General features: G+C 61.0%; 49 protein-coding genes and 2 pseudogenes (1 of these 51 running past the window's edge). 22 read left to right on the top strand and 29 right to left on the bottom strand.

Annotated features, from left to right (window positions below; genetic code table 11):
- The 7 genes from hslV to ACQKP4_RS06385 form a co-directional block, all read left to right on the top strand.
- Positions 1-301, top strand: the 3' portion of a protein-coding gene (gene hslV / locus ACQKP4_RS06415; protein ID WP_007899242.1) for an ATP-dependent protease subunit HslV. The gene continues 230 nt to the left of window position 1, outside the view; the window shows 301 of its 531 coding nt (coding positions 231-531); its start codon lies beyond the left edge, outside the window; it ends in the stop codon at positions 299-301.
- 49 nt (positions 302-350) lie between these two features.
- Positions 351-1691: an ATP-dependent protease ATPase subunit HslU gene (gene hslU, locus ACQKP4_RS06410; protein WP_427631450.1), complete on the top strand. Its 1341-nt coding sequence runs from the start codon at positions 351-353 to the stop codon at positions 1689-1691.
- A gap of 120 nt (positions 1692-1811) precedes the next feature.
- Positions 1812-2189 carry a gamma-butyrobetaine hydroxylase-like domain-containing protein gene (locus ACQKP4_RS06405; RefSeq protein ID WP_427631448.1) on the top strand — a complete coding sequence of 126 codons (378 nt, stop codon included), beginning with the start codon at positions 1812-1814 and terminating at the stop codon, positions 2187-2189.
- A 256-nt stretch (positions 2190-2445) separates the two neighbouring features.
- Positions 2446-4125: a class II poly(R)-hydroxyalkanoic acid synthase gene (gene phaC / locus ACQKP4_RS06400; RefSeq protein WP_427631446.1), complete on the top strand. Its 1680-nt coding sequence runs from the start codon at positions 2446-2448 to the stop codon at positions 4123-4125.
- Between the two features lie 232 nt (positions 4126-4357).
- Positions 4358-5212, top strand: coding sequence for a poly(3-hydroxyalkanoate) depolymerase (gene phaZ, locus ACQKP4_RS06395; protein ID WP_427631444.1), 855 nt, complete (start codon positions 4358-4360; stop codon positions 5210-5212).
- Between the two features lie 126 nt (positions 5213-5338).
- Positions 5339-7021: a class II poly(R)-hydroxyalkanoic acid synthase gene (gene phaC / locus ACQKP4_RS06390; RefSeq protein WP_427631442.1), complete on the top strand. Its 1683-nt coding sequence runs from the start codon at positions 5339-5341 to the stop codon at positions 7019-7021.
- A 27-nt stretch (positions 7022-7048) separates the two neighbouring features.
- On the top strand, positions 7049-7669 hold the full coding sequence (locus tag ACQKP4_RS06385) for a TetR/AcrR family transcriptional regulator (protein ID WP_427631440.1): 621 nt from the start codon (positions 7049-7051) through the stop codon (positions 7667-7669).
- 175 nt (positions 7670-7844) lie between these two features.
- Here ACQKP4_RS06385 and ACQKP4_RS06380 read toward each other — a convergent pair whose 3' ends face one another.
- From ACQKP4_RS06380 to ACQKP4_RS06370, 3 genes are all read right to left on the bottom strand, one after another.
- Positions 7845-8762 carry a phasin family protein gene (locus ACQKP4_RS06380; RefSeq protein WP_427631438.1) on the bottom strand — a complete coding sequence of 306 codons (918 nt, stop codon included), beginning with the start codon at positions 8760-8762 and terminating at the stop codon, positions 7845-7847.
- A gap of 10 nt (positions 8763-8772) precedes the next feature.
- Positions 8773-9195 carry a phasin family protein gene (locus tag ACQKP4_RS06375; protein ID WP_427631437.1) on the bottom strand — a complete coding sequence of 141 codons (423 nt, stop codon included), beginning with the start codon at positions 9193-9195 and terminating at the stop codon, positions 8773-8775.
- Between the two features lie 244 nt (positions 9196-9439).
- On the bottom strand, positions 9440-9715 hold the full coding sequence (locus ACQKP4_RS06370; protein WP_427631435.1) for a polyhydroxyalkanoic acid system family protein: 276 nt from the start codon (positions 9713-9715) through the stop codon (positions 9440-9442).
- 155 nt (positions 9716-9870) lie between these two features.
- Here ACQKP4_RS06370 and ubiE point away from each other — a divergent pair, with 155 nt between their 5' ends.
- The 11 genes and pseudogenes from ubiE to ACQKP4_RS06315 all read left to right on the top strand — a co-directional run bounded on the left by ubiE (position 9871) and on the right by ACQKP4_RS06315 (position 17943).
- A complete protein-coding gene (ubiE, locus tag ACQKP4_RS06365; RefSeq protein WP_007989286.1) occupies positions 9871-10641 on the top strand; it encodes a bifunctional demethylmenaquinone methyltransferase/2-methoxy-6-polyprenyl-1,4-benzoquinol methylase UbiE in 771 nt (256 codons plus the stop codon).
- Positions 10641-11264 carry a ubiquinone biosynthesis accessory factor UbiJ gene (locus ACQKP4_RS06360; protein ID WP_427631433.1) on the top strand — a complete coding sequence of 208 codons (624 nt, stop codon included), beginning with the start codon at positions 10641-10643 and terminating at the stop codon, positions 11262-11264. The genes ubiE and ACQKP4_RS06360 overlap by 1 nt, the downstream gene beginning before the upstream one ends.
- The gene (gene ubiB / locus ACQKP4_RS06355; RefSeq protein ID WP_427631431.1) at positions 11261-12865 is read left to right on the top strand and encodes a ubiquinone biosynthesis regulatory protein kinase UbiB; all 1605 of its coding nucleotides are present in this window, start codon (positions 11261-11263) and stop codon (positions 12863-12865) included. The genes ACQKP4_RS06360 and ubiB overlap by 4 nt, the downstream gene beginning before the upstream one ends.
- A gap of 90 nt (positions 12866-12955) precedes the next feature.
- Positions 12956-13357 carry a phosphoribosyl-AMP cyclohydrolase gene (gene hisI, locus ACQKP4_RS06350; protein WP_427631429.1) on the top strand — a complete coding sequence of 134 codons (402 nt, stop codon included), beginning with the start codon at positions 12956-12958 and terminating at the stop codon, positions 13355-13357.
- On the top strand, positions 13350-13682 hold the full coding sequence (locus ACQKP4_RS06345; RefSeq protein WP_085725457.1) for a phosphoribosyl-ATP diphosphatase: 333 nt from the start codon (positions 13350-13352) through the stop codon (positions 13680-13682). The genes hisI and ACQKP4_RS06345 overlap by 8 nt, the downstream gene beginning before the upstream one ends.
- Before the next feature lie 25 nt (positions 13683-13707).
- The gene (locus tag ACQKP4_RS06340) at positions 13708-13983 is read left to right on the top strand and encodes a twin-arginine translocase TatA/TatE family subunit (protein WP_427631427.1); all 276 of its coding nucleotides are present in this window, start codon (positions 13708-13710) and stop codon (positions 13981-13983) included.
- Positions 13984-13993: 10 nt separating this feature from the next.
- Complete coding sequence (tatB, locus tag ACQKP4_RS06335; RefSeq protein WP_427631425.1) at positions 13994-14440, top strand: Sec-independent protein translocase protein TatB; 447 nt, start codon at positions 13994-13996, stop codon at positions 14438-14440.
- On the top strand, positions 14437-15231 hold the full coding sequence (gene tatC, locus ACQKP4_RS06330) for a twin-arginine translocase subunit TatC (RefSeq protein ID WP_427631423.1): 795 nt from the start codon (positions 14437-14439) through the stop codon (positions 15229-15231). The genes tatB and tatC overlap by 4 nt, the downstream gene beginning before the upstream one ends.
- Positions 15228-15935 (top strand): 16S rRNA (uracil(1498)-N(3))-methyltransferase, encoded by a 708-nt coding sequence (locus ACQKP4_RS06325; RefSeq protein ID WP_427631421.1) that lies wholly within the window; start codon positions 15228-15230, stop codon positions 15933-15935. Before tatC ends, ACQKP4_RS06325 begins: the two co-directional genes overlap by 4 nt.
- Before the next feature lie 91 nt (positions 15936-16026).
- Positions 16027-17085, top strand: a pseudogene (locus ACQKP4_RS06320) (methyl-accepting chemotaxis protein); the annotation flags it as partial.
- Positions 17071-17943, top strand: coding sequence for a methyl-accepting chemotaxis protein (locus ACQKP4_RS06315; RefSeq protein WP_427631488.1), 873 nt, complete (start codon positions 17071-17073; stop codon positions 17941-17943). The pseudogene ACQKP4_RS06320 and the gene ACQKP4_RS06315, both read left to right, overlap by 15 nt.
- Before the next feature lie 139 nt (positions 17944-18082).
- Here the strand turns inward: ACQKP4_RS06315 and ACQKP4_RS06310 are convergent, their stop codons facing one another.
- From ACQKP4_RS06310 to hutC, 18 genes are all read right to left on the bottom strand, one after another.
- A complete protein-coding gene (locus ACQKP4_RS06310; protein ID WP_201199898.1) occupies positions 18083-18817 on the bottom strand; it encodes an amino acid ABC transporter ATP-binding protein in 735 nt (244 codons plus the stop codon).
- The gene (locus tag ACQKP4_RS06305) at positions 18810-19769 is read right to left on the bottom strand and encodes an amino acid ABC transporter permease (protein WP_427631418.1); all 960 of its coding nucleotides are present in this window, start codon (positions 19767-19769) and stop codon (positions 18810-18812) included. Before ACQKP4_RS06305 ends, ACQKP4_RS06310 begins: the two co-directional genes overlap by 8 nt.
- Before the next feature lie 141 nt (positions 19770-19910).
- Positions 19911-20708, bottom strand: coding sequence for a transporter substrate-binding domain-containing protein (locus tag ACQKP4_RS06300; RefSeq protein ID WP_427631417.1), 798 nt, complete (start codon positions 20706-20708; stop codon positions 19911-19913).
- A gap of 189 nt (positions 20709-20897) precedes the next feature.
- Positions 20898-23468, bottom strand: a complete 2571-nt coding sequence (gene mdoH / locus ACQKP4_RS06295; RefSeq protein WP_427631415.1) for a glucans biosynthesis glucosyltransferase MdoH — start codon at positions 23466-23468, stop codon at positions 20898-20900.
- A complete protein-coding gene (locus tag ACQKP4_RS06290; protein ID WP_427631413.1) occupies positions 23461-25284 on the bottom strand; it encodes a glucan biosynthesis protein in 1824 nt (607 codons plus the stop codon). Before ACQKP4_RS06290 ends, mdoH begins: the two co-directional genes overlap by 8 nt.
- Before the next feature lie 276 nt (positions 25285-25560).
- Entirely contained in the window at positions 25561-25998 is a 438-nt protein-coding gene (gene dtd / locus ACQKP4_RS06285) for a D-aminoacyl-tRNA deacylase (RefSeq protein WP_427631411.1), read from the bottom strand.
- On the bottom strand, positions 25995-26966 hold the full coding sequence (pip, locus tag ACQKP4_RS06280) for a prolyl aminopeptidase (RefSeq protein WP_427631409.1): 972 nt from the start codon (positions 26964-26966) through the stop codon (positions 25995-25997). Before pip ends, dtd begins: the two co-directional genes overlap by 4 nt.
- A gap of 191 nt (positions 26967-27157) precedes the next feature.
- Positions 27158-27961, bottom strand: a complete 804-nt coding sequence (gene hutG / locus ACQKP4_RS06275) for an N-formylglutamate deformylase (RefSeq protein ID WP_427631407.1) — start codon at positions 27959-27961, stop codon at positions 27158-27160.
- On the bottom strand, positions 27954-29177 hold the full coding sequence (gene hutI, locus ACQKP4_RS06270; RefSeq protein ID WP_427631405.1) for an imidazolonepropionase: 1224 nt from the start codon (positions 29175-29177) through the stop codon (positions 27954-27956). The genes hutG and hutI overlap by 8 nt, the downstream gene beginning before the upstream one ends.
- Before the next feature lie 100 nt (positions 29178-29277).
- Complete coding sequence (hutH, locus tag ACQKP4_RS06265; RefSeq protein WP_427631403.1) at positions 29278-30816, bottom strand: histidine ammonia-lyase; 1539 nt, start codon at positions 30814-30816, stop codon at positions 29278-29280.
- Positions 30817-30927: 111 nt separating this feature from the next.
- Positions 30928-32451 carry a histidine ammonia-lyase gene (gene hutH, locus ACQKP4_RS06260; protein WP_427631401.1) on the bottom strand — a complete coding sequence of 508 codons (1524 nt, stop codon included), beginning with the start codon at positions 32449-32451 and terminating at the stop codon, positions 30928-30930.
- Between the two features lie 166 nt (positions 32452-32617).
- Positions 32618-33448, bottom strand: coding sequence for a quaternary amine ABC transporter ATP-binding protein (locus ACQKP4_RS06255; protein ID WP_427631399.1), 831 nt, complete (start codon positions 33446-33448; stop codon positions 32618-32620).
- Positions 33445-34296 (bottom strand): ABC transporter permease, encoded by an 852-nt coding sequence (locus tag ACQKP4_RS06250; RefSeq protein WP_427631397.1) that lies wholly within the window; start codon positions 34294-34296, stop codon positions 33445-33447. The genes ACQKP4_RS06255 and ACQKP4_RS06250 overlap by 4 nt, the downstream gene beginning before the upstream one ends.
- Positions 34297-34366: 70 nt before the next feature.
- Positions 34367-35335 carry an ABC transporter substrate-binding protein gene (locus tag ACQKP4_RS06245; RefSeq protein ID WP_427631395.1) on the bottom strand — a complete coding sequence of 323 codons (969 nt, stop codon included), beginning with the start codon at positions 35333-35335 and terminating at the stop codon, positions 34367-34369.
- Positions 35336-35404: 69 nt separating this feature from the next.
- Positions 35405-36877, bottom strand: coding sequence for a purine-cytosine permease family protein (locus ACQKP4_RS06240; protein ID WP_427631393.1), 1473 nt, complete (start codon positions 36875-36877; stop codon positions 35405-35407).
- Between the two features lie 166 nt (positions 36878-37043).
- Positions 37044-38732 carry a urocanate hydratase gene (hutU, locus tag ACQKP4_RS06235; protein ID WP_427631391.1) on the bottom strand — a complete coding sequence of 563 codons (1689 nt, stop codon included), beginning with the start codon at positions 38730-38732 and terminating at the stop codon, positions 37044-37046.
- A 488-nt stretch (positions 38733-39220) separates the two neighbouring features.
- On the bottom strand, positions 39221-39790 hold the full coding sequence (locus ACQKP4_RS06230; protein ID WP_427631389.1) for a HutD/Ves family protein: 570 nt from the start codon (positions 39788-39790) through the stop codon (positions 39221-39223).
- Between the two features lie 10 nt (positions 39791-39800).
- The gene (gene hutC, locus ACQKP4_RS06225) at positions 39801-40511 is read right to left on the bottom strand and encodes a histidine utilization repressor (RefSeq protein WP_427631486.1); all 711 of its coding nucleotides are present in this window, start codon (positions 40509-40511) and stop codon (positions 39801-39803) included.
- A gap of 146 nt (positions 40512-40657) precedes the next feature.
- Between hutC and ACQKP4_RS06220 the strand changes: the two genes are divergently transcribed.
- Complete coding sequence (locus tag ACQKP4_RS06220) at positions 40658-42022, top strand: formimidoylglutamate deiminase (protein WP_427631387.1); 1365 nt, start codon at positions 40658-40660, stop codon at positions 42020-42022.
- A gap of 121 nt (positions 42023-42143) precedes the next feature.
- Here ACQKP4_RS06220 and ACQKP4_RS06215 read toward each other — a convergent pair whose 3' ends face one another.
- Complete coding sequence (locus ACQKP4_RS06215; RefSeq protein WP_427631386.1) at positions 42144-42713, bottom strand: lipocalin family protein; 570 nt, start codon at positions 42711-42713, stop codon at positions 42144-42146.
- A 31-nt stretch (positions 42714-42744) separates the two neighbouring features.
- Positions 42745-42999, bottom strand: coding sequence for a hypothetical protein (locus ACQKP4_RS06210; protein WP_427631384.1), 255 nt, complete (start codon positions 42997-42999; stop codon positions 42745-42747).
- A gap of 251 nt (positions 43000-43250) precedes the next feature.
- Between ACQKP4_RS06210 and ACQKP4_RS06205 the strand changes: the two are divergent.
- Positions 43251-44318 (top strand): annotated as a pseudogene (locus tag ACQKP4_RS06205) (HAMP domain-containing protein); the annotation flags it as partial.
- A 93-nt stretch (positions 44319-44411) separates the two neighbouring features.
- Positions 44412-45176 (top strand): methyl-accepting chemotaxis protein, encoded by a 765-nt coding sequence (locus ACQKP4_RS06200; RefSeq protein WP_371927683.1) that lies wholly within the window; start codon positions 44412-44414, stop codon positions 45174-45176.
- Positions 45177-45291: 115 nt separating this feature from the next.
- On the opposite strand, the gene ACQKP4_RS06195 is transcribed toward ACQKP4_RS06200, so the two are convergent.
- The 5 genes from ACQKP4_RS06195 to ACQKP4_RS06175 all read right to left on the bottom strand — a co-directional run bounded on the left by ACQKP4_RS06195 (position 45292) and on the right by ACQKP4_RS06175 (position 54825).
- Complete coding sequence (locus ACQKP4_RS06195) at positions 45292-45894, bottom strand: DUF924 family protein (protein WP_427631382.1); 603 nt, start codon at positions 45892-45894, stop codon at positions 45292-45294.
- A gap of 2 nt (positions 45895-45896) precedes the next feature.
- The gene (locus ACQKP4_RS06190) at positions 45897-46907 is read right to left on the bottom strand and encodes a class 1 fructose-bisphosphatase (RefSeq protein WP_427631380.1); all 1011 of its coding nucleotides are present in this window, start codon (positions 46905-46907) and stop codon (positions 45897-45899) included.
- Between the two features lie 274 nt (positions 46908-47181).
- On the bottom strand, positions 47182-48555 hold the full coding sequence (locus ACQKP4_RS06185) for a DUF3999 domain-containing protein (RefSeq protein ID WP_427631379.1): 1374 nt from the start codon (positions 48553-48555) through the stop codon (positions 47182-47184).
- Positions 48552-52154 (bottom strand): DUF2339 domain-containing protein, encoded by a 3603-nt coding sequence (locus ACQKP4_RS06180; protein WP_427631377.1) that lies wholly within the window; start codon positions 52152-52154, stop codon positions 48552-48554. The genes ACQKP4_RS06185 and ACQKP4_RS06180 overlap by 4 nt, the downstream gene beginning before the upstream one ends.
- A 220-nt stretch (positions 52155-52374) precedes the next feature.
- Positions 52375-54825: a glycogen/starch/alpha-glucan phosphorylase gene (locus ACQKP4_RS06175; RefSeq protein ID WP_427631375.1), complete on the bottom strand. Its 2451-nt coding sequence runs from the start codon at positions 54823-54825 to the stop codon at positions 52375-52377.
- Between the two features lie 259 nt (positions 54826-55084).
- On the opposite strand from ACQKP4_RS06175, the gene ACQKP4_RS06170 reads away from it, so the two are divergent.
- A complete protein-coding gene (locus ACQKP4_RS06170) occupies positions 55085-55525 on the top strand; it encodes a YkgJ family cysteine cluster protein (protein WP_427631484.1) in 441 nt (146 codons plus the stop codon).
- 223 nt (positions 55526-55748) lie between these two features.
- Here the strand turns inward: ACQKP4_RS06170 and typA are convergent, their stop codons facing one another.
- Positions 55749-57569, bottom strand: coding sequence for a translational GTPase TypA (gene typA, locus ACQKP4_RS06165; protein ID WP_427631373.1), 1821 nt, complete (start codon positions 57567-57569; stop codon positions 55749-55751).
- Positions 57570-57671: the final 102 nt, after the last annotated feature.

The raw sequence follows: 57671 nt of genomic DNA, 5'->3' as shown, positions 1-57671 counted from the left end.
CGAGCTCGCCAAGGAATGGCGCACCGACCGTTCCCTCAGCCGCCTCGAAGCCATGCTCGCGGTCGCCAACAAAGACGCGTCCCTGATCATCACCGGCAACGGCGACGTGGTGGAACCCGAAGAAGGCCTGATCGCCATGGGTTCCGGCGGCGGTTACGCCCAGGCCGCTGCCAGCGCACTGCTGAAGAAAACCGATCTGTCGGCCCGCGAAATCGTCGAAACCGCACTCGGCATCGCCGGCGACATCTGCGTATTCACCAACCATACCTTCACCATTGAGGAGCAGGACCTCGCTGAGTAAGCCGGCCTTTGTGCCACGGCTCATTCTTGCTTGAGGACCGCCAATTACTATGTCCATGACTCCCCGTGAAATCGTCCACGAACTCAATCGCCATATCATCGGCCAGGACGATGCCAAGCGCGCCGTCGCCATCGCGCTGCGTAACCGCTGGCGCCGGATGCAGCTGCCGGAAGAGCTGCGCGTCGAGGTCACGCCAAAGAACATCCTGATGATCGGCCCGACCGGTGTCGGCAAAACCGAGATCGCCCGTCGCCTGGCCAAACTGGCCAATGCGCCATTCATCAAAGTCGAAGCGACCAAGTTCACCGAAGTCGGCTACGTCGGCCGCGACGTCGAATCGATCATCCGTGACCTGGCTGACGCCGCGATCAAATTGCTGCGCGAACAGGAAATGACCAAGGTCCGCCATCGCGCCGAAGATGCCGCCGAAGAGCGCATCCTCGACGCCCTGCTGCCACCGGCACGCATGGGTTTCAGCAACGACGACTCGGCACCGGCCGGCGATTCCAACACCCGCCAACTGTTCCGCAAGCGCCTGCGCGAAGGTCAGCTGGATGACAAGGAAATCGAAATCGAAGTCGCCGAAGTGGCGGGCGTCGATATTTCCGCGCCGCCGGGCATGGAAGAGATGACCAACCAGTTGCAAAGCCTGTTCGCCAACATGGGCAAGGGCAAGAAGAAGAGCCGCAAGCTCAAGGTCAAAGAAGCATTGAAACTGGTGCGCGACGAAGAAGCCGGTCGCCTGGTCAACGAAGAAGAGTTGAAGGCCAAGGCACTGGAAGCGGTCGAGCAGCACGGCATCGTCTTCATCGACGAAATCGACAAAGTCGCCAAGCGCGGCAACTCCGGTGGCGTCGACGTGTCCCGTGAAGGCGTGCAGCGCGACTTGCTGCCGCTGATCGAAGGCTGCACCGTCAACACCAAACTGGGCATGGTCAAGACTGACCACATCCTGTTCATCGCCTCCGGTGCATTCCACCTCAGCAAGCCGAGCGATCTGGTGCCCGAGCTGCAAGGTCGCCTGCCGATTCGTGTCGAGCTCAAGGCGCTGACGCCGGAAGACTTCGAACGCATTCTCAGCGAGCCGCATGCCTCGCTCACCGAGCAATATTGCGCCCTGCTGAAAACCGAAGGCCTGGCCATCGAGTTCCAGCCGGACGGCATCAAGCGTATCGCCGAGATCGCGTGGCAGGTCAACGAGAAAACCGAGAACATCGGTGCCCGCCGCTTGCATACGCTGCTGGAGCGCCTGCTGGAAGAGGTGTCGTTCAGTGCCGGCGACCTGGCCAGCGCCCACGATGGCAAGGTGATCATGATCGACGCCGACTACGTCAACAGCCACCTCGGCGAATTGGCGCAGAACGAAGACCTGTCCCGCTACATTCTGTAAGCCATACTTTCAGGCGAACGCCCCCTGAGGGAGCGGGGCTTGTTGTGGTGAGAGGGCTTGCCACAACAAGCCCGCTCCCACATTTGCACCGAGCTCGCCCACACCAATGGATTGCCGGTCATGACCCAACTCCCCACCGATATCAAACTGCACAAAGCCTCGAAAACCCTGTCGCTGAAATACGCGTCGGGCGAGGAGCATCACCTGCCCGCCGAGTTCTTGCGCGTGCACTCGCCGTCCGCCGAGGTCCAGGGCCACGGCAAACCTGTCCTCCAGTTTGGCAAGATCGGCGTCGGCCTGAGCAAGGTAGAACCGGCCGGTCAGTACGCACTGAAATTGACCTTCGACGACGGCCACGACAGCGGCCTGTTCACTTGGGAATACCTGTACCAGTTGGGCGTGCGCCAGGAGGATCTCTGGAACGATTATCTTGCCGAGCTCAAAGCCGCCGGAAAAACCCGTGACCCGAACCAGTCCATCGTCAAGCTGATGCTCTAGTTCGGGCCTCTCGTTCTTTAGAGCGCAGTTTCTAATTCCATCTGTTTGAATGCTCCGCTCCAGGGTCAATGATTGGCCCGCTTGCGAAAAAAATTAAACTCGGGTAACCAATGGAGCTGGCAAGTTCCCTGCAGTGCTCTCTGCCATAAAGCAGCGATGCAGAATTAACGGTCACCCGAGCAGCAGTACCTGGCAATGGCTGTGGGACTACCCAGCAGGAACCGGGTACTCGTCTCAGGACAATGGAGCGTCGTAGATGAGTAACAAAAATAACGATGACTTGAAGTCTCAAGCCTCGGAAAACACCTTGGGGCTGAATCCTGTCGTTGGGCTGCGTGGAAAGGATCTACTGGCTTCTGCTCGGATGGTGCTCAGGCAAGCCATCAAACAACCGATTCACAGTGCAAAGCATGTCGCCCATTTCGGCCTTGAACTGAAGAACGTGTTGTTCGGCAAATCCGAGCTTCAACCGACCCCCGAAGACCGTCGCTTCGCTGATCCGGCCTGGAGTCAGAACCCGCTCTATAAACGTTATTTGCAGACTTACCTGGCGTGGCGCAAGGAACTCCACACCTGGATCGATGACAGCAACCTGCCGCCCAAGGATGTCGCTCGCGGGCACTTTGTAATCAACCTCATGACCGAAGCCATGGCGCCGACCAACAGTGCGGCCAACCCGGCAGCGGTCAAACGCTTCTTCGAAACCGGCGGCAAGAGTCTGCTCGACGGCCTCTCGCACCTGGCCAAAGACATGGTCCACAACGGCGGCATGCCGAGCCAGGTCAACATGGGCGCGTTCGAAGTCGGCAAGAGCCTGGGCGTGACCGAAGGCGCGGTGGTATTTCGCAACGACGTGCTGGAGCTAATCCAGTACCGGCCGATCACCGAGCAAGTCCACGAGCGCCCGCTGCTGGTGGTGCCGCCGCAGATCAACAAGTTCTACGTATTCGACTTGAGCCCGGACAAGAGCCTGGCGCGTTTCTGCCTGCGCAACAATGTGCAGACGTTCATCGTCAGCTGGCGCAACCCGACCAAGGAGCAGCGCGAGTGGGGCCTGTCGACCTATATCGAGGCGCTCAAGGAAGCGGTCGACGTGGTCACCGCAATCACCGGCAGCAAAGACATCAACATGCTCGGCGCGTGCTCCGGCGGCATCACCTGCACCGCGCTGCTGGGCCATTACGCGGCAATCGGCGAGAAGAAGGTCAACGCCCTGACGCTGCTGGTCAGCGTGCTGGATACCACGCTGGACAGCGACGTCGCGCTGTTTGTGGACGAACAGACCCTGGAAGCGGCCAAGCGCCATTCGTATCAGGCCGGGGTGCTGGAAGGTCGCGACATGGCCAAGGTCTTCGCCTGGATGCGCCCCAACGACCTGATCTGGAACTACTGGGTCAACAACTACTTGTTGGGCAACGAGCCGCCGGTGTTCGACATCCTGTTCTGGAACAACGACACCACCCGGTTGCCCGCCGCGTTCCACGGCGACCTGATCGAGATGTTCAAAAGTAATCCACTGATTCGCCCGAATGCACTGGAAGTGTGCGGCACGGCGATCGACCTGAAGCAGGTCACGGCCGACATCTTTTCCCTGGCCGGCACCAACGACCACATCACGCCGTGGAAGTCCTGCTACAAGTCGGCGCAATTGTTTGGCGGCAAGGTCGAGTTCGTCTTGTCCAGCAGCGGCCATATCCAGAGCATTCTGAACCCGCCGGGCAACCCGAAATCGCGCTACATGACCAGCACCGAAATGCAGGCCAAGGCTGAGGACTGGCAGGAAAACTCCACCAAACACACTGACTCCTGGTGGCTGCACTGGCAGGCCTGGCAAGCAGAACGCTCGGGCAAGCTGAAGAAGTCGCCGACCAGCCTGGGCAACAAAACCTATACCGCCGGTGAAGCAGCGCCGGGCACCTACGTACACGAGCGGTAACTGACACACCCCACGCTCTTGCAGGAGCGGGCTTGTGTGGCGAGGGGGATGGTCGGAATGCCGCATCGCCCGTTCGACTGCGAAGCAGTCGTCAATCAGTCAGCACTTTCTGACTATAAGACCGTGTTGACTGGTTTCAGGTGCGCTTCGCACCCCCACGGGGGCAAGCCCCCTCGCCACAGGCCCGCTCCCACAAGGGATTGGGGATGAATTCACCCACAGGGCTTGAAGCATGCCGCAACCGTTCATATTCCGTACCGTCGACCTGGATGGCCAGACCCTCCGCACAGCGGTACGCCCCGGCAAGCCTCACTTGACGCCCTTGCTGATTTTCAACGGCATCGGCGCCAACCTGGAGCTGGTATTTCCGTTTGTCGCGGCGCTGGACCCGGACCTGGAAGTCATCGCTTTCGACGTACCCGGTGTCGGCGGTTCGTCGACGCCGAACCGGCCGTACCGCTTTCCGGGGCTGGCCAAGCTCACGGCGCGGATGCTCGACTATCTCGATTACGGACAGGTCAATGTGATCGGCGTGTCGTGGGGGGGTGCGCTTGCCCAGCAGTTCGCCTACGACTACCCCGAACGCTGCAAGAAACTGGTGCTGGCGGCCACGGCGGCCGGCGCGGTCATGGTCCCGGGCAAGCCGAAAGTGCTGTGGATGATGGCCAGTCCACGGCGCTACATCCAGCCGTCGCACGTGATCCGGATTGCACCGATGATCTACGGCGGCTCGTTCCGGCGCGACCCGACGCTGGCCGCCAGCCATGCCGCGAAAGTGCGCTCGGCCGGCAAACTCGGTTACTACTGGCAGCTGTTCGCAGGCTTCGGCTGGACCAGCATCCACTGGCTGCACAAGATTCACCAGCCAACGCTGGTACTGGCCGGCGATGACGACCCGCTGATCCCGCTGATCAACATGCGCATGCTGGCGTGGCGAATTCCCAACGCCCAGTTGCACATCATCGATGACGGGCACTTGTTCCTGATCACCCGCGCCGAAGCCGTGGCGCCGATCATCATGAAATTCCTGGAAGAAGAACGGCAGCGCGCCGTGATGCATCCGCATCCGACGCCATTGGGCGGTTAGCCACCCCTGCTCTTGCAGATGGACAGGGTCGGCAGGACGCCGGCCGGGCAACAAGCCACAACAGCGTCTATGGTGTTCTGGTTCGGTGTGTTTGTATTTGGCCTGAAGACGAAGGAGTGTTGAGTCATGCGCGAAAAACCAACAAGGGACTTTTTGCCCACTCCCGCCGCGTTCATCAACGCACAAAGTGCGATCACCGGGCTGCGCGGCCGGGACTTGCTGTCGACCTTGCGCAGCGTCGCCGCCCACGGTTTGCGCAACCCGGTGCACAGTGCCAGGCACGTATTGAAATTCGGCGGTCAACTGGGCCGCGTCCTGCTCGGTGAAACCCTGTACCCGACCAACCCGCAGGACAGTCGTTTTCACGACCCCGCGTGGGCGCTCAATCCGTTTTATCGGCGCAGCCTGCAGGCCTACCTGAGCTGGCAGAAACAGGTCAAAAGCTGGATCGACGAAAGCGACATGAGCCCGGACGATCGCGCCCGCGCCCACTTTGCCTTCGCCCTGCTCAACGACGCCGTGGCACCGTCCAACACTTTGCTCAATCCGCTGGCGATCAAGGAGATTTTCAACTCCGGCGGCAATAGCCTGGTGCGCGGCATCAGTCACCTGGTCGACGATCTCCTGCACAACGACGGCTTGCCCCGGCAAGTCAGCAAGCAAGCGTTCGAAGTCGGCAAGACCGTCGCCACCACTACCGGCGCCGTGGTGTTTCGCAATGAATTGCTGGAGCTGATCCAGTACAAGCCGATGAGCGAAAAACAGTATTCCAGGCCGCTGCTGGTGGTGCCGCCGCAGATCAACAAGTACTACATTTTCGACCTCAGCCCCGGCAACAGCTTTGTCCAGTACGCCCTGAAAAACAGCTTGCAGACCTTCATGATCAGCTGGCGCAACCCGGATGTGCGCCACCGCGAATGGGGCCTGTCGACCTACGTCGAAGCCGTGGAAGAAGCGATGAATGTGTGCCGGGCGATCACGGGGGCGCGGGAAGTGAACCTGATGGGTGCTTGCGCCGGCGGGTTGACCATTGCGGCGCTGCAAGGTCACTTGCAGGCCAAGCGACAGCTGCGCCGAGTATCGAGCGCGACCTATCTGGTCAGTTTGCTCGACAGCCAGATGGACAGCCCGGCCACGCTCTTCGCCGATGAGCAAACCCTGGAAGCCGCGAAACGCCGGTCTTACCAGAAAGGCGTGCTGGACGGGCGCGACATGGCCAAGATCTTCGCCTGGATGCGCCCCAACGACTTGATCTGGAACTACTTCGTCAACAACTACCTGCTGGGCAAAGAGCCGCCGGCGTTCGACATTCTCTACTGGAACAACGACAACACGCGCCTGCCGGCAGCGTTTCATGGCGACCTGCTGGACTTCTTCAAGCACAACCCGCTGACCCATCCGGGCGGCCTCGAAGTGTGCGGCACGCCGATTGATTTGCAGAAGGTCACCGTCGACAGCTTCAGCGTGGCCGGCATCAACGACCACATCACGCCGTGGGACGCGGTGTACCGTTCAACCCTGTTGCTGGGGGGTGAGCGGCGCTTCGTGCTGTCCAATAGCGGTCATGTGCAGAGCATTCTCAACCCGCCGGGCAACCCGAAAGCCAACTACGTCGAGAGCGCGAAACTCAGTAGCGACCCTCGGGCCTGGTATTACGACGCCAAGCAAACGGACGGCAGCTGGTGGACGCAGTGGCTGGGCTGGATACACGAACGCTCCGGCGCACTCAAGGAAACCCACATGCCCCTAGGCAACCAGAACTATCCACCGATGGAGGCAGCACCCGGCACTTATGTGCGAGTGCGCTGACGCTCAACGAACCCTTAAGAAGACTGGATGAAAACCCGCGACCGGATTCTCGAATGTGCTTTGCAGTTGTTCAATCAGAAGGGCGAGCCGAACGTCTCGACCATGGAAGTTGCCAACGAAATGGGGATCAGCCCGGGCAATCTCTACTACCACTTTCACGGCAAGGAGCCGCTGATTCTCGGGTTGTTCGAACGCTTCCAGGCGGAGTTGGCGCCGCTGCTCGACCCGCCATCGGACGTGGAGTTGGCGCCAGAAGATTACTGGTTGTTCCTGCACTTGATCGTCGAGCGCCTGGCGCACTATCGGTTTCTGTTCCAGGACTTGTCGAATCTCGCCGGACGCTTGCCCAAACTGGCCAAAGGCATCCGCAACCTGCTCAATGCCCTGAAGCGCACGCTGGCTTCGTTACTGGCGCGGTTGAAGGCTCAGGGGCAGTTGGTCAGCGATACGCAGGCGTTGGGGCAGTTGGTGGAGCAGATCACCATGACGCTGCTGTTCTCGCTGGACTATCAGCGGATTCTGGATCGCGAGGGTGAAGTGCGGCTGGTGGTTTATCAGATCATGATGCTGGTGGCGCCGCATTTGTTGCCGCCGATCAAGGCAGCGACCGAGCAACTGGCGCTGCAATACCTCGAAGAACACGAGTAATCCCCTGTGGGAGCGGGCTTGCTCGCGAAGGCGTCGTGTCAGCCAACATCTTGGTTAACTGACAGAGCGCTTTCGCGAGCAAGCCCGCTCCCACAGTGGATCTTCGGTGCTCATTAATCCGCGCATAAAAAAACGCCCGACCTTTACAGGCCGGGCGTTTTTTTGAGTCCTGAAATCAGGACTGACTGGTTGGCGTCGATGAAGCTGGCGCGGCAGTCGGGGTGGCAGCAGATGTCGGCGCGCTGGCGGAGTTCGCGGTGCTGGCCGGGGCTGCTGCCGGTTTGGCGGCGGCCACTGCTGGTTTTGGTGCAGCCGCTTTAGGCGCTACCGGTTTTTTAACTGCGGGCTTTTTCGCTGCGGCAGGTTTCGCCGCTGGCTTGGCCGCCGGTTTGGCCGCTGCGGTTTTAGCAGCAGGTTTGGCAGCCGGTTTAGCGGCTGACTTGGCGGCAGGTTTTGCCGCTGCTTTGGCGGCGGCAACCGGTTTGGCCGCGGCCTTGACGGCTGCCTTGGCTGCCGGTTTAGCGGCGGCGGTTTTCGCAGCGACTTTTGCCGCGGGCTTGGCAACTGCTTTGGCAGCGGCTTTCACCAATGGCTTGGCAGCGGATTTGGCTGCTGGTTTGGCAGCCGCCGTTTTAGCGGCCGGTTTGGCTGCTGCGGTTTTCGTCGCAACAGGCGCAACCTTGGCACCGGTGAGTTTCTCGATTTGCCGGGTCAGGGTATCGACCTTGCTGTGCAGCGCCTTGACTTCGTTGCGGCTCGGAACACCGAGGCGCGAAATGGCGCTGTTCAGGCGCTTGTCGAAAGCCCCTTCCAGCTCATCCCACTTGCCCAGCGCACGATCTTTAACGCCAGTGATGCGTGACTTGGCCGAGGACGCGGAGTCCTTGGCGGCATCAACTTTCTTGCCGACGGCGCTCTTGGTGAGCTTCTCGGCTTTCTCGCCGTCTTTAACCAATGTATCGAAGAGCTTGCTGCCGTCAGTGTCGATCTTCGAGTACACGCCTAAACCAGCCAGCCAGATTTTGCGGGAGTAGTCTTCGACCTTCCCAATCCACGAGCTGCCTTCTTTGTCAGTATTCTTTTTACCAGCCATCCCGTTCTCCTTAAGATTTACGCGCGACGCGTTCGAGCAATGCCGTCAACTCATCGAGCTTAGCAGACAGTGTCTCAACGTCATGTTTAGACGGAATGCCGATACGATTCAAGGCGCTCGCTACACGCGAGTCGAAAGCCTTCTCGACCTTGTCGAGTTGCACTTCGACCTTGCCTTTGAAAGTGCTGACTTCACCCTTCGCGTCATCGATCTCGGCGTTAGCGGCTTCAAGTTTTTCTGCCACTACCTTTTTGCCTTTCTTTTCAACAGTTTGACCAGCCTTGATCAACTCTTGAAAGTAATCGTTACCCTCTTGGCCGACCTTGGCGTAGGCACCCAGGCCTGCCAGCCAGATCTTGCGGGCATAGGATTTGACGTCGCCCAGAGCAGTTGTCGAAGCGTCGATTTTTTTCTTCAAAATAACTTTGGCCATGGTGCACCTCACGCGCAGAAGGTTTGAGGAACTGCCCGCGAAAGTGTCGGGCTCGTGCACAAAGTAGGGAGAAAAATTAGAAACGGCACCCTAACAACTGACATAAAACCGGGGGCACGCCGCAAAAAACTGTGGGAGCGGGATTGCTCGCGAATGCGGGCTGTCAGTCGACCGAGATGTTGACCGACAGAGCGCATTCGCGAGCAAGCCCGCTCCCACAAGGCAAACTCATTTCAATCGCAAATCAGACCAGGGCTTTATCCAGCGCTTTTTCGATTTCCGCCTTGATCGTGCCGCTCATGGCCGACATCAACATGCCCAGCTCAACATCGACCCTGATCGAATCCTCACCCACATGCACCGCACCTTTCACACCCGAACGCTTCAGGTTCAGGGTGTCGCCTGACCACTGCGGCTCCAGGCCATATTGATCGGACAACTTCTGCGCCAACTTGTCGGCCTTCTCGCGGGCCGCTTCCTTACCCAGGTCGTGGGCACGCTCAACACTAATACGGGCCATCGAATGACTCCTGTTTGATGAATACTTTCCTGAAGCATCTTGACCGTCGCTGCGGCAAAACGTCCCGGCGGTTGCCCATCTTACCTTCAGCCTTGCCAAGACAAAGCAGGCCACCGGGATTAGAATGTCCCGCATTCTCTTCTGGTGACAGCGATATGACTGATCAGCGCAAAGGCAGCGATGCCGAACCCACCACTCACTTCGGCTTCAAAAACGTTCCGGAAAGCCAAAAAGCGGAAAAAGTCGCTGAGGTTTTCCATTCGGTAGCGGCCAAGTACGACTTGATGAACGACCTCCTGTCGGGCGGCATGCACCGTTTGTGGAAGCGTTTTGCAATCGAACTGTCGGGCGTTCGTACCGGCAACCGCGTGCTGGACATCGCTGGCGGTACCGGCGACCTGACCAGGAAGTTCTCGCACCTCGTCGGCCCGACCGGCCAGGTGGTGTTGGCCGACATCAACGAATCCATGCTCAAGGTCGGTCGTGACCGCTTGCTGGACCTCGGTGTCGCCGGCAACGTCGAATTCGTCCAGGCCGACGCGGAAAAGCTGCCGTTCCCGGACAACCATTTCGATTGCGTGACCATCGCCTTCGGCCTGCGTAACGTCACTCATAAAGAAGACGCGCTGCGCTCGATGCTGCGCGTGCTCAAGCCAGGCGGGCGTTTGCTGGTGCTGGAATTCTCCAAGCCGACCAACGCGCTGATGTCCAAGGCCTACGACGCCTACTCGTTCGCCTTCATGCCACTGATGGGCAAGCTGATCACCAACGATTCGGAAAGCTATCGTTACCTGGCCGAATCGATCCGCATGCACCCGAATCAGGAAACCCTGAAATCGATGATGGTCGAGGCCGGTTTCGACCGCGTCACCTACCACAACATGACGGCAGGCATCGTCGCCCTGCACCGCGGCATCAAACCCTGATGTTGCTGGCCGGCCTGCTCGCCAGCGTTGAACTCGGTCTGAACCGGGTGCTTCGCCTCGACAGCACGGCGCTGCCACGGCTGGCGCATTTGAGCGGCAGGGTCATTGCCGTCGACTGCCGCAGCCCGGCGCTGCAACTGTTCATCCTGCCCAGCGACGAAGGCCTGATGCTCGCCTCCCACTGGGAAACCGGCGCCGACTGCACCTTGCGTGCACCGGCCTCGAGCCTGTTGAAACTGGCGCTGAGCAAGGACAAAACCGCCATCCTGCACGGCCCTGAAGTCGAACTCGACGGCGACAGCGGCGTGCTGCTGGAACTGGCGGCGATCCTCCAGGACCTTGAGCTGGACTGGGAGTACGAACTCTCGCGCTGGCTCGGCCCGGTCGCCACGCAATTGGTCGGCGGTCACCTGCGCAGCCGCGCACGCTGGTATCAGCAAGGGTTCGCCAGCCTCAATCAGAACCTGGGCGAATACCTGGCCGAAGAATCGCGCACCCTCGTCGGTCAGCGCGAAGCCGAAGCCCGCTTCAGTGAACTGGACCAGATCAAACTCGATCTGGAACGTCTCGAGGCGCGTTTCGAGCGCCTTTCCCGATCCCTCGACCCAAGCGATAACGCATGAAGCTGCTTGCCGTCCGCCGTTTGTTGCGCATCCAGCGCGTTGTGATTCGCTACCGCCTCGATGACCTGCTGTTCGCCCTGCCGCTGCCGTGGTTTCTGCTGGCGCTGCGCTACGCCTTGCCGTGGCGCTGGTTCCCGCGCAAGCCGCTGGAACTGAGCCGTGGCGCGCGATTGCGCCTGGCGTTGCAGGACCTGGGGCCGATCTTCATCAAGTTCGGGCAGATTCTGTCCACCCGCCGCGACCTGCTGCCGGAAGACATTGCCGACGAGCTGATGAAACTGCAGGACCGCGTGCCGCCGTTCGACTCGCAACTGTCGGTCAGGCTGATCGAAGAACAGCTCGGCAAAAAGATCAGTGAAGTGTTCAGCCGTTTCGACGTCGAACCGCTGGCCTCGGCGTCGGTGGCCCAGGTGCATGCCGCGCAATTGAAGTCCGGCGAAGAAGTGGTCGTCAAAGTGATACGCCCGGGATTGAAGCCGATCATCAAGCAGGACCTGGCGTGGCTGTTCATCCTCGCCCGCGCCGCCGAAAAACTCTCGGCTGACGCGCGGCTGCTGCACCCGGTGGACGTGGTGCAGGACTACGAAAAAACCATCTACGACGAACTCGACCTGCTGCGCGAGGCGGCCAACGCCAGCCAGTTGAAACGCAACTTCGAAGGTTCGCCGCTGCTGTATGTGCCGCAGGTCTATTGGGACTGGTGCCGGCCGAAAGTGTTGGTGATGGAACGCATCTACGGCATTCAGGTGACGGACCTCGCGACCCTGGCCGATCAGCGTACCGACATGAAAATGCTCGCCGAACGCGGTGTCGAAATCTTCTTCACCCAGGTGTTTCGCGACAGCTTTTTCCACGCCGACATGCACCCGGGCAACATCTTTGTCAGCACCGTGAACCCGTGGAGCCCGCAATACATTGCGATCGACTGCGGCATTGTCGGCAGCCTGACCCCGGAAGATCAGGATTACCTGGCGCGCAACCTGTTCGCCTTCTTCAAACGCGATTACCGTCGCGTCGCGCAGTTGCACATCGATTCGGGCTGGGTGCCGGCGGAAACCAAACTCAACGAATTCGAAGCGGCGATCCGTACGGTTTGCGAACCGATCTTCGAAAAACCGTTAAAAGATATTTCATTCGGTCAGGTGCTGATGCGCCTGTTCCAGACTGCTCGACGCTTCAACATGGAAGTGCAGCCGCAACTGGTGCTGCTGCAAAAAACCTTGCTGAACATCGAAGGCCTGGGCCGTCAGCTGTACCCGGACCTCGATCTGTGGAACACCGCGCAGCCGTTCCTCGAACGCTGGATGCGCGAACGCGTGAGCCCCAAAGCCTTGATCGGCAACGTGCAGAGCCAGTTCGAACAGCTGCCGCATCTGGCCAACATGGCCCGCGACCTGCTCGAACGCATGTCCCAACCCCACGCCTACGACCCGCCGCCACCGTGGCACAAACGCAAGGACGACTGGTTCCTGCGCCTGCTCGGCTGCGCGCATCTGGCCGGTGGCGCGATTTTGCTGGCCGGCGGGCCGCTGGGTGAATTGGGGCATTGGCCAGCCGGGATCATGGTGGCGGTCGGTTTGTATCTGGTCGTTCGCCGATAGCCAGTCACGTCACACGCTGGCACACTGTTTCAACGCTGAATTTCACGTGGGCCTCGATTGATGAAGTGTGAGCCCGCATCGGAGTCGAAGATGAAAAACTGGCTGGACGAGATCAAGTGGGACGCAGACGGCCTGGTGCCCGCGATCGCACAGGATCACAAAACCGGGCGCGTGCTGATGATGGCCTGGATGAACCGTGAAGCGCTGGAACTGACCGCCGCCGAGCACCGCGCCGTTTACTGGTCGCGTTCCCGTGGCAAGCTGTGGCGCAAGGGCGAAGAGTCCGGCCACGTGCAAACCCTGCATGAGATGCGCCTGGACTGCGACGCCGACGTGATCATTCTGCTGGTCGAGCAGATCGGCGACATCGCCTGTCATACCGGCCGCCAGAGCTGCTTCTATCGCGTCTTCGAGAACGGCGACTGGACAACCGTCGACCCGGTGCTCAAAGATCCGCACGCCATCTACAGCGCAGGACATTCCCATGAGTGACACATTGACCCGACTGGCCGAGGTGCTGGAGGCGCGCAAAGGCGCCGCCGCCGACAGCTCGTATGTCGCCAGCCTGTATCACAAGGGTCTGAACAAGATTCTGGAGAAAGTCGGCGAAGAGTCGGTCGAAACCATCATTGCCGCCAAGGACGCCGCCGTCAGCGGTGACTGCAGCGATGTGATCTACGAGACCGCCGACCTGTGGTTCCACAGCATGGTCATGCTCGCCCAACTGGGGCAGCATCCACAGGCTGTGCTCGATGAACTGGACCGTCGTTTCGGTCTGTCCGGACACGCCGAGAAAGCCTCGCGCCCGTCCGCCTGAACAATTATTTGAGAGGAGCAGCAACATGGGCATTTTTGACTGGAAACACTGGATCGTCATCCTGGTTGTCGTCGTGCTGGTGTTTGGTACCAAGAAACTGAAAAACCTTGGCACTGACGTCGGCGAATCGATCAAGGGCTTTCGCAAAGCCATGAACGATGAAGACAAGCCTGTCGATCCGACCGTGACCCCGGCTTCACCGGTTCCACCTGTCCAGCCTCAGGCCGCACCGGTGAACCCGCCGCACACCATCGACGTGCAGGCGCAAAAAGTCGAAGAGCCGATCCGCAAAGACGTGTGAGCACTGACTAATGTTTGGTATCAGCTTCTCTGAACTGCTGCTCGTCGGCCTCGTTGCCCTGCTGGTGCTGGGCCCCGAGCGTCTGCCGGGTGCTGCGCGCACCGCCGGCCTGTGGGTCGGGCGTCTGAAGCGCAGCTTCAACGCGATCAAACAGGAAGTTGAACGTGAAATCGGTGCCGACGAGATTCGTCGGCAACTGCACAACGAGCACATTCTGTCGCTGGAGCAGGAGGCGCGAAAGATCTTCACGCCGACTCAACAGGAAGCCACACCGGTTCAGCCCGTTGAACCGGTGGCGCAGCAGACCATTCATGCTCCCGCTGCGGTCGAACCTGCTGCGGCCGCAGCAGAACCGGCCCCGGTTGTTGCAACACCGTCGGTTGAACCTGTTACCCCTGCGGCCACGCCAGTTGCGCCGGCCCCTCATGACCCTACACTGCCGCCGCGAGCCCCATGAGCGATCTCCCTGAAAACGACCAGCACATGCCGCTGGTTTCGCACCTCACCGAGTTGCGTACCCGCCTGCTGCGTTGTGTAGCGGCGATTTTCATCATCTTCGCCGGGTTGTTTGCCTTCACCCAGCAGATCTACACCTTCGTCTCGACGCCGCTGCGCCAGTATTTGCCGGTCGGCGCGACGATGATCGCCACCGACGTGTCGTCGCCGTTCCTGACGCCGCTGAAACTGACGATGATGGTCTCGCTGTTCCTGGCGATCCCGGTGATCCTGCATCAGATCTGGGGCTTCATCGCACCTGGCCTGTACAAGCACGAAAAGCGCATCGCGGTGCCGTTGCTGATGTCCAGCATCTTGCTGTTCTACACCGGCATGGCGTTCGCCTATTACCTGGTGTTCCCGCTGATCTTCAAATTCTTCGCCGCTGCCACCCCGGCCGGCGTGGAGATGATGACCGACATCACCAGCTACCTCGATTTCGTCATGACGCTGTTCTTCGCCTTCGGCGTGGCGTTCGAAATCCCGGTGGCCGTGGTGCTGCTGGTGTGGATCGGCGTAGTCGACGTCAAATACCTGAAGAAAATCCGCCCGTACGTAATCATCGGCTGCTTCGTGGTCGGCATGATCCTGACCCCGCCGGACATCTTCTCGCAGACCTTGCTCGCGGTGCCGATGTGGCTGCTGTTCGAGATCGGCATCCTGTTTGGCAGCCTGATCAGCAAGCGCGGCGAGCACCCCGACGACCAACCGGTTGACGATCACAACGACCAACCGCCAGCGACCCAGCCGTGAACCTGCTGCTGCTCGAAGAAGCCGACTTCATTGCGGCCGACCGGGTGATCCTGCGTGATCGTCGGCTGACGCACATGCAGGACGTCCACCGTTCAGTGGTGGGCGACAGCCTGCGCGTCGGGCGTATTGGCGGTTTGATGGGCTCGGCGCAAGTGCTGCGCCTGGACGCCGACGAAGCCGAGCTGCGCGTTACCCTCGATCAACCGCCGCCGACCAAGCTGCCGCTGACGCTGGTGTTGGCCCTGCCGCGTCCGAAAATGCTGCGCAGGGTGTTTCAGACCGTGGCCGCAATGGGTGTGCCGCGAATCGTCTTGGTCAACAGCTACCGCGTCGAGAAGAGCTTCTGGCAAACGCCGTTTCTGGAGCCAGAGGCGATTCGCGAGCAACTGATCCTCGGCCTTGAGCAGGCACGCGACACGGTGCTGCCGGACATCGTCATCGAGAAACGCTTCAAGCCGTTCGTTGAAGACCGCCTGCCGGCCATGACCCACGGCACACTTGGCCTCGTCGGCCACCCCGGCCCCTACCCGCCCTGCCCCCGTGGCCTGGACGAGCCGGTGACGCTGGCGATCGGCCCCGAAGGCGGCTGGATCCCTTACGAAATCGAGCTGCTGGGCAAATCCGGCCTGCAACCGGTGCAACTCGGCGAGCGCATCCTGCGCGTCGAAACCGCCGTCACCGCGCTGCTCGCCCGGCTCTTCTAATAAATCCAGCAAGCCACATAACCTACAGATTCCGGCCAGGCCGCCGATATAACTCCCATAAAACCAATTTGTGGTCCGAGGGAGTAGCAGCATGTACCGTTGGCTGGCCGAGAATCTGGGAAACGTAAGCGTCAATCGCAAGCTGGGAATCGGCTTCGGTCTGGTGCTGCTGCTGACGTTGCTGATCACTTTTACCGGCTGGACCGGCATGACCGGGATCATGAGCCGGGGCGACAAACTCGGGTTTATCTCCAGCCTCAATGAGCAGACCAAAGACCTGCGCCTGGCACGTCTGGACTACGAAATGCGTCGGGGCGAACAAGGCCCGACCGCCGTCAACGACCTGCTGAACCAGCTCGATGCCAGCCTGCAAACCGCGCGCAAACTGATCGAGCAACCGGCTGACGTGGCGATGATCGACCAGCAATTGGCCGCCGTCAGCCAGTACAGACAAGCATTCACCGCCATGACTCAGGCCGGCGCCAACCGCGAAGATGCCCGCAGCAAACTCGGCGCCACTGCCGACAACGCCGTGGCGCGGATCGCCGAAGTTGAAAAATCCATGCTGCAAGGCGAGAGCGTCGCCGCCTTCAACAGCGTGGTCGACCTGAGCAAACTGATTCAGCAAGCGCGCTTCCAGGTGCGCGGCTACACCTACAGCGGCAAGACCGAGGCCGAACAGCCGGCGCTGGATGCCATCGACAACGCGCTGAAAAATCTCGACAGCCTGCCGGCCAAACTGCCGGAACAGCACCTCGCCAACCTGCAACAAGCCACCGAATCGCTCAAGGCGTATCGGGCCGCCGTCAGCCAGTTCCGCGACTCTCAGGTCGCCAGCGCCGCAGCCGCCAAGCGCATGGGCGAGCAAGGCGAGATCCTGCTCGACGCCAGCAAAAAACTGACCGTGTCGCAAACCGCGGTCCGCGACACCGACGCGGCCAGCGCCCAAAACAAGCTGCTGCTTACGACGGCCCTGGCGTTGGCCTTCGGCATGCTGGCGGCGTGGGCGATCACGCGTCAGATCGTGATCCCGCTGAACCAGACCCTCAAAGTCGCCGAGCGCGTCGCCGGCGGTGACCTGACGCAAAACCTGATCTCCGAGCGTCGCGACGAACTCGGTCAATTGCAGCGCGCCATGCAGAGCATGACCCTGGGCTTGCGCGAGCTGATCGGCGGCATCAGCGAGGGCGTCACGCAAATCGCCAGCGCCGCTGAAGAGTTGTCGGCCGTCACCGAACAGACCAGCGCCGGGGTCAACAGCCAGAAGGTCGAGACCGACCAGGTGGCGACCGCAATGAACGAAATGACCGCCACGGTGCAGGAAGTCGCGCGCAACGCCGAGGAAGCCTCAGAAGCCGCTGTCGCCGCCGATCAGCAAGCCCGCGAGGGTGACCGGGTGGTGGGCGAAGCCATCGCCCAGATCGAACGTCTGGCCCTTGAAGTGGGCAATTCCACTGCCGCCATGGGCGACCTGAAGCGCGAGAGCGACAAGATCGGCAGCGTGCTCGATGTGATCAAGTCGGTCGCACAACAAACCAACCTGCTGGCGCTCAACGCCGCCATTGAAGCCGCCCGTGCCGGTGAGGCCGGTCGTGGTTTTGCGGTGGTTGCCGACGAAGTCCGCAGCCTCGCCCAGCGTACGCAGAAGTCCACCGAAGAGATTGAGGAGCTGATCGTCGGCCTGCAAAACGGCACCCAGCAAGTCGCGACCATCATGGACAACAGCCGCGCGCTGACCGACAGCAGCGTCGAATTGACCCGACGCGCCGGCGGCTCGCTGGAAAGCATCACCCGCACCGTGTCGGCGATTCAGTCGATGAACCAGCAGATCGCGGCGGCGGCCGAGCAGCAGACCGCGGTCGCGGAAGAGATCAACCGCAGCGTGCTGAACGTACGCGATGTGTCCGAGCAGACCTCGGCGGCGAGTGAAGAGACAGCGGCGTCCAGCATAGAACTGGCGCGGCTGGGCACGCATTTGCAGATGCTGGTGGGCAAGTTCAAGGTTTGAGCTGATCCGGATTGCTCGGTTCACTCGGGACCGAGGGGATGCTTTCGCGAGCAAGCCCGCTCCCACAGGGATGTGTGTTGATCACCAAACTATTGTGGGAGCGGGCTTGCTCGCGAAGGCGATCTGACGGACGACGCGATTAAAGGACCTGGCGCAAGAAGGCCTGGGCTCGCGGGTCCTTCGGTGCATCGAAGAACTCGGCCGGCGAGGCATCTTCCAGCAGCTTGCCGTGATCGAAGAACAACACCCGGTCCGCCACTTCCCGGGCGAAGCCCATCTCGTGGGTCACGCAGACCATGGTCATGCCTTCCACAGCCAGGGTTTTCATCACGTCCAGCACTTCGCCGACCATCTCCGGGTCGAGCGCCGAGGTCGGCTCGTCGAACAGCATGACCTTGGGCTCCATGGCCAACGCCCGGGCAATCGCCACGCGCTGTTGCTGACCACCGGACAGGCGCGATGGAAACTCGTTGGCCTTCTGCGCAATGCCGACCTTTTCCAGTAACGCCAACGCCTTGGCTTCGCGCTCTTTCTTGCCGCGCTTGCGCACGACTTTCTGCGCCAGGCACAGGTTTTCCAGCACGGTCATGTGCGGGAACAGGTTGAAATGCTGGAACACCATGCCGACTTCGCGGCGGTAAGCATTGACGTCGGTTTTCGGGTCGGCCAGTTGCAGACCGTCGATGCTCACCGAGCCTGAATCAAACGCTTCAAGGCCATTGAGGCAGCGCAGGAAGGTCGATTTGCCGGAACCGGACGGACCGATCACCACCAGCACTTCGCCCTTGGCCACCTGGGTCGACACGTTATCCACCGCGCGCACCACCTGACCACGGGTGTCGAAGACTTTTACCAGATCGCGGACTTCAATCACTTTGCGCGAGCCTCCGCTCAAGCCGGCTGGCGATTTTCGACAGCGGCAGGTTGATCAACAGGTACAGCCCGGCCACGCAGAACAGGATTTCGAACGGCGAGAACGAGGTGGTGATGACTTCGCGACCGCTTTTCAGCAGCTCGGTAATCGCAATCACCGACACCAGCGAGGTGTCTTTCACCAGGCTGATGAACTGGCCGGCCAGGGGTGGCAGCACGCGTTTCAACGCTTGCGGCAGCACCACGTGGCGCATCGACTGGCCGGCGCTCAGGCCCAGCGAGCGAGCGGCCTCGTTCTGGCCTCGGGCGATGGATTGCACGCCGGAACGGATGATCTCGGCCACGTAGGCGCCCGTGAACAGCGACAGCGCGGCGATCCCGGCGAACTCGCGGGACAGGTTCATCACCGTGCCGATGAAGAAATAGAAAATGAAAATCTGCACCAGCAACGGCGTGCCGCGCACCAGTTCGACGTAAATGGTCGAGAGATCGCGCAAGGTCGGGTTGCTCGACAAACGGCAGAGGCCGGTGGCGAGACCGATCAGCAGGCCGAGCACGCCGGAGACAACCGACAACCACAACGTCGTCCAAAGCCCCCATAACAGCGGACCTGCCGCCCAATGCCGGGTCACGCCGATCACGTCGCCTTCCGCCACGTCATCGCCTTGGGCGACTTGCAGGCTGTTGTCGTCGACGGTCAGGTGTTGTTCGTCGCCTGCGTCGTTGCGCAGGGTGACTTCGGCTTTATCCCCCTTGCGCACCACCTCGCTGACAGTGGAGATGTCGGCGGCGCGCAGGGATTCTTCGGCGTGGTAGACGAAGTATTGCGGCACCCGGTTCCAGCGCCATTCGTAGGACATCAGCGAGGTGGCGTAGTACAGCGCGCCAGCCAGGCCGATGAGCAATAGCACCGTTAAAACGTGCCACGGCCATTGGGATTTTCTCTGTTTCATTTGCTATGACGATTCCGAATTTTGTGTCGCCAGGGAGGCCGTCTTCGCGAGCAAGCCCGCTCCCACAGTTAGCCAGTAAGCGATCCAATGTGGGAGCGGGCTTGCTCGCAAATGGGCCGACGCGGTCTGACTGACCGAGCCCTATTCCATATCCTTGAGCCAAGCGGTGTCTTTGAACCACTTGTCATGAATGCGATCGTAGGTGCCGTCTTCGCGGATCTGGTGCAGGAAGTTGTTGATGAAGTTGAGGCTGTCGTAGTCGCCCTTCTTCAGGCCGAAGGCCAGTGGCTCGTAGGTGAACGGCTTGTCGAGGAACACCAGTTTGCCGGCGCCGACCTTGTTCACGGCCACCACGTTGTACGGCGCGTCGTAGATGAAGGCGTCGGCCTTGCCGTTCACCACGTCGAGCACGGCTTCCTGCTCGTTGTCGTAGCCGTGGTACTTGGCTTTGGAGATCAGCTTCTTGGCAACCATTTCACCGGTGGTGCCGAGCTTGGAGGTGATGCGGTAGTCGGCGCTGTTCAGGTCTTTGTAGGACTTGATGGTGCCTTCCAGGTCCTTGCGGATCAGCAGGGTCTGGCCGACCACGATGAACGGTTCGCTGAAGTTCAGGCGCAGGTTGCGTTCCTGGGTCAGGGTCATGCCGCTGCCGATCATGTCGAACTTGTCGGTCATCAGCGCCGGGATGATGCCGTCGTAGCCGGTCGATACCAGCTCCAGTTTGACGCCCATGGCTTTGGCCATGGCTTTGAGGAGGTCGACTTCGAAGCCGATGATCTCGCCGCGCTTGTTGGTCATCTCGAACGGCATGTAGGTCGGGTCCATCCCGACCTTGAGCGTGCCGCGCTTGACCGCGTCATCGATGGCCCCGGCTTGCGCCGTGCTGACCGCAACCAATGCCGTGACGCCGACCAGCAGCATCGAGAGATACTTCTTCATCTTCATGTCCCCAAAACCATTGCGTGGTGTGGCGCGCAAACGGTGGTTTTCCATAGAAAACCAACAGATACGAACAAAAAGCTGTCCGGGCGCACCAATTCGGGGACGGATGCTAACGCACTCGCCGGTCAGCACAAGTGTTTGCAAACGATCAGGCAAAAAAAACCCCGCTTTCGCGGGGTTTCTTTGTTACGCCAACTGAGGCTGTGCGCTCAGCGGCTTGAGCGGCAGCAGCGGCGCGTGGGGATCGGCTTTCACCGATTTGCGCCAGGCTTCCAGCCACTCGGGATGGCCTTCGTTCCAGACCTGCTCATGCAAGCGCGCCAATGCCACCGGGTCGCTCAGCAGTTGCACACGTTCATTGTTGGTCAGCCCGTGAGGTCCGACTTTCAAGGCGTGACGAACACGCTCGACCCGCAGCCACTCGATCGGCTCGGCCTGCCCGTGACGGGATGTCGCCAGCGAACATGCCAAGGCGTTCTGCTGGGGATCGACCACCGAACGGATGAAACCGTCTTTCAACGCGTGATAGCGGTTTTCGTGGGTGTACTGGTCAGTGGCCAGCAGCGCCTGCGGCGGATTGTATTCCTCAGGAATCAGGAACAGGCTCTCGTCACGGGACTTCAGGCCCAGGCCAACACGGCTGGAGATCACCGACACCGGGATCGACAGCATCAACGAACCGACAATCGGCACCAGCCACCACAGGAAGCTCGGGTTCAGCCAGATCACCAGCAGGGCCCAGAAGAAGCCCAGCAAGGTTTGCGGCCCGTGGCGCTTGACCGCTTCGCTCCATGGCGTGGAGTCGTCGTCACGCTGCGGCGAGTTCCAGGTTGCAGCCCAGCCGAGGAACGCAGCGAGCACGAAACGGGTGTGGAAAATCATCCGCACTGGCGCCAGCAGCATGGAGAACAGCATCTCCAGCAGCATCGACAGCGTCACCTTGAACTTGCCACCGAACTCTTTCGCGCCCTTGGCCCAGATCAGGATGATGCTCAGCAGTTTCGGCAGGAACAGCAGCACGATGGTCGTCGAGAACAGTGCAACGGCTTTGTCCGGATGCCATTGCGGCCACAGCGGATACAGCTGTCGCGGCTCCATGAAGTACTGCGGCTCCATCAGCGTGTTGACCGCCAGCAGCGCCGTCGACAACACGAGGAAGAAGAACCACAGCGGCGCCGACAAGTACGACATCACGCCGGTCAGGAACACCGCGCGGTGCACCGGGTGCATGCCCTTGACCAGGAACAGGCGGAAGTTCATCAGGTTGCCGTGGCACCAGCGACGGTCACGCTTGAGTTCGTCCAGCAGGTTCGGTGGCAATTCTTCGTAGCTGCCCGGCAAATCGTAGGCAATCCACACGCCCCAGCCGGCACGGCGCATCAGCGCGGCTTCAACGAAGTCGTGGGACAGGATCGCACCGGCAAACGCGCCTTTACCGGGCAACGGCGCCAGGGCGCAGTGCTCGATGAACGGCTTCATGCGGATGATCGCGTTGTGGCCCCAGTAGTGGGATTCGCCCAACTGCCAGAAGTGCAGGCCGGCGGTGAACAGCGGCCCGTATACGCGGGTCGCAAATTGCTGCATGCGCGCATATAACGTGTCCATGCCCGAGGCACGCGGCGCGGTCTGGATGATCCCGGCGTCCGGCGTGGCCTCCATCAGGCGTACCAGACTGGTCAGGCATTCGCCGCTCATCACGGAGTCCGCGTCGAGCACGACCATGTACTTGTAGTCACCGCCCCAGCGACGGCAGAAGTCGTCGAGGTTGCCGCTTTTGCGTTTTACACGACGGCGACGACGGCGATAGAAGATCTTGCCGAAGCCTTTGGCTTCGCGACAGACGTCCAGCCAGGCTTGCTGCTCGGCTACACAGATGTCGGCTTCGTTACTGTCGCTGAGGACGAAGAAGTCGAAGCGATCCAGGTCACCCGTGGCCGCGACCGACTCGAAGGTCGCCCGCAGACCGGCAAATACACGTGGCACGTCTTCGTTGCAGATCGGCATCACCAATGCGGTGCGTGCCTCCTTGGCAATCGGCTCGTTGCCCGCGCTTTTACCGGAAATGCGGTATTTATCGTGACCGGTGAGCAATTCGAGGAAGCCCATCAGCGCGGTCCAGAAACCAGCCGAGACCCAGCAAAACAGAATCCCGAACAGAATCAGGATGCTGGTTTGCAGCGCATACGGCAGCACTTGCGTGGCGGTTTGCAGCAACGGTTGATGCAGCACTTCGTTGAGGTCGACGAACGACCAGCCCTGGTACGGCATGATGCCTTTCATGTACCAGCCGGCAACGATGGTCTGGCCGAGCATCAGCACCAGCAGGATGTAGCGACGGATCGAACCCACGGTGCGCCAGCGGGCCGCCGGCAACACGCGTTCATCCTTCGGCGGGGCCGGCGGATTGGTGCGACCGGTGAGACGACGCCAGCCACGCACCAGAATGTTGGTGCGCCACGGCTCCGGCACGACTTTGGTCCGACGGATCGGCGGCGTCGCCTTGAGGACGACCCGGCCACTGGCGTCGACCCCCAGCATTTCCGCGTCTGCCAGCTCTTCAGCCGAGTTCAGGATCAGGCGCTTGCCCACCGAGGCTTGTGCAGCCTCGGCCGGCGCGTCAAACGTCGAGGACGACAGACGCTGGTGCAGTTCGCTGAAGGACTGGCAGCCCGCGAGTTCCGCGCGCTGCTCGTCGGTCATCGGTAAATGCGCCAGATACTCGGAAAGCGTTTCTGGCTGTACTTGAGAATTACTCATCGGCAGGCAACTGGTAGCTCCAGGTCTCGGTCAGGACTTCTTCAGTCGGTGCCGATTCCGGTGTGGCTGGGGCCGCGTCCGCAGCGGCTGGCTGCTTGGCGTCTTTGTTGTCCTTGGCTTTGGTGTCGGCTGCCGGCTTCGCATCGGCCTGGTTGGCTTCGGCTTGCTTGGCGTCCTTGGCTTCCTTGTCAGCCTTCTCTTGTTGCTTGGCGGCAACCTTGTCGGCTTTGGCCACGGAAGAATTGGACGCCGGGATCGACGTCTTGGCGAGGTCGGCCGGCACGATGTTCTGCACCAGGGCCGCGCGCATCTCGGTAGCCTTGCCCGGATCCTTGATCTTCATGCGCAGCGTCAGGCGCCAGCCCTTGGTCTCAGGGTTGTAACGCACGCTGTTCTCGACCAGTTCGGCGTTGTCGCCGACGCTGACCTGGCTGCGAACGTCGGTGTCCGGCGCCAAGGCCGCCAGGGACGGGCCTTCGAAGTCGACCAGATAAGCAACGCTGCCGTCCGGCTGACGGATCAGGTTGGACTGTTTCACGTCACCGGTGGAGCGCAGGGTCTGGCTGACCCAGGCACTGTCCGGCGCATGCAGCGCGGCTTCGTCGATGGTCCAGTGCATGCGGTATGCAACGTCCAGCGGCTGGCCAGGCTCAGGCAGTTTTTCCGGGCTCCAGAACGCAACGATGTTGTCGTTGGTTTCGTCGGCGGTCGGAATTTCCACCAGGTCTACAGAACCCTTGCCCCAATCGCCTTTTGGCTCGATCCAGGCACTTGGGCGCTTGTCGTAGCGGTCGTCGAGGTCTTCGTAGTGGCTGAAGTCACGACCCCGTTGCAGCAAACCGAAACCGCGCGGGTTGTCGATCGAGAAGTTGCTCACCGACAGGTGTTTCGGGTTGTTCAACGGACGCCAGATCCACTCGCCGTTGCCGGCATGGATCGACAGACCGCTGGAGTCGTGCAGTTCGCGACGGTAGTTCAGCACTTTCGACGGCTGGTTGGCGCCGAACAGGTACATGCTGGTCAGCGGCGCAATGCCAAGCTTGGCGACTTTGTCACGCAGGTACATCTGGGCCTTGACGTCGACAACCGTGTCGCTGCCCGGACGCAGGATAAAACGGTACGCGCCGGTCGCCCGTGGCGAGTCCAGCAGCGCGAAGATCACCAGGTGCTTGTCGCCCGGTTTCGGCTGTTGAATCCAGAACTCGGTGAAACGCGGGAATTCTTCGCCGGATGGCAATGCGGTATCGATGGCCATGCCGCGAGCGGACAAGCCATAGGTGTGACCCTTGCCGACAACGCGGAAATAGCTCGCGCCCAGCATGGTCATGATTTCGTCTTGCTTGTCGGCCTTGTTGATCGGGTACAGCACACGGAAACCGGCATAACCCAGTTGTTCGGTGGCTTTGGGATCGAACTGCACATCGCCGAAATCGAAACGACTTGGGTCGTATTTGATCTCTTCGACGGTGTTAGCCGTGATTTCGTTGATTTTCACCGGCGTATCGAAGTGCATGCCCTGGTGATAGAACGAGAGTTTGAACGGGGTTTTCTGATCGGCCCATTCGGCTTTTTCGGTGCGGAAACGAATCTTCTGATAGTCCGCGAATTTCATTTCGCGGAATTCGTTCGGCAGGTTACTGCGCGGGGCTTGGTATTTTTGCCCGGCCAGCTCTTTTGCCTTGGCCGATACGTCATCCAGATTGAATGCCCAAAGCTGGCCGGCGCCGAGCAGGCAAAGCAGTGCAGAGCCCGCTACCAGTGCGCTTCGTAACCGTTTGGCAGACAATTTTGGTGCATTACAGGGACTAACAATCACGAGCAACCCTCGCCGAAAACAGATCAATAAACCAACGGCCAGCTATCTATATGCCAGGTTGGCGAGCATTGTTCCGACTCCCATGGGGCAAAATGATTCCCCAACAGGCCTCGGACAAATCTCTACATAAGTCAAAACGGACCAACGAACGCTGATCCCCGTAGCGCGCGATTATCTAGCAGGCCGCGTTACAACGCATCATGCGCAACAAAGTATTTATCGCGTAAAGCCCCTGTTTTCCGTCGAAAAGCCCTTGAAAAGATGTTTCAAGCGCTTTCAGGCCTGTAACAGGAAGGTGACCGGGCCGTCGTTGACCAGATACACCTGCATATCCGCGCCGAATCTACCTGATGCCACAGTGCCATGCACTTGTTTCGCCTTGCCTAATAGATAGTCGAAAAGTTCCTCGCCCAGGGCCGGAGGGGCCGCGGTCGAAAAACTCGGGCGCAACCCGCTTTTAGTGTCAGCGGCGAGGGTGAACTGCGAGACCAGCAGCAACCCACCGCCTACGTCCGCCAGGGACAGGTTCATCTTGCCCTCAGCGTCGCTGAATACCCGATAGTTAAGCAGCTTATGGAGAAGTTTGTCGGCGCTTGCACGCGTGTCTTGCGGCTCGACCGCCACCAGCACCAGCAAACCCTGATCGACGGCACCGACCACCTCCCCCGCCACCTCCACTCGCGCGCCACGCACGCGTTGCAGCAAACCCTTCATGCTTCTTCAGGCGGCAGGTCGAGCAGACGGCGCGCCATCTGGCCGGCGGCTCGCACCAGCGCATCGGTGATGCCCGGTTCAGACGCCGCGTGACCCGCGTCACGGATGACCTGCAGTTCGCTGTTCGGCCAGTTCTGGTGCAATTCCCAGGCGTTGTCCAACGGGCAGATCACGTCGTAGCGACCGTGCACGATCACGCCGGGCAGATGGGCGATCTTGCCCATGTCGCGAATCAACTGGTTGGGCTCAAGGAACGCGTTGTTGGTGAAGTAGTGGCATTCGATGCGGGCAATCGACAAAGCGCGCTGCGGCTCGGAGAAACGATCGACCACCAGCGGGTTCGGACGCAGGGTCGCGGTCCGGCCTTCCCAGGTCGACCAGGCCTTGGCCGCGTGCATCTGGGCGATCTGATCGCTGCCGATCAGGCGTTTGTGGAAGGCGTTGAGCAAGTCGTGGCGTTCGTCGAGCGGGATCGGCGCGAGGTAATCCTGCCAGTAATCGGGGAACAGACGGCTGGCGCCAGCCTGGTAGAACCATTCGATTTCCTGCGGACGGCACAGAAATATCCCGCGCAGGATCAGACCGTGCACCCGCTCCGGATGGGTTTGCGCGTAGGCCAGCGCCAGGGTCGAACCCCAGGAACCGCCGAACAGCACCCATTTTTCGATGTTCAGGTGTTTGCGGATTCGCTCCAGGTCGGCGACCAGATCCCAGGTGGTGTTGTTTTCAAGGCTGGCGTGGGGGGTGGAGCGACCGCAACCGCGCTGGTCGAAGGTGACGATGCGGTACAGGTTCGGATCAAAAAACCGCCGACTCTGTGCATCGCACCCGGCGCCGGGGCCGCCGTGGATGAACACCACCGGCAAACCTTCTGGCGAACCGCTTTCGTCGACGTACAGGGTATGGGTTTCATCGACGGCCAGATCGTGCCGGGCGTAGGGTTTGATCTGCGGGTACAAAGTCTGCATTGCGCGCTCCGTAAGGGGTCGAGGTCATCCCTGGGGGGACTTCTGTTATTCAGCCGTCCGGCATCATAAACCCGATTTACGTCAATGAGCATGTCCCGTGCAGCGTCATGATTTTTCCGTCAAATAACCGACCGGCATTTCACGCAAACCTGTGGGAGCGGGCTTGCTCCCACAGGGTTATGGGTCGGGGGTTAGCGTTTGTAGTGGTTTTCGCCCCAGGCCAGCAGGCCTTGCAGCAGTTCCTTGAGCACCACTTGCGTCGGCCCGGCCAGGTCCGGGCGATAGCGGAACGGCTCGAACTCTTCCATGTACGTGCCTTGGCCCAATTCCAGTTGCACGGCGTGGATGTCTTGCGCCGGGTTGCCGTAATGGCGAGTGATGTGGCCGCCCTTGAAACGGCCGTTCAGCACATGGCTGTAATCGGTGTGTTTCGCGCAGATCGCTTCCAGTTGAGTGGCCAACTGCGGGTCGCAACTGGCGCCGTTGAAAGTGCCAAGGTTGAAGTCCGGGAGTTTGCCGTCGAACAGGTGCGGGATGATCGAGCGGATCGAGTGCGCATCGAACAGCAACGCGTAGCCAAACTCGGCTTTGAGGCGCGCCAATTCGTTTTGCAGCGTGCTGTGATACGGCGTCCAGACCTGCTCCAGGTAAGTTGCGCGCTCAGCCGCCGACGGTTCCATGCCTTCGCGGAACAAGGGAATGCCGTCGAACAGCGTCGCCGGGTACAGGCCGGTGGTGGCGCCGACATACAACGGTTTGTCGTCGGACGGTCGATTCAGGTCGATGACGAATCGCGAATACTCGGCGGCCAACGTGCTGGCGCCGAGTTCGGCGGCGAATTCGTAAAGCTGCGGGATGTGCCAGTCGGTGTCCGGCAGGCTGCGCGCATCAGGGATCAACCCGGCTTCAACGGCCGTGGTCAGGCGCAGGCCGGCGTGCGGCATGCTGATCAGCAGCGGCACGCGACCTTGTTTGAAGTTCAGAACCTTATCCACAACTGCTCTCCTGCAGGCTTGTCTCGACGCCGTGACGCACGACGCGTTTTTCCAGATCACCGCCCAGCCAGTACGACAGGTCGGCGGGACGATCAATTTGCCAGGCGACGAAATCCGCAACCTTGCCGGCTTCCAGCGAGCCATGGGTGTCGGCCATGCCCAGTGCGGTGGCGGCATGAATCGTCGCACCGGCCAGCGCTTCTTCCGGGGTCATGCGGAAACAGGTGCACGCCATGTTCAACATCAGGCGCAGCGACAGCGCCGGCGAGGTGCCGGGGTTGAGGTCGCTGGCGATGGCGATTTTCACCCCGTGTTTGCGCAGGGCGTCCATCGGCGGCAGCTGGGTTTCGCGCAGGAAGTAGAACGCGCCCGGCAGCAATACCGCGACGGTGCCGGACTTGGCCATGGCGATGGCGTCGTCTTCGGTCATGAACTCCAGATGATCGGCCGACAGTGCGTGATAACGCGCGGCCAGGCTCGAACCGTGGAGGGACGACAATTGTTCGGCGTGCAGCTTCACCGGCAGGCCAAGTGCCTGTGCGGTGATGAACACGCGCTCGACCTGCGCCGGCGAGAACGCCAGGTATTCGCAGAACGCATCGACCGCATCGACCAAGCCCTCGGCGGCCAGCGCCGGCAGCATCTCGGCGCAAATGTGCTCGATATAGTCATCGGCGCGATCCGCGTATTCCGGCGGCAACGCATGCGCGGCCAGGCAGGTGCTGCGCACGCTGACCGGCAGTTCGGCGCCGAGACGCCGGATCACCCGCAGGATCTTGCGTTCGCTGGCGAGGTCGAGGCCGTAACCGGACTTCATTTCGACCGTGGTCACGCCGTCGCGCATCAGGCTTTTCAGGCGTTTGGCGGCGCTGGCGAACAGCTCGTCTTCGGTCGCTGCGCGGGTGGCGCGCACCGTGCTGGCGATGCCGCCACCGGCCGCGGCGATTTCCGCATAGCTGACGCCTTGCAGGCGCTGTTCGAATTCACCGCTGCGGTTACCGCCGAACACCGTGTGGGTGTGGCAGTCGATCAGGCCCGGGGTCACCCAGGCTCCTTGCAAATCGTTGACGGCCGGGTATTCACCCGCCGGCAGTTGATGGCGCGGGCCCACCCACTCAATGAGCGCACCGGACGTCACGATGGCCGCATCCTCGATGATCGAGTAGACGCCTTGCGCCATGGTTGCGACGTGGCAGTGTTGCCAGAGAGTTTTCATCCCGAGTTCCTCGTCTTGTTCAAAATCGATTCGCGAGCAAGCCCGCTCCCACAGGGGTAACGCCTTCAACTGTGGGAGCGAGCTGCTCGCGAAGGGGTCATCACAGGCTCGGCAGCAACTTCGCCGACACCAGTTCATTCAGGCAACGCGTCGCCAACAACTCGGTCGCCGCATTGATGTCCGGTGCAAAGAAGCGGTCTTTCTCATAAAACGGCACTTCCTTACGCAGAATCGCCCGCGCCTTCTCCAGTTTTGCCGAGGTCTTCAGGCCTTCGCGCAAATCCAGGCCCTGGCATGCCGCCAGCCACTCAACCGCCAATACACCGCGGGTGTTTTCGGCCATTTCCCACAGGCGTTTGCCCGCCGCCGGTGCCATCGAAACGTGGTCTTCCTGGTTCGCCGAAGTCGGCAGGCTGTCCACCGAATGCGGATGGGACAGCGCCTTGTTTTCGCTGGCCAGTGCCGCCGCAGTGACCTGGGCGATCATGAAACCGGAGTTCACGCCGCCATTTGCTACCAGGAACGGCGGCAGTTGCGACATGTGCTTGTCCATCATCAGCGAGATGCGGCGCTCGCTCAGCGAACCGATTTCGGCGATGGCCAGCGCCATGTTGTCGGCGGCCATCGCGACAGGTTCGGCGTGGAAGTTACCGCCGGAAATAACGTCGCCTTCAGCCGCGAACACCAGCGGGTTATCGGAAACGGCGTTGGCTTCGACCGCCAGCACTTCGGCCGCCTGGCGGAATTGCGTCAGGCACGCGCCCATGACTTGCGGCTGGCAGCGCAGCGAGTACGGGTCCTGGACCTTTTCGCAGTTCTGGTGCGAATCGGACACTTCACTGCGCTCGCCCAGCAAATCCCGGTAAGCGGCGGCAGCGTCGATCTGGCCTTTCTGACCGCGAGCGGCGTGGATGCGAGCGTCGAACGGCGAGCGCGAGCCCAGTACCGCTTCGACGGTCAGGGCGCCCAGCGCCACTGCGCCGGCGAACAGGTCTTCGCCTTCGAACAGACCACGCAGCGCATACGCGGTAGACACTTGCGTGCCGTTAAGCAGCGCCAGGCCTTCTTTCGCAGCCAGGGTCAGCGGGGTCAGGCCGGCGACTTTCAGCGCTTCGGTCGCTTCCAGCCATTCGCCTTTGTAGCGCGCCTTGCCCTCGCCCAGCAGCACCAGCGACATGTGCGCCAACGGCGCCAGGTCACCGGACGCACCGACCGAACCTTTCAACGGAATATGCGGATAAACCTCGGCGTTGATCAGCGCGATCAGCGCGTCGATGACCACGCGGCGAATGCCGGAGAAACCACGGCTCAGGCTGTTGACCTTGAGCACCATGACCAAACGGACCAACGCGTCGCTGATCGGCTCGCCGACACCGGCGGCGTGGGACAACACCAGCGAACGCTGGAGATTTTCCAGGTCTTCGCTGGCGATGCGGGTCGAGGCCAGCAGGCCGAAACCGGTGTTGATGCCATACGCGGTGCGGTTCTCGGCGAGGATCTGTTCCACGCAGGCGACGCTGGCTTCGATCTGGGCCGAGGCACTGTTGTCGAGCGTGAGCTTGACCGGTTGCTGATAGATATCACGCAGTTGGGCAAGGCTCAGTTGGCCGGGAATAAGGTTAAGCGCAGTCACATTCATTCTCCTTTTGAGAGTTTTGTATTAACTACCAGACGCTCCGGAGATGTCCGTTGTCCGTCGCGTCTCGCCTTTTGGGAGAGCCGCGCCTTGGCACGCTGGCGGTATGGAAAATCAGTTCAGGTTCGGTAAAGCGTTTTGCAGCACATTCGGGTCTTTCAACACGCCGGCAACGGCGGCGATGTCCGGCGCCAGCCAGCGGTCCTGATCGTACGGCGGAACGCGCCGGCGCAGCAGACGCCAGGCGACATCGGTGCCCGCGCCGAAGCGCTGTTCTGACAGGAATTCAAATGCCTGGGCCGCCAGCAGGTACTCGATCGCAAGGATCTGTGTGCAGTTTTCCAGGGCGCGGTGCAGCTTCAGCGCGGCGTTGGTGCCCAGGCTCAAATGGTCCTCCTGCAAGCCCGAGGTGACGTAATTGTCGAGCACGGCCGGTTGCGCCAACTGGCGGTTTTCGGCACACAGGGATGCGGCGACATATTGCACGATCATCATCCCGGAGTTCACCCCCGGATTGGCCACCAGAAACGCCGGCAGACCGCTGACGTGCGGGTTGATCAAACGGTCCAGACGACGCTCGGCAATCGAGCCGATTTCGGCCATGGCGATGGCTAGCAAATCCGCAGCCAACGCGACCGACTGACCATGGGGATTGGCTTGAGACATGACGCGGAAGTTGTCCGGCGTGCCCAGCAGCAACGGGTTATCGGTGCAGCCGTTGAGTTCGGTTTCGATCTGTCGGGTGGCGTGCTCAAGCTGATCGCGAGCGGCGCCGTGGACTTGCGGGATCGACCGGATGCTCAGCGCATCCTGGGTGCGCAGGCCTTTGCTCGAAGCGATCACTTCACTGCCATCGAGCAACGCCCGCAAGTTGCCGCCGACCTGCTGCATGCCGGGGTGGGGTTTGAGCGCGATGATCTCGGCATCGAACGCGGCGATCTGGCCGCGCTGCGCTTCGAAGCTCATGGCGCCGATCACATCGGCCCATTGCAGCAGGCGCGTGGCGTCGGCGAGCGCCAGGCAACCGAGGCCAGTCATGCACGGCGTGCCGTTGACCAGGCACAAACCGTCCTTGGCGCCGAGTTGCACCGGTTGCAAGCGCTCTTCAGCCAGCGCTTGCTGCGCCGAGACAACTCGCCCGCGATAACTGACCAGGCCAACACCCAACAGCGCGATGCCGATGTGGGCCATGTGCGTCAGGTAACCGACCGAGCCCTGAGACGGCACTTGCGGGGTAATCCCGCGATTGAGCAGCGCCAGCAGTGCTTGCACAACCTGGCGGTGAATGCCGGATTTGCCCTGGCTGTAATTGAGGATCGCCGCGCACATGATCGCGCGCGTTTGTTCGTCGGCCAGTGGTGCGCCGACGCCACAGGCGTGGCTGAGCACGGTGTTGCGCGACAGTTGGCTGAGTTGTTGGTCTTTGAGCGAGACGTTGCACAAGGCGCCGAGGCCAGTGTTGACGCCATAGGCGCGTTCGCCGCTGGCGACGATGCGCTGGACGATGGCCTGGGCATTGTCGATACGTGCCCAGGCCTCGGGCGACAGTTCAAGCTGTGCACCGTGACGGGCAACCGCGACCACATCCTGCCAACGCAGCAGGGTGTTGGCGATAACGATTTTTTCAGCCTGGGACATCGTTGACCTCGTGCGTACAACTTGAATATTGATGCAGCTTTACTGGCCCCTTCGCGGGCAAGCCCGCTCCCACAGTGGATCTCCGGTGCTCACAACATCCTTGTGGGAGCGGGCTTGCTCGCGAAGGCGTTCCGACGAAGGGGCCGGCCCAGCCGCCACATATTTCTCAGACCACCGCCGCCCGCCGCTGTACGAACCGGTCGACATACTCATCCGCCGGCGAATGCAAAATCTCTCGCGGCGTGCCGACCTGAATCAGTCGCCCGTCCTTGAGGATCGCAATCCGGTTACCAATGCGCACCGCCTCGTCGAGGTCGTGGGTGATGAAGACGATGGTCTTGCGCAGGGCCTTTTGCAGCTCCAGCAACTGGTCCTGCATCTCGGCGCGGATCAGCGGGTCGAGCGCACTGAACGCTTCGTCCATCAGGATGACATCGGTGTCCGCCGCCAAGGCGCGGGCCAGCCCTACACGCTGGCGCATGCCGCCCGAAAGTTGATGCGGGTATTTGTTTTCGTAGCCTTTGAGGCCCACGGCGTTGATCCAGTGCAGCGCGCGTTCGGAACACAGTTGCTTGCTCTCGCCGCGCACTTTCAAGCCATAGGCAACGTTGTCGATCACGCTCTTGTGCGGCAGCAGGCCGAAGCTCTGGAACACCATGCTGATCTTGTGCCGACGGAATTGGCGCAGGGCTTCCATGTCGTATTGCAGGATGTCCACGCCGTCCACCAGGATCGCGCCGCTGGTGGGGTCGATCAGGCGATTGAAGTGACGCACCAGCGTTGATTTGCCGGAGCCCGACAGGCCCATGATCACGAAGATTTCGCCAGTGGCGATGCTCAGCGACAAGTCGTTCACACCGACCACGCAGCCGGTTTCGGCCAGCACCTGATCCTTGGTTTTGCCCTGGCCGATCATCGCCAGCGCCTCCTTGGAACGATTGCCGAAAATCTTGAAGACGTTTTTCACTTCGATCTTGCTGACGGCTGCGTTGCTCATTTGCTCACCTCGTGGCGCGGACGACCGTACGCCTGAGTAATGCGGTCAATGACCACGGCCAGAATCACAATCGCCAGGCCGGCTTCGAGCCCACGGCCGACGTTGAGGGTCTGAATCCCCACCAACACGTCTTCGCCCAGGCCACGGGCACCGATCATCGAGGCAATAACCACCATCGACAGCGCCATCATCGTGGTCTGGTTGATCCCGGCCATGATGCTTGGCAATGCCAGCGGCAGTTGCACGCCAAACAGTTGCTGCCAGCGGTTGGCCCCGAAGGCGTTGATCGCTTCCATCACTTCGCCGTCGACCTGGCGAATGCCCAGGTCGGTCAGCCGAATAAGCGGTGGCACGGCGTAGATCACGGTGGCGAAAATCGCCGGGACCTTGCCCAGGCCGAACAGCATCAACACCGGGATCAGGTACACGAAACTCGGCATGGTTTGCATGATGTCGAGCAACGGCATCAGCACTGAACGCAAGCGATTGCTGCGCGCCGAAAGAATGCCCAGCGGGATGCCAATCATCACCGAAATGACCGTCGCCACCATCATCAGCGCGAGCGTCTGCATCAGCTTGTCCCAGAGGCCGACCGCCCCCACCAGGAACAGCAGACCGACAATCACGACGGTGGTCACGATTTTGCGGGTGGCGTGCCAGGCAACGCCGGCGACAATGGCCAGCATCAGCCACCACGGCGCCGCCCGCAGCAGCCCCTCAAGATTGACGATGGCCCACAACAGGGTGTCGGAGATGTGCCGGAACACGTCGCCGTAGTTGGTGACCAGCGAATCAACCCAACCGTTGACCCAGTCGGCGATGGAAAAGGTGAAGCTTTCGGGGAACATAAAAGGCTCTCAATCAAGGGGTTGAGATCAAGCGTGCGACTGCCATCGCCGGCAGTCGCAGAGGCTCGACCTACAAGGCCGCGTCGATTTTCCTGGCTGCGTCTTCGCTCACCCACGCGTGCCAGACTTCAGGATGTTCCTTCAAGAAGATCTTCGCCAGTTTTGGCGACTCGATACGCTCTTTGGTCATGCGCCCCAGGTTCTGGTTGAGAATGTCGATCGGCAGGTTGACCTTTTCCAGCACGGCCACCAGTTCCGGAGCTTCGTCGTAGAAGGGCCTGGACAGGCCGACCTTGATGGTCACGCTTCTGTCGACACCGGGCTTCTCTTCAAGTTTGACCAGGTCCACCTGGCCCAGCAGCGGGGTTGGCGACCAGTAGTAGAACAGGATCGGCTCGCCACGCTTGTAGCTCGACAGCACCGCCGCATCCAGCGCCGGGCCGGTGCCCGGACGGAAGTTGGTGTAGGTGCTTTCCAGGCCATAGCTCTTCAGCATTTCGCTGTTTTCCAGTTCACAGGTCCAGCCGGCCGGGCAGTTATAGAAACGACCCTTGGACGGCTCTTCCTGATCCTTGAACACCGCAGAGTAGTTGGCCAGGTCGGCAATGCTCTTCAGGTCCGGCGCTTTCGGTTCCAGCTTGCGCTTGGCGTCGCCTTCGATGACGTAGCGCGGCACGTACCAGCCTTCGACCGCGCCCACCACCGGAGAACCGACGCCAACGACCTTGCCGGCCTTCTCGGCCTTGTTCCAGACTTCGCTGCGGCCGACCCACTCTTCGGCAAACACTTGAATGTCGTTACTGCTCAGGGCGTTTTCCATGGTGATCGAGTTACCCGGCAGGCTGTCGGTCTTGCAGTCGTAGCCCTTCTCCAACACCACTTGCAGCACGTCGGTCAGCAACATGCCGCTTTCCCAGTTGAGACCGGCGAATTTCACCGGCTTGCCCGACTCGCACCAGCCGGCTGCCTGAGCGGCACCGGCACTGGCCAGCAGGCCCACGCAAAGCAATGCGGTCAGCAGGGTCTTGTTGGACTTCATTGGAGTGACGCTCCTAATCAAGAATTGGCTTACGGCAGTCTAGAAGCATCCAGCCCGGTCGAGATCCAGTCAGACCTGCGCCGCAGAGCGACTGGCCCCGCTTTTTTCAGGCTGTGCAGCGCTGTTTTGTTCGACCGGCAGAATCAGGTGATCGGGCACCGTACCGTGCCATTTTTTTGCGCACACGTAATACAGCGCTGCGGGAAGCACCAGACCGATGATCCAGGAAATATCCACATCGCCCAGCGCTGCCACCATCGGACCGGTATAGAACTTGGAGGAGATGAACGGCAACTGCACCAGCACACCGAACACATAGACACTGATACCCAGCAGGTTCCAACGGCCGTAGCGCCCGTTCGGATCGGCCAGCGCCGGCACGTCGTAACGCTCGCGGGTGATGCAGTAGTAGTCCACCAGGTTGATCGCGCTCCAAGGCGTAAAGAACGCCAGCAAGAACAGGATGAACGACTTGAACGCACCGAGGAACGAGTGCTGACCGAGTAAAGCCATCAGGGTCGCAGCACCGACGATGACCAGCACGAAGACCAGACGCTGCAAGCGCGTGACCTTCAGCTCACCACGGAAACCGCTGATGATGGTCGCGATGCACATGAAGCTGCCATAGGAGTTCAGCGTGGAGATGGTGACCTTGCCGAACGCAATGCTGAAGTACAGCAGCGCAGCGGTGGCACCGGTGCCGCCCAGCCCGACGATGTAGGCGACTTCGTGGCCAGCGAACTGACCATTGGCCGAGGCGGCGGCAAACACACCGAGGATCATCGCCACTTGTGCGCCAATCACCGAACCGGCGCCAGCGGCGAGAAAGGTTTTCACCGAAGAAGTCTTGCTCGGCAGGTAACGCGAATAGTCAGCCACGTAAGGGCCGAAGGCGATCTGCCAGGACGCCGCGAGCGACACCGCAAGCAGGAAGCTGCTCCAGCTGAAGTGGCGGATGTCCAGCAGCGCGCCAACGTCGGTCTGGCTCATCAAACGGCTGAACAGGTAAACGAAGGCGATCACACCAATGACACTGGCAACACGGCCGATCCAATGGATCACCCGATAGCCAAGCACCGTGACCAACACGATGACGCTGGCAAAAATGAGAATACCGACACTGTCGCTGACACCAAACAACTGGCCCAGCGCCTGGCCGGAAAGCACGGTGCCCGTGGCGGTGAAACCGAGGTACATCAAACACACCAGCACGATCGGGATGGCCGCGCCATACACGCCGAACTGGACCCGGCTGGAGATCATCTGCGGCAGGCCAAGCTTGGGCCCTTGCGCCGCATGCAACGCCATCACACCGCCGCCGAGCAGTTGCCCGATCAACAGACCGATCAACGACCAGAACTCATCGCCGCCCAGCACCACGGCCAGGGCCCCGGTGACAATCGCGGTGATTTGCAGGTTGGCACCCATCCACAGGGTGAACTGGCTCAACAGACGACCGTGTCTTTCCGCTTCCGGGATGTAGTCGATCGAACGCCTTTCGATCAACGGTTTATTGCTTGCACGATCATTGTTAACAGCCATGATTCAACCTCTGTGGATTGTTTTAATTGTTCACTGAGTTTCTGTAGAGCTGCTTTTCTGTGGGAGCGAGTTTGCTCGCGAAAGCGCTGGATCAGCCAACACAGGTGTGCTGAGTGTGCCGGCCGCTTCGCGAGCAAGCTCGCTTCCCCATCAAGCAATCGGGTTTTTACTTACCGGTAATCATCGGCAGGTTCAAACCCTGCTCCTTGGCACAGTCGATGGCGATCTGGTAACCGGCATCGGCGTGACGCATGACACCGGTCGCCGGGTCGTTGTGCAGCACGCGAGCGATACGCTCGGCCGCTTCGTCAGTACCGTCGCAGACAATTACCATGCCCGAGTGCTGGGAGAAGCCCATGCCTACGCCGCCGCCGTGGTGCAGCGAAACCCAGGTCGCGCCGCTCGCGGTGTTCAACAGCGCGTTGAGCAGTGGCCAGTCGGAGACAGCATCGGAACCGTCCTGCATCGATTCGGTTTCGCGGTTCGGGCTCGATACGGAACCGGAGTCCAGGTGGTCGCGACCGATCACGATCGGCGCAGACAGCTCACCGCTACGGACCATTTCGTTGAACGCCAGGCCCAGCTTGGCGCGCAGGCCCAGGCCAACCCAGCAGATACGCGCCGGCAGACCCTGGAAGCTGATGCGCTCGCGCGCCATGTCCAGCCAGTTGTGCAGGTGGGCGTCGTCCGGGATCAGTTCTTTGACCTTGGCGTCGGTTTTGTAGATGTCTTCAGCGTTGCCCGACAGCGCAGCCCAACGGAATGGACCGATGCCACGGCAGAACAGCGGACGGATGTAAGCCGGTACGAAACCCGGGAAGTCGAAGGCATTTTCCACGCCTTCTTCTTGCGCCATCTGACGGATGTTGTTGCCGTAGTCGAAAGTCGGGATGCCCATTTTCTGGAAATCCAGCATCGCCTTGACGTGCACGGCCATCGATTGCTTGGCGGCCTTGACCACGACAGCAGGCTCGGTCTTGGCGCGAGCGCGGTATTCGTCCCAGGTCCAGCCGGCCGGCAGGTAACCGTTGAGCGGGTCGTGGGCGCTGGTCTGGTCGGTGACCATGTCCGGGCGCACGCCGCGCTTGACCAGTTCCGGCAGGATTTCCGCCGCGTTGCCCAGCAGCGCGATAGAGATCGCCTTGCCTTCCTTGGTGTACTTGGCGATGCGGGCGAGTGCGTCGTCGAGGTCTTTGGCTTGCTCGTCGACATAACGGCTGTTCAGGCGGAAATCGATGCTGACCTGCTGGCATTCGATGTTCAGCGAGCACGCGCCGGCCAACGTTGCGGCCAGAGGCTGGGCGCCGCCCATGCCGCCCAGACCGGCGGTCAGGACCCAACGACCTTTCAGGTCATCGTTGTAGTGTTGGCGACCGGCTTCGACGAAGGTTTCGTAGGTGCCTTGAACGATGCCCTGGCTGCCGATGTAGATCCAGCTGCCGGCGGTCATCTGGCCGTACATGGCCAGGCCTTTGGCGTCGAGTTCGTTGAAGTGTTCCCAGCTCGCCCAGTGCGGGACGAGGTTGGAGTTGGCGATCAGCACGCGCGGTGCATTGGTGTGGGTCTTGAACACGCCGACCGGCTTGCCGGATTGCACCAGCAGGGTCTCGTCGTCGTTCAGGTTGGTCAGGCTTTCGACGATCTTGTCGTAGCATTCCCAGTTACGCGCCGCACGACCGATACCACCGTAAACCACCAGTTCCTTAGGGTTCTCGGCGACTTCCGGGTCGAGGTTGTTCATCAGCATGCGCAGCGGTGCTTCGGTCAGCCAGCTCTTGGCGGTCAGCGTGTTACCGCGTGCGGCACGGATTTCAACGTCACGGTACTTGGTAGGTTTCTGGGTATTGTCAGTCACGAAAAAGACTCCTCAGCGATCAATTCAAACCAACCCTGGCAGTGGGCAAGCCAGCCTGTGCGCGTCTATGCACTACAAGCGAATCAGTGGACGTTGCGAGGAGTCTCGGTCGACTCATACGCATACGTCTTTACTTGTACATACAAGCATATGCAATCAAGCGGCCAACTTGGGGGATGAGGATTCAAGAAAAGTGTTTGAACGGCTGGAACGCCCGTAGCTCAAGGGTTGCGACAGAGATGAATTTTTCAGGGGGCTTTTGCGGGGAGTGTGCTGGCTGTTACTTAAGTGTGGTTTTGCGCCACGATGGGGCGTTCGGTAACAAAGTGGTGCGCGCTGGGGAACAGGGAGGGGGCTGTTTGTGGCGAGGGGGCTTGCCCCCGATGGGTGGCGTAGCCGCCCTCCCGATGTTGCATTAGATTTGCGGCTGCTGCGCAGCCGAACGGGGGCAAGCCCCCTCGCCACATTAGATCAGGGGAGGTGTTGGGTTAGTGCGCAGTCAGTTCAATCACGCAGCATGGGCCGTTGACGGAGACTTCCAGCAGCCCGGTGTTACCGTCCAGTTGCAGGCAATCATGGCGACCCAGTTGCGAGACGCTGTCACCGGCATTTACTTCCAATGCGTCGGCGATGCTGAACACCAGCACCGTGCCCGCCGAGCTGAAGAACCGCTGCTCACCGTCCAGCCACTGCAACCGCGCGCTGTACTGCTTTGGCGCGTAAATCAGGTTGAAATCGCGAATCGGACCACCGAGCAGGGTGCAGGTCACATGGCTCTCGCCGCTGAATGCAAACGGCTGCAGCGGTAACAGCGGATGCGTGTCCTGGCCGTCCACCTGCAAGGTCATCCCGTCGCCTTGAAGCACGGTGATCACTCGCTCATAGCCAGAGAACGTCGAGAAGCCACCCGACTCGCCAATATCGGCAATCGACAGGCGCCAGCCGAAACCATCGAGACCCGTTCCCGCATCACGGGTGATTTCTTCCGTGCTGCCGCCGCCGTTTTTCCACGGCATGCGTGGGTAATCAACGGCGCGTAAAACCTTCAACTCATTCATTTATGACTCTCTACTTATGAAACCGACCTTCCAGACGATGACGCGAACCGGGGTGGATCAAACGGGCGGCGGTCACTGGCTGACGGCCGGACCAGGTGCGGCGACGAATCAGCAGGCACGGCTCGCCCTTTTCTATCTGCAGCAATTCGCATTCGGTGTCCTCGGCCAGAATCGCCTCGACCACGTGCTCGCCTTCGGTCAGCGGCGCGACCTGGTTCAGGTAGGCGTAGGGCGTTTGCAGGGTGAAGTCCTGCTTGAGGTATTCGGGTGCCACCAGCGCGTTGACGAACCGGTCTTCGATTTGCACCGGGATGTCATTTTCGAAATGCACGATCAGCGAGTGGAAAACCTTCTGGCCTTCGCGCATGTCCAGCGCCACCGCGCGCTCGGAACCGGCAGCCTCTTCTTCAAGGGTGATCACTTTGCAGGTGTGGCGATGACCGCGAGAGGCGATTTCATCGGCGATGTTGTGCACTTCAAATAGCGCGGACTGGCTTTTTGGCTCGGCGACGAACGTGCCGACGCCTTGCATGCGCACCAGCAGACCGTCGGCGGTCATCTCGCGCAGGGCGCGGTTGATGGTCATGCGGCTGAAACCGAGCTGGCTGACCAGCTCGCTTTCCGACGGAACGCGGTAGTGCGGCGGCCAGTTTCCACTGTCGATTTGCTGGGTAATCATTTGTTTGACGCGAGCGTACAAAGGCGCCGGACTGTCGCCCATGTTCGCGGCCAACGGTGACACTGCAGGCGGAGTCGGCACGGTTAATCCTTGTTCGTTTGGAAGAGGTCGCTAGCTTGCCGGAGTTTACCGAGCAGGCAAACGTCTGTATATGTATATACAAATAACACACGATGGGGTGCTGAACCATGTCCGCCTTCTTTGCCGAACGCACGCTGCTGCCTAGTGGATGGGCCAACAATGTACGTCTTGAGGTCAGCGCCGACGGCGTATTGACCCATATCCAGGCCGATTCTCACGCAGAAGGGGCCGAACGGCTAAGCGGTCCGCTGCTGCCTGGCATGCCGAATTTGCACTCCCACGCGTTCCAGCGGGCGATGGCCGGGCTGGCGGAAGTGGCGGGCAATCCGAATGACAGTTTCTGGACCTGGCGCGATTTGATGTATCGCCTCGTCGGAAAAATCAGCCCGGATCAACTCGGCGTAATCGCCCGTCAGCTGTACATCGAAATGCTCAAGGCCGGTTACACCTCGGTCGCGGAATTTCATTACGTGCACCACGACACCACCGGCCAGCCCTACGCAGATCCCGCTGAACTGGCGCTGCGCATCAGCCAGGCGGCGAGTTCCGCCGGTATCGGCCTGACCCTGCTGCCGGTGCTCTACAGCCATTCCGGTTTCGGCGGCCAGACCCCGAACGACGGTCAGCGGCGCTTTATCAACAGCACCGAAAACTACCTCAAACTTCAGTCGCGCTTGCAACCGATCCTGGCGCAGCAGCCGGCGCAATCGCTGGGCTTGTGCTTTCACTCGCTGCGCGCGGTCACCCCGCAGCAGATCAGCGAAGTGCTGGCCGCCAGCGACAAGCAATGCCCGGTGCACATCCACATCGCCGAACAACAGAAAGAAGTCGATGACTGCCTCAGTTGGAGCGGTCGACGTCCGCTGCAATGGCTGTACGAAACCACCGAAGTTGATCAGCGCTGGTGCCTGGTCCACGCGACCCACGCCAATCCGGAAGAAGTCACGCTGATGGCCAAGAGTCGCGCCATCGCCGGTTTGTGCCTGACCACCGAAGCCAACCTCGGCGACGGGATTTTCCCGGCGGTGGATTTCCTCGCCCAGGGCGGGCGCATGGGCATCGGTTCCGACAGCCACGTGTCGCTGAGCGTGGTGGAAGAGTTGCGCTGGCTGGAATACGGCCAGCGGCTGCGCGATCAACGGCGTAATCGTTTGTATGGCGCGGATCAGCCGATGGTCGGCCGCACGCTGTACGACGCCGCGCTGGACGGTGGCGCCGAGGCGTTGGGCCAGCCGATTGGTGCGCTGGAAGTTGGCAAGCGCGCGGATTGGCTGGTGCTCGACGGCAACGATCCGTACCTGGCGACCGCCAGTGGTGACGGGATTTTGAATCGCTGGCTGTTTGCTGGCGGTGATCGCCAGGTGCGCGATGTGCTGGTCAATGGCCAGTGGGTGGTGCGCGATGGGCGGCACGCCGCTGAAGAGGAAAGCAACCGGGCGTTCACCCAAGTCCTGCGCGATCTCCTGGGCTGACAGCAAAATCAAACTGTGGGAGCGGGCTTGCTCGCGAAAGCGCTTGTTCATTCAACATTGATGTTGATTGACACGACGCCTTCGCGAGCAAGCCCGCTCCCACATTGGGTCTTCGGTGACTTTAGTTCGAGGTCTTGGCCATCTGCGTATCCGACGCACGCCAGATCAACCGCGTGGTGTCGTAACCCTGCTGACGCGCCTTGCTCAGCAGTTCTTCACGCACCACACCGTTGACAGTCGGGGTCCGCGACAGCAGCCACAGGTACTTGCGGCTCGGGTCGCCGACGATGGCGGTCTTGTAGTCATCGCTGACGTACAGCACCCAGTATTGCCCCTTCGCCACACCCGGAATCACACGGGAAAACCAGGTATCGAACTCGACCCACAACTTGTCGGTCTTGCCCGGCACCTGCGGATACGCCGTACCTTTTGCCTCCTCCCATTGCCAGTCCGCCGTCAGGCAGCGATTCAGCACGATCACATCACCGTCAGGCTTGAGCGTGTAATGGGCTTCGGATTGCGCACAGTTGCGCTGAAAATACATCGGCAGTCGCGCCAACTCATACCAGGTCCCTTGGTACTTCTTGAGGTTGACGCTGTTGACGGTTTTCGGCGCCAACGGATCTTCGCCAGAAGTGGCGCAGCCAGCCAATACCAGGCCAGCAAAAAGCAGGATCAATAAACGCTTCATTGTTTTTCTCCCGTGGGCGCGTAGCCCCGGTTTACTTCAGGCCTTGGCCGGAAAACATCAGCACTTTGTCACCGGCGTACTGCACGCTGATAAAGCTGTTTTTGTCGCCCCAGGTGCAACTGGACATGCCGAGCGCGCCCGAGCAATCAGCAGGTTTACCGAGCAAGGTCTCAACCTCGGCCTTGGGCATGCCGGTCGACAACTTCGAGTAGTTTTCCTGATTGACCTTGCTGCACGCGACCAGCAGCACGCAGAACGACAACAAGGCGATAGATCGCAGCGACATGGTGTAACTCCTGGAGCGAAGGGGGGTTGGCATGGCTGCCAAGCAGAAGCTTAGAAGAGAAAACCCCCATCTGGTTCCCCGACGCCGCGCCTATTTATCAGGCCGCTCGTCTGCCTTTTCTCAATAAATCAGGCACTTTGTCGCGCCGTTGAGTATTTCGTCGGTTTTTGCAAAAGGCGCCTAATCTTTGGCGCTGGCCAGTCGACATAAATGCAGCGCAAAGCCCTTCACTGTGGCAGATTGACGCCCCCATGCTGACCAGACCCTCCGCGGTAGTGCACTTAATGACCAGAAACATGAAATTCAGCCACAAGATTCTGCTGGCCGCGGCCCTCGTGGTCGTCGTTGCATTCGCCTGCTTTATCGTGTTCAACGACTACCGCCAGCGCCAGACCCTGCGCAGCAGTACCGAGTCCTCGATGCAGGAACTCGGCAGCCTGACCACCAGCAACATCCAGACCTGGCTGGAAAGCCGCATGCAATTGCTGCAATCGCTGTCCCAGCAGATTGCCGTGGACGGCAGCGCTCAGGCCAGCCTCAAACGCGCCATCGACTTGCCGGCCTACACCAGTAATTTCCAGTTGAGCTACTTCGGCGGCACCGACGGCGTGATGTTCTCGGTCCCGGCCGGCAACCGCGCCGCCGATTACGACCCGCGCGCCCGTGGCTGGTACAAGGCGGCCAACAGCGCGCAGCAGACCATCGTCACCGAACCGTACATCGCCGCCTCGTCCGGCAAATTGGTGATCACCGTTGCCACCCCGGTGAAATACCAGAACCAGATGATCGGCGTCGCCGGCGCCGACATTGATCTATCGAGCGTCAGCGCGATCATCAACTCGCTGAACTTCGGTGGCCACGGCCATGCGTTCATCGTCAGCGCCGACGGCAAGATCCTGATCCACCCAGACAGCAAACTCGTGCTCAAAAGCCTCGCCGACGCCTACCCGAACGGCGCGCCGAACATCAGCCCGGGCATGAAAGAGGTCGAGCTCGACGGCAAGAAGCAATTCATCTCCTTCACCCACGTCAACGGCGTGCCGTCGGCGGACTGGTACGTCGCGCTGGTGCTGGACCAGGACACCGCGTTCTCGATGCTCAGCGAATTCCGCACCTCGGCGATCATTGCCATGGTCATCGCCGTGGTGATCATCATCGCCTTGCTCGGCATGCTGATCAGCTTCCTGATGCAGCCTCTGCTGACCATGGGCCGCGCCATGCATGATATCGCCGAAGGCGAAGGTGACCTGACCAAACGCCTGACCATTCACGGTCAGGACGAATTCGGCGCACTGGGCACCTCGTTCAACCGTTTCGTGGAACGTATTCACACCTCGATCCGCGAAGTGGCCTCGGCAACCGGCCAGGTCAACGAAGTCGCGTTGCGCGTGGTCGCGGCGTCGAACTCGTCGATGTTCAACTCCGACCAGCAAGCGTCGCGCACCAGCAGCGTCGCCGCAGCGATCAACGAACTGGGGGCCGCCGCCCAGGAAATCGCCCAGAACGCCGCGCTCGCCTCGCAGCATTCGAGCGACGCTCGTGCCCTTGCCGAAGACGGTCAGCAAGTGGTGGATAAAACCATCGCGGCAATGCAGCAGCTGTCGGCGAAGATCAGCGATTCGTGCGGCAACATCGAAACGCTCAACAGCAACACGGTGAACATCGGGCAGATTCTGGAAGTGATCACCAGCATCTCGCAGCAGACCAATTTGCTGGCGCTCAACGCCGCCATCGAAGCAGCGCGTGCCGGTGAAGCCGGACGCGGTTTTGCCGTGGTGGCGGACGAGGTGCGCAACCTCGCCCATCGCACTCAGGATTCGGCGCAGCAAGTGCAGAAGATGATCGAAGAACTGCAAGTCGGCGCCCGCGAAGCCGTGAGCACCATGACCGACAGTCAGCGCCAGAGCGAAAGCAGCGTCGGCATCGCCAACCAGGCCGGTGAACGCCTGGGCAGCGTGACGCAGCGCATTGGCGAGATCGACGGGATGAACCAATCCGTGGCCACCGCGACCGAAGAGCAGACCGCCGTGGTGGAGTCGATCAACGTCGACATCACCGAGATCAACACGCTGAACCAGGAAGGTGTGGAGAACTTGCAGGCGACGTTGCGTGCTTGCTCGGACCTTGAGCAGCAGGCTGCGCGGCTTAAACAGCTGGTGGGCAGCTTCCGCATCTAGTGCCTGACCCGGCCCCTTCGCGAGCAAGCCCGCTCCCACATTGATCTTCATTGCCACGAAGATCCCCTGTGGGAGCGGGCTTGCTCGCGAAAACGGCATCAGCCACAACGAAAATTCAGAACCTTGACCCAGGCCCCGAAAGAAACTCAATCTCCTCAGCCGTAGACGCCCGCCCCAACACCGCATTCCTGTGCGGAAACCGCCCAAACCGCGCAATCACTTCCCGATGCCGCTCGGCATAATCCAGGTTGTCGGCAAACACCGCCCGATCAGCCTCCGGCTGCTGCGCCAGCAATTCGATGAACCGTGAAACGGCTTCGTTCTGCACGGCCAGATGCTCGCAATGCTCCAGCACCAGGTAGATGAACGCCCGCTGAATCGGTCGTAACTGTCGATCAAAGTCCGCGGCAATGCCTTGCGCCACCAGAGCCTGAGCCCGGAGATCGCCCGCAAAGGATTTGGCAGTGTCGCGAAAGATCATTCGCGGGAGTTGGTCGAGCAACAGCACCAGAGCCAGCCAACCTTCGGGGCGTTGCGCCCACTCGGTCAATCCGCCGGCCAGTGCCTGCTCGACCCAGTCCCCGAAACGCGTCTGCGCGTCGAGGTCCTGGCTGTCGCGCTTGCCGAACCATAACTTGCCCTTGTCGGCCGCTACTTCGTCGGGGGATTCGCAAGATCCGAACCACCAGTCGAGCAACGGCTGCCAGGGCGCGGTCATGTTTATTCCTTGTGGTAAGCCGTGGCGCGTTCGACTTCTTCTTTCGAGCCGAGGAACACCGCTACGCGCTGGTGCAGGCCTTCAGGCTGGATGTCGAGGATGCGCTGGTGACCGTCGGTGGACGCACCGCCCGCCTGCTCGACCAGGAACGACATCGGGTTGGCTTCGTACATCAGGCGCAGTTTGCCTGGCTTGGACGGCTCGCGGCTGTCACGCGGGTACATGAACAGACCGCCACGGGTCAGGATGCGGTGCACGTCGGCGACCATCGCGGCGACCCAGCGCATGTTGTAGTTCTTTTTCAGCGGGCCTTCTTCGCCCGCCAGCAATTCGTCCACGTAGCGTTGTACCGGGGCTTCCCAGTGACGCTGGTTGGACATGTTGATCGCGAATTCCTGGGTGGAAGCCGGGATCGTGATGTCTTCGTGGGTCAGCACGAAGCTGCCCATTTCGCGGTCCAGGGTGAAGCCTTTCACGCCGTGACCCAGCGTCAGCACCAACATGGTCTGCGGACCGTAGATGGCATAACCGGCGGCGACTTGTTGAGTGCCCGGCTGCAGAAAGGCCTTTTCATTCAAAGGTTCGTTCTGGGTCAGGTATTCGTTCGGGCAACGCAGTACCGAGAAGATCGTGCCGACCGGGGCGTTGATGTCGATGTTCGACGAACCGTCCAGCGGGTCGAACACCAGCAGGTACGCGCCTTTCGGGTATTTGCCCGGGATCTGGTAGGCATTGTCCATTTCTTCGGACGCCATGCCGGCCAGGTGACCGCCCCATTCGTTGGCTTCGAGCAGGATCTCGTTGGAGATCACGTCGAGTTTCTTCTGCACTTCGCCTTGGACGTTTTCAGTGCCCATGCTGCCCAGAACACCACCCAGGGCGCCTTTGGAGACGGCGTGGCTGATTTCTTTACAGGCGCGCGCCACCACTTCGATCAGGAAACGCAGATCGGCAGGAGTGTTGTTGCTACGGGTCTGCTCAATCAAATAGCGACTCAGGGTAACGCGGGACATGGAAGGCTCCGGTGGAATGGGGGGCTAAAAACCCGCGCAGTTTAACGCGAGTCGGGGCGCATTTCCTCCTATCAGACGTGATACGCCGAAGAGAGTTCATGCGCGGGGTTTAGCGTAGTTCGGAATGGATTGGATGTGAGCTGAGAATTGGCCGCTGTTTCAAGATTCTCGTTGCCGGACAGTCAGTCTTCGCGAGCAAGCCCGCTCCCACAGGGGTACGCGCTCAACTGTGGGAGCGGGCTTGCTCGCGAACGGCGCGCAGCGCCGGCCATTCTTAGGGTTTGACGGGAGGCTTGCGCAGCAAACTGAACGCCATCGCCGCCAAAAACAGCACACTCAGCAGCAACACCGCCCACAACCCGAACTTCTTCCAGTTCGTGTCCGTTTTCGCCGCCGCGGTCACGGTAGAGGTGCTGCTCACCACCGCTGCACCTTCCACCGTCGCCTTGCCCAACGCCGCAAACTTCGCCGTGCTGTAATCCGGAATCAGCGTCGACAGCGGCAGGTTCGCCGCCTTCACCGTCGCGCTTCCCAGCGCCAGCGTATAAGGCCCCGCGCCGCGTGCGAGGAACACCAGTTGTGTCGAGCGCACCGCGAACTTCAGGGTCGGCGCGTCGGCACCCAGGCCTCCGCCGCGTTCGTCCACGGTCAGTTTTAACTGCTGCACGGTTTGCCCCGGCAGCTGCAATTCGTTCTGCACCACGTCCTGGCCATTCTGAGTCAGGCGATAGAGCAAACCGCTGCTCAGTGACTGCCACGGCAAGCTGCTTTCTCGACGACCGGCCAACGTCACCGGCGCCAGGCTATTGGGCTGACTCAGCTCAACCTGCACCCGCTCGACATTCAAGCCCATCGGCAATTGCCAGGTGTATTCGCCCGACTTGCTGCTGTTGCCGGCCAACGGCTGCGACCAGACCAACGGCAGCGGCAAGCTGCGGGTGCTGGCACTTTCCAGTTGCACCGAGGTCAGCGTCGGCGCCGATTGCGGCGAACTCCACAACAGGCGCAGGTAACGCGCCGTTTGCCCCGGCAAGCCGACTTCGTGCTGTTCGACCCGCTCGTCGGCGAACGTCAACCGTGCCACCTGCCCTTCGCCCCAGGCTTGCCAATGCTGCAAGTCGTCGCTGGCTTCGATGGTGAAGCGCTGGAAGCCGTCGCGCTCGCTGGTCCAGTCAACAATCAACTGTTGCAGCGGCGCCTTGATCGCGCTGGCGTCGAGCAACCAGCCGCGCAATGTCTCTTCACCTGCTTCCAGCTGACTCGACGGCTGCACCTCGACCAAGGTGCCGTTGGCACTCGATTGCACCCGCACACTGGGCGCACGCTCGGTGGAATCCGCCGAGTTGTACAGCGGGAACCACTTCACATCGGTCAACGTGCGGCTTTCGCGGGTCTGCGCGCTTTGTCGAGCCAAGGCGTAGGCCTGAGGCTCACCGGCGGCGTTAAAGACCCGCAGATCGCTGAGGTCGGTCTGCCGCGCATTCAGTTGCACGCTCAACGGCAATTCGAGGCGATACCACGGGCCTTCGCCACTCACGGCCAACGGCACCTGTGTCGCGAAGTCCGCCGGTTTTTCCTGAGCGCTGGCCGACAGCGTCGCGCTCACTGCAACGGCGGCCAACAACAGCAGATTCAGCTTCTGACTCAAGACGACACTCCTTCGGTTTGCGGCGCCGTTTTTTCAGACTCCGGCGCAGCGTCGGCGCGCTTGGGTGGCAGCGGCGCGAAATACCCCACTACCAGCAACAACACGCCCACGCCGATAAACGACACGATCCGCGCGAGCCCGCCGCGGTTGCTCAATTCAACAAAGAACAGTTTGGCCACGACCACGCCAATCAGTGCCGCGCCAATCAGCCAGACCTCGCGACGATGACGCAAATGGCCGCCGATCATCAGACTCAGCGCCATCAAGGTCCAGACGATGGACAGACCGGCCTGCACCAGCATCGATTCGAGCAACGCATCCAGCTCGAACGGCACGCCGCCCCAATGGTGCGCCGTGCGCATCACCAGCGCGGTGAAGAACAAGAACAGCGAGGCACCCGCGATCAGTTGCGTGGCGTGGGCCACGTAGTCCTTGCGGATCGACAGTTGCGTCGCTGCGTTGCGCGACCAGACGTAAACGCCGAACAGCGCAAACAGCAGGCCCAACTCCAGCGGATTGATCAACGGCACATACGGCAGCGGTTCGGCGCCGCCGTCGCTGACCACGTTGGCCAGCCAGAACCAGCCGAGCATCAGCAACGCCAGCGGTGCCGCCGCATAGAGCCGGTATTCGCGGGGATACGCCGACACCGGCCACGGCCAGTTGCGCGGCGCGGACGCCAGCACCAGATACAGGCTCGGCAGAATCGCCCAACCCAACCAGCGCCAGGCGTTGTATTGCTCGGACAACAGCAGCAAGCCGTAACGCAACTCCAGCGCCAGCACGCCGAGCAACAGCCAGCAACCGAGCACATGCGCGGCGCTCAACGCACGCGCCGGCAACCTCGGCGCCAAGCGCTTCAGCGAGATGAAATGCACGACGAACACCGCCGCCCAGGCCAGCCAACCGCCATCGGCTGCCGGGTGATAGCGCGACTGCCACGCCGCGAGCAACACCAGCCCTGCCGCCGGGATCAGCAACGTACAAAGCAAACCGAGCGCGGACCATTTCAAGCGCAGCGCCAACCCGGTCCACAGCGCGACGCTGATCGCCGCGACCGCCAGCAACAATGTCGCGTGCAGATGCGCCGGCGCAAAGCGCAGCACTTCACTGACCCACGCCAGCGCCCACCAACCCGCGCCCCACACCAGCAATACTTCAGACAACCGCTGCAAGCTCAGCACATCGAACGCCGAAGAATGATTGCCAAGCTGCAAACGCCAGGCCCCGACCATCGCCGCCAGACCCAACACCAACGGCGTCCAGAAACCACTGTGCGCCAGCGGCTTCAGGCCTTCGCTGGCCAATGTTCCGAGCAAGTCCGGCCCGGCCAGCAGGAACGCCGCGCCGCCGATCACCTGCAACAGCAGGCCGAAGACAAAACTCACGCGCTGCTTCAGGTACAGGCTCAGCCAGATGATGAACAAACCACTGGCCGCCCACACCGCACTCGCGGTTTGCCACGGCAGCACAAACAGCACCGCCAGATTCATCAGCGCCAGGCCCGCCAGCAACACCACCGACAAACCGCGCAGCAGCCGCACGTCGCTGCGCACCATGTCGTCGCGTGCCGCCAGCAGCATGCCGGCGATCAACGCCAAACCAATCAGCGACGCGCTGAGCAAGCCGCTCCAGCCGGCACTGAACACCGCCGACGCCTCACCGCCCGCCCCTTGCAGGCGTAGCAGGAATAACGCGCCGCCCAGCAACTGCACGGCAAACGCGGTGAACAGGAACGTGCGCGATTGCCAACGCAGGCCGACAAACAAAGTCGCCAGCCCCGCCAGCGCCCAACTGATCGCCGTGCCCTGGGTGAAGAAGAACAGCGGCGCCAGCAGGTACAGGAAGGTCAGGCCGAGGCACGCCAGAACCGGCAACCCTTTGCGCTCCCACTCCGAGGTCTGCTCGGGCGAGGCTTTGCGTAATTGATAGAAGCTGAACAACAGCGCCACGCCGAGCATCAACGCGCCCAACGGCGCGCCGTCGAGCAGGCTGCTTGCACCGATCCGCAATTCGCTGAGGAACGCCAGTGCCGAGCCCAATTGCAGCAGCAAGGCAAACGCACGGGCCAGCGGTCGTTGCTGACGCAGGCCAAGCCAGAAAATACCGGCCCCTTCGACCGCCCACGCCGCAGACGTCCAGCGCGCATCGAGGCCCAATGGAATCGCCAGACTGGCGAAGATCACGCCGAGCGCCAGGCAGGTTTCCGCCAGCAGCAACGCCCGACCGCCCATCAGCAGCCGCGCCAGGCCCATGTAGAGCATGCCCAGCGCCAAGGCGCTGAACGCGGCGGCAAATTCCAGGTGCTGCACCAGCGCCAACTGCAAGCCGAAACCCACCAGCGGCGGCCCGAACAGCAGCGTACCGTCGACGTAATCGCCCTTGCGCGCCGACCAGCGCAACAGCGCCTCGCGGCTGTCGTCCTCGGGCGCGTCGCTCATTTCCAGCAACTTGCGCCGGGCGAACAGCAGGCCGATGGCCAGGTACATCAGGAAAAACAGGATCAGGAACGGCTCGGTGCTCCAGAGCAAATCCGCAGTATAGGAACGCAGGCCCCAGGCGAAACCGATGCCGAAGGTGCCGACAAACCCGATCAGGTTCAGCAGCCGCCAGGCCTTGAACCAGGCGATGGCGAGGATGCCGGCGTTGAGCAACGCAAAGTAGCTGAACAGCGCGACGTGGTTGCCGGCCCCCGTCGAGGTCAGGATCGGCGCGGCAAAACCGCCCAGTGCTGCAACGCAGGCCAGCGCCAGGGAATCCTGGGTGATCGCCAGAATCGCCGAGAACACCGTCACCGCCACCAGCAGCCCGAGCGCTGCGGTCGGGTCGAGCAGCGGGTGCAAACGCATCGCCGCGAACACCGTCAGGTACAGCACGGCAATCCCGGTGCCTTGCAACATCAGCGCATAACTGTTGTTGCGATGACGCAGCCACCAGCCCAGACCCAGCAGGCCTAACGCCGATGCCGCCACCCCGGCGTAACGCAACTCGATGGGCACGACCATGCCTTCGGTCGCGTAACGCAGCAGAAAGGCCAGGCCAAGGAACAACAACACCACGCCAACGCGCAACACGGTGTTACCGCCGAACAGCCAGGCGCGGGCGCCGCTGATCGCGCGATCAATCATGTTCGGGCCACGCGGTGCTTCAGGTTGTTGAAGTTCGCGAGCGACCGGCTCGGGTTTCCAGACGTCGACGGGCAGTGGCCGACTGGTTTCAGTCGCCGCAGCCGCCGCAATCGGCTCGAGTTCGGAAGGCAGGTCCCAGACCAGTCCCGGGGTCTGCACCGGGATGTCGAGCGGGATGTCGTCGAGGATAAATTCAGGGGGTGCAACGGGCTCGCTGACGGCCGGTTCGCTGGTTTCAGGCGCTTTGACGCCGGACACCTCCAGCAAGGCCAGACGTTGTTGCAACGCCGTCAGCGCCACCTGCGTCTGCTCAAGCTTGAGCTGTTGCGCGGCAGCCTGTGACGCCAAACGAGCGAGGCGAATGGCCTGACCGATACCCAGGCCGAGCAACGCGCCCAACAGCGCATCACTGAACGACTCGTCGAGTATCCAGCCGAGCACCAGCCCTATCAGCATGAAAATCCATTGCATGGTCGATATCCCTAAGCGGCTCATTTGCCTTGTGGCGTCTGCACTGATGCCATCGCGGGCAAGCCACGCTCCCACAGGTTTATATGAGCCGTAAGATCGACATAAAACCTGTGGGAGCGTGGCTTGCCCGCGATTGAGCGCGCAGCGCTCACTGACTGGCGCTGAGTATATCGATCAGACCCGACAACCGTCGGGCCTTGGACGCAATTATTGCTAAAAGTTACTCCAGCGCTTTCCAAATTTCCGTGGCGTACTCGCGAATCGTCCGGTCGGAGGAGAACCAGCCCATCCGCGAGGTGTTCAGCACCGCCGAACGCCACCACTCGTTCGAATCGTGCCAATGGGCTTCCACGCGCATCTGCGCGTCCCAGTAAGAGTCGAAATCGGCGCAGACCAGGAAGCGGTCGTAGTCGATCAGCGAATCGATCAGGCCGGCGTATCGCGACGGATCATCCGGCGAGAACACCCCGCCGCGAATCGCTTGCAGCACGTCGTTGAGACGATGGGACGCGGCAATGTCCGGCGTCGCATTGAACTCGTGGTTCTGTTTGCGCGCTTCAACCTGCTGCGCACTCAGACCGAAGATGAACATGTGCTCGGCGCCAATGCGCTCGCACATTTCCACGTTGGCGCCGTCCAGGGTGCCGATGGTCAGCGCGCCGTTCAGGCCGAACTTCATGTTGCTGGTGCCCGAGGCTTCGAAACCGGCGGTGGAAATCTGCTCCGACAAATCCGCCGCCGGAATGATGCTTTCCGCGAGGCTGACGTTGTAGTTGGGCAGGAACACCACTTTGAGCAAGCCGCGCACGGTCGGGTCGTTGTTGACCACCCGCGCGATGTCGTTGGTCAGTTTGATGATCAGCTTGGCCTGGTGATAACTGGCGGCGGCCTTGCCGGCGAAGATCTTCACGCGCGGCACCCAGTCGACTTCCGGCTCGGCACGAATCGCTTGATACAGCGCCACGGTGTGCAGCAGGTTGAGCAACTGGCGTTTGTATTCGTGGATCCGTTTGACCTGCACGTCGAACATCGCCGCCGGGTTGACCGCCACCCCGAGGCGCTCGTGAATGATGTACGCCAGGGCTTTTTTGCTGTGCAGCCGCTGCTCGGCGAACGCTTTGCGGAACGCCGGTTTCTCGGCGAACGGCTCCAGGTCCAGCAGCCGTTCTTCGGCGTTGTCGAGCAGCTCAGGGCCGAGGGCATCGACCAGCATCGAAGTCAGCTCCGAGTTGGCCTGGTACAGCCAGCGGCGGAAAGTGATGCCGTTGGTTTTGTTGTTGATCCGCTCCGGGTAGAGCTTGTGCAGTTCGGAGAACACGGTTTTGCGCATCAACTGCGTGTGCAACCCGGACACGCCGTTGACGCTGTGCGAGCCGAGAAACGCCAGGTTGCCCAAGCGCACGCGGCGGCCGTTGTCTTCTTCGATCAACGACACCGCGCGCAGCACGTCGAAGTCGTGAATGCCTTTGGCCCGCAGCGAAACGATGTGCTGCGCGTTAATCAGGTAAATGATCTGCATGTGTCGCGGCAACATCCGCTCCATCAAACCGACCGGCCAGGTTTCCAGCGCTTCCGGCAACAGCGTGTGGTTGGTGTACGACAGCGTGTCGACCGTGACTTGCCACGCCGCATCCCACGCCACGTCGTAGACGTCGACCAGTTGCCGCATCAGCTCGGCCACGGCAATCGAGGGGTGCGTGTCGTTGAGCTGGATCGCCGCGTGGTCGCCCAGGGTCAGCACCGAGGTGTGCATGTTGCGATGACGACGCAGCAAATCCTGCAACGAGGCGGCAACGAAGAAATATTCCTGACGCAGGCGCAATTCCTGGCCGGCCTCGGTGCTGTCCGCCGGATACAGGACGCGAGAAATACTTTCGGCCCGCGCCACTTCCGCCACCGCGCCCAAGTGGTCGCCGGCATTGAAGCGTTCCAGGTGCAAATCTTCCATGGCCCGCGCACGCCACAGCCGCAGCGTGTTGACGCTCGCGCCCCGCCAGCCGACCACCGGCGTGTCGTAGGCAATCGCCCGCACGGTTTCCGCCGGGGACCAGACTTGCTTGCTCTTGCCGTTTTCATCGGTGACGGTTTCGACGCTGCCGCCGAAGCCGATCGGGTAAACGACTTCAGGGCGCTCGAATTCCCACGGGTTGCCGAAGTCCAGCCAGTGTTCGGTCTGCTCCTGCTGCCAGCCGTCGACGATGGCCTGGCGGAACAAGCCGTGCTCGTAACGAATGCCGTAGCCGTGGCCGGCGATGCCGAGGGTCGACATGCTTTCCATGAAGCACGCCGCCAGACGACCGAGGCCACCGTTGCCAAGCGCCGCATCGGGCTCCAGCAGGCGAATGCGCTCCAGGTCGACACCGAGTTCGGTGAGGGCTTCGCGGGCGACGTCGAGCAGGCCGAGGTTGCTCAGGCTGTCGTAGAGCAAGCGGCCGATGAGAAATTCGAGGGAGAGGTAGTAAACCCGTTTCTGACCTTTGCGGTAGATCTGGCGGGTGTGATCCATCCAGTGCTCGACCATGTGATCGCGCGCTGCCAGCGCAATCGCTTCGAACCAGTCGTGGTCGAAGGCGTGATCCGGGTCTTTGCCCACCGCGTAGGTGAGTTTGGTCAGGACGGCGTCGCGAAATGCGGCCACCTCTGCTTCGCGAACAAGTGGTTCTTGAGTCATCGATAGGACCTCGAGCGAGCGTGGAGTTGTTGAGCCTAGACGGTCTGACCGACGGTGCGGGCTCTGGTTCGGCAGTTTTTCCTGATAGTGCGAGATCGATCGGCATTCCAGTGTCGTATGCCTGAATGAATGCAGGGGCCGTGCCGGATTAACGGTGTCATTGGGCGGTGCTGAAAAAAATCTGGCGAAAGGTTGTTCAAAAATCCACCAGTCCCGGTATGATCGCGCGCCCTGATGCACACGCTGGTAACAACCGATGATGAAGTCCAACCTGATCGCTGCCGCCGAGATCGATCGCCTCGATACCTGGGCCAAGTACTCTGCGCCGATGTGCGGCTCCTGCATATCCAGCTGCTGCACGTTGCCGGTCGAGGTCAAGATCAAGGATCTGATCCGCATCGGTATCGTCGACGACTTCGAGCGCGGCGAACCGGCGAAGAACATCGCCAAGCGTTTGCAGAAGGAAGGGATCGTCGAGCGTTACAACCAGAAGTCCGAAATCTTCACCCTGCAGCGCATGAGCAACAACGATTGCCTGTACCTGGATCGCAAGAGCCGCTTGTGCACGATTTATGAAAAGCGCCCGGACACTTGCCGCAATCACCCGAAGATCGGCCCGCGACCGGGGTATTGCGCTTACAAGCCCAAAGAAGTGGCGCGTGAGACCAGCAGTAGCCGTCGTACCCTCGAGAAGTTTTAACAATCGCTGGGATCTGCGGCGACTGACAGGCCGCCTTCGCGAGCAAGCCCGCTCCCACATTTGATCTGTGTCGTACACAAATTTTGTGTCCGCCATCAATCCATGTGGGAGCGGGCTTGCTCGCGAAGGCGCCGGCACCAACACCGCCCAAACCCCAGACAAACAAAAACGCCCCCGACCTTGCGGTCGGGGGCGTTTCTTTAAGCCTTAACTAAGTCGAAACTCAGTTGCCGCTTTTCTTCGCAGCGCGGGTACGCTCGCTTTCGCCCAGGATCTTCTTGCGAAGACGGATGGACTTAGGAGTGACTTCGCACAATTCGTCTTCTTGAACGAATTCCAGAGCCTGCTCCAGGGTGAAACGGATAGGCGGAACCAGAGCGATGGTTTCGTCTTTACCCGAGGCACGCATGTTGTCGAGCTTCTTGCCTTTGGTTGGGTTGACGCCCAGGTCGTTGTCGCGGCTGTTGATGCCGACGATTTGACCTTCGTACACGTCTTCGCCGTGACCCAGGAACAGTTTGCCGCGAGCTTGCAGGGTTTCCAGCGAGTAAGTCAGCGCCTTACCAGTGGCAACCGAAACCAGCACGCCGTTCTGACGGCCGGACATGTCGCCCGACTTCATCACGTCGTAACGGTCGAAGATCGAGGTCAGGATGCCAGCGCCCGAAGTCAGGGTCAGGAACTCGTTACGGAAACCGATCAGGCCACGAGCCGGGATGTTGTACTCAAGGCGCACACGGCCCTTGCCATCCGGAACCATGTTGGTCAGGTCGCCTTTACGGATACCGATCTGTTCCATGATCGAACCCTGGGATTCTTCCGGCAGGTCGATGGTCACGTTTTCGTACGGTTCGTGCTTGACGCCGTCAACCATGCGGATGATCACTTCCGGACGACCAACACCCATTTCGAAGCCTTCGCGACGCATGGTTTCGATCAGTACCGAGAGGTGCAGCTCACCACGGCCGGAGACTTTGAACTTGTCGGCGGTGTCGCCTTCTTCAACGCGCAGGGCAACGTTGTAGAGCAGTTCCTTGTCCAGACGTTCCTTGATGTTACGGCTGGTGACGAACTTGCCTTCTTTACCGCAGAAAGGCGAGTCGTTTACCTGGAAGGTCATGGAAACGGTTGGTTCGTCAACGGTCAGCGGCTTCATCGCTTCGACGTTCAGTGGGTCGCACAGAGTGTCGGAGATGAACAGCTGGTCGAAGCCGCTGATGCAGACGATGTCGCCGGCAGCTGCTTCTTCAACGTCGATGCGGTGCAGACCGTGGTGACCCATCAGCTTCAGGATACGGCCGTTGCGCTTCTTGCCGTCGGCGTCGATAGCGACAACCGGAGTGTTCGGCTTGATGCGACCACGAGCGATACGGCCAACGCCGATAACACCCAGGAAGCTGTTGTAGTCCAGTGCGGAGATTTGCATCTGGAACGGACCGTCGCGGTCAACTTGCGGCGCAGGTACGTTGTCGACGATCGACTGGTACAGCGGCGTCATGTCTTCAGCCATGGCGGTGTGTTCCAGACCGGCAATGCCGTTCAGGGCCGAGGCGTAGACGACTTTGAAGTCCAGCTGTTCTTCGGTGGCACCGAGGTTGTCGAACAGGTCGAAGATCTGGTCCAGAACCCAGTCCGGACGCGCGCCTGGACGGTCGACCTTGTTGATGACCACGATTGGACGCAGGCCGGCTTCGAAAGCCTTCTTGGTCACGAAACGGGTTTGCGGCATAGGGCCGTCTTGAGCGTCAACCAGCAGCAGAACGGAGTCGACCATCGACATTACGCGTTCAACTTCGCCGCCGAAGTCGGCGTGGCCCGGGGTGTCCACGATGTTGATGTGGTAGCCGTTCCAGTTGATGGCGGTGTTTTTCGCCAGAATGGTAATACCGCGCTCTTTCTCCTGGTCGTTGGAGTCCATCACGCGCTCGTCGTTGAGCTCGTTGCGCTCCAGAGTGCCGGATTGACGCAAGAGTTTGTCTACCAGGGTGGTTTTACCGTGGTCAACGTGAGCAATGATGGCGATGTTGCGTAGATTTTCGATCACTTGTGTACCCCCCGGTCTTTAGACTTACGCCTCATTTCAACGAGAGCAGGGTCGATGCCAACTGCCTTTCCCGCCGATTCTGTTGGTCTGGTGACGCCGCAA

The organism is Pseudomonas sp. NPDC086278 (assembly GCF_050280905.1).
GTDB lineage: Bacteria > Pseudomonadota > Gammaproteobacteria > Pseudomonadales > Pseudomonadaceae > Aquipseudomonas.
This window is presented reverse-complemented; position numbering and strand designations above follow the sequence as displayed.

Coding starts and splice junctions, on each gene's coding strand:
- hslU (WP_427631450.1), top strand. CDS start 351: ATGTCCATGACTCCCCGTGAAATCGTCCACGAACTCAATCGCCATATC.
- ACQKP4_RS06405 (WP_427631448.1), top strand. CDS start 1,812: ATGACCCAACTCCCCACCGATATCAAACTGCACAAAGCCTCGAAAACC.
- phaC (WP_427631446.1), top strand. CDS start 2,446: ATGAGTAACAAAAATAACGATGACTTGAAGTCTCAAGCCTCGGAAAAC.
- phaZ (WP_427631444.1), top strand. CDS start 4,358: ATGCCGCAACCGTTCATATTCCGTACCGTCGACCTGGATGGCCAGACC.
- phaC (WP_427631442.1), top strand. CDS start 5,339: ATGCGCGAAAAACCAACAAGGGACTTTTTGCCCACTCCCGCCGCGTTC.
- ACQKP4_RS06385 (WP_427631440.1), top strand. CDS start 7,049: ATGAAAACCCGCGACCGGATTCTCGAATGTGCTTTGCAGTTGTTCAAT.
- ACQKP4_RS06380 (WP_427631438.1), bottom strand. CDS start 8,762: ATGGCTGGTAAAAAGAATACTGACAAAGAAGGCAGCTCGTGGATTGGG.
- ACQKP4_RS06375 (WP_427631437.1), bottom strand. CDS start 9,195: ATGGCCAAAGTTATTTTGAAGAAAAAAATCGACGCTTCGACAACTGCT.
- ACQKP4_RS06370 (WP_427631435.1), bottom strand. CDS start 9,715: ATGGCCCGTATTAGTGTTGAGCGTGCCCACGACCTGGGTAAGGAAGCG.
- ubiE (WP_007989286.1), top strand. CDS start 9,871: ATGACTGATCAGCGCAAAGGCAGCGATGCCGAACCCACCACTCACTTC.
- ACQKP4_RS06360 (WP_427631433.1), top strand. CDS start 10,641: ATGTTGCTGGCCGGCCTGCTCGCCAGCGTTGAACTCGGTCTGAACCGG.
- ubiB (WP_427631431.1), top strand. CDS start 11,261: ATGAAGCTGCTTGCCGTCCGCCGTTTGTTGCGCATCCAGCGCGTTGTG.
- hisI (WP_427631429.1), top strand. CDS start 12,956: ATGAAAAACTGGCTGGACGAGATCAAGTGGGACGCAGACGGCCTGGTG.
- ACQKP4_RS06345 (WP_085725457.1), top strand. CDS start 13,350: ATGAGTGACACATTGACCCGACTGGCCGAGGTGCTGGAGGCGCGCAAA.
- ACQKP4_RS06340 (WP_427631427.1), top strand. CDS start 13,708: ATGGGCATTTTTGACTGGAAACACTGGATCGTCATCCTGGTTGTCGTC.
- tatB (WP_427631425.1), top strand. CDS start 13,994: ATGTTTGGTATCAGCTTCTCTGAACTGCTGCTCGTCGGCCTCGTTGCC.
- tatC (WP_427631423.1), top strand. CDS start 14,437: ATGAGCGATCTCCCTGAAAACGACCAGCACATGCCGCTGGTTTCGCAC.
- ACQKP4_RS06315 (WP_427631488.1), top strand. CDS start 17,071: ATGCAGAGCATGACCCTGGGCTTGCGCGAGCTGATCGGCGGCATCAGC.
- ACQKP4_RS06305 (WP_427631418.1), bottom strand. CDS start 19,769: ATGAAACAGAGAAAATCCCAATGGCCGTGGCACGTTTTAACGGTGCTA.
- ACQKP4_RS06300 (WP_427631417.1), bottom strand. CDS start 20,708: ATGAAGAAGTATCTCTCGATGCTGCTGGTCGGCGTCACGGCATTGGTT.
- mdoH (WP_427631415.1), bottom strand. CDS start 23,468: ATGAGTAATTCTCAAGTACAGCCAGAAACGCTTTCCGAGTATCTGGCG.
- dtd (WP_427631411.1), bottom strand. CDS start 25,998: ATGAAGGGTTTGCTGCAACGCGTGCGTGGCGCGCGAGTGGAGGTGGCG.
- pip (WP_427631409.1), bottom strand. CDS start 26,966: ATGCAGACTTTGTACCCGCAGATCAAACCCTACGCCCGGCACGATCTG.
- hutI (WP_427631405.1), bottom strand. CDS start 29,177: ATGAAAACTCTCTGGCAACACTGCCACGTCGCAACCATGGCGCAAGGC.
- hutH (WP_427631403.1), bottom strand. CDS start 30,816: ATGAATGTGACTGCGCTTAACCTTATTCCCGGCCAACTGAGCCTTGCC.
- hutH (WP_427631401.1), bottom strand. CDS start 32,451: ATGTCCCAGGCTGAAAAAATCGTTATCGCCAACACCCTGCTGCGTTGG.
- ACQKP4_RS06255 (WP_427631399.1), bottom strand. CDS start 33,448: ATGAGCAACGCAGCCGTCAGCAAGATCGAAGTGAAAAACGTCTTCAAG.
- ACQKP4_RS06250 (WP_427631397.1), bottom strand. CDS start 34,296: ATGTTCCCCGAAAGCTTCACCTTTTCCATCGCCGACTGGGTCAACGGT.
- ACQKP4_RS06245 (WP_427631395.1), bottom strand. CDS start 35,335: ATGAAGTCCAACAAGACCCTGCTGACCGCATTGCTTTGCGTGGGCCTG.
- ACQKP4_RS06240 (WP_427631393.1), bottom strand. CDS start 36,877: ATGGCTGTTAACAATGATCGTGCAAGCAATAAACCGTTGATCGAAAGG.
- ACQKP4_RS06230 (WP_427631389.1), bottom strand. CDS start 39,790: ATGAATGAGTTGAAGGTTTTACGCGCCGTTGATTACCCACGCATGCCG.
- hutC (WP_427631486.1), bottom strand. CDS start 40,511: ATGGGCGACAGTCCGGCGCCTTTGTACGCTCGCGTCAAACAAATGATT.
- ACQKP4_RS06220 (WP_427631387.1), top strand. CDS start 40,658: ATGTCCGCCTTCTTTGCCGAACGCACGCTGCTGCCTAGTGGATGGGCC.
- ACQKP4_RS06215 (WP_427631386.1), bottom strand. CDS start 42,713: ATGAAGCGTTTATTGATCCTGCTTTTTGCTGGCCTGGTATTGGCTGGC.
- ACQKP4_RS06210 (WP_427631384.1), bottom strand. CDS start 42,999: ATGTCGCTGCGATCTATCGCCTTGTTGTCGTTCTGCGTGCTGCTGGTC.
- ACQKP4_RS06200 (WP_371927683.1), top strand. CDS start 44,412: ATGTTCAACTCCGACCAGCAAGCGTCGCGCACCAGCAGCGTCGCCGCA.
- ACQKP4_RS06195 (WP_427631382.1), bottom strand. CDS start 45,894: ATGACCGCGCCCTGGCAGCCGTTGCTCGACTGGTGGTTCGGATCTTGC.
- ACQKP4_RS06190 (WP_427631380.1), bottom strand. CDS start 46,907: ATGTCCCGCGTTACCCTGAGTCGCTATTTGATTGAGCAGACCCGTAGC.
- ACQKP4_RS06180 (WP_427631377.1), bottom strand. CDS start 52,154: ATGCAATGGATTTTCATGCTGATAGGGCTGGTGCTCGGCTGGATACTC.
- ACQKP4_RS06175 (WP_427631375.1), bottom strand. CDS start 54,825: ATGACTCAAGAACCACTTGTTCGCGAAGCAGAGGTGGCCGCATTTCGC.
- ACQKP4_RS06170 (WP_427631484.1), top strand. CDS start 55,085: ATGAAGTCCAACCTGATCGCTGCCGCCGAGATCGATCGCCTCGATACC.